The 56,836-nt window shown below is 54.9% G+C and carries 50 protein-coding genes, 3 tRNA genes and 2 pseudogenes (1 of these 55 cut by a window edge); 27 read left to right on the forward strand and 28 right to left on the reverse strand.

All coding sequences use genetic code 11. The features are described from left to right. The first annotated feature begins 123 nt into the window (after positions 1–123). The 3 genes from RZA33_RS15975 to RZA33_RS15985 all read left to right on the forward strand — a co-directional run bounded on the left by RZA33_RS15975 (position 124) and on the right by RZA33_RS15985 (position 3,041). Complete coding sequence (locus tag RZA33_RS15975; protein WP_317508703.1) at positions 124–1,794, forward strand: hypothetical protein; 1,671 nt, start codon at positions 124–126, stop codon at positions 1,792–1,794. A gap of 59 nt (positions 1,795–1,853) precedes the next feature. Further along, on the forward strand, positions 1,854–2,300 hold the full coding sequence (locus RZA33_RS15980; protein WP_317508704.1) for a hypothetical protein: 447 nt from the start codon (positions 1,854–1,856) through the stop codon (positions 2,298–2,300). Between the two features lie 102 nt (positions 2,301–2,402). Continuing rightward, complete coding sequence (locus RZA33_RS15985) at positions 2,403–3,041, forward strand: hypothetical protein (protein WP_317508705.1); 639 nt, start codon at positions 2,403–2,405, stop codon at positions 3,039–3,041. 57 nt (positions 3,042–3,098) lie between these two features. Here RZA33_RS15985 and recD read toward each other — a convergent pair whose 3' ends face one another. Next, the gene (recD, locus tag RZA33_RS15990) at positions 3,099–5,417 is read right to left on the reverse strand and encodes an exodeoxyribonuclease V subunit alpha (RefSeq protein ID WP_416337878.1); all 2,319 of its coding nucleotides are present in this window, start codon (positions 5,415–5,417) and stop codon (positions 3,099–3,101) included. Positions 5,418–5,449: 32 nt separating this feature from the next. Further along, entirely contained in the window at positions 5,450–9,214 is a 3,765-nt protein-coding gene (gene recB / locus RZA33_RS15995; protein ID WP_317508707.1) for an exodeoxyribonuclease V subunit beta, read from the reverse strand. Positions 9,215–9,645: 431 nt separating this feature from the next. Here recB and RZA33_RS16000 point away from each other — a divergent pair. Further along, a pseudogene (locus RZA33_RS16000) lies at positions 9,646–9,750 on the forward strand (IS481 family transposase); the annotation flags it as partial. Positions 9,751–9,850: 100 nt separating this feature from the next. Here RZA33_RS16000 and RZA33_RS16005 read toward each other — a convergent pair. The 6 genes and pseudogenes from RZA33_RS16005 to RZA33_RS16025 form a co-directional block, all read right to left on the reverse strand. Then, positions 9,851–10,519 carry a DUF3226 domain-containing protein gene (locus tag RZA33_RS16005; protein WP_317508708.1) on the reverse strand — a complete coding sequence of 223 codons (669 nt, stop codon included), beginning with the start codon at positions 10,517–10,519 and terminating at the stop codon, positions 9,851–9,853. Then, positions 10,519–11,697, reverse strand: a complete 1,179-nt coding sequence (locus tag RZA33_RS16010; RefSeq protein ID WP_317508709.1) for an AAA family ATPase — start codon at positions 11,695–11,697, stop codon at positions 10,519–10,521. Before RZA33_RS16010 ends, RZA33_RS16005 begins: the two co-directional genes overlap by 1 nt. Positions 11,698–11,882: 185 nt before the next feature. Then, positions 11,883–12,008, reverse strand: a pseudogene (locus RZA33_RS19935) (UvrD-helicase domain-containing protein); the annotation flags it as partial. Then, positions 12,005–12,532, reverse strand: a complete 528-nt coding sequence (locus RZA33_RS16015; RefSeq protein WP_317508710.1) for a hypothetical protein — start codon at positions 12,530–12,532, stop codon at positions 12,005–12,007. The pseudogene RZA33_RS19935 and the gene RZA33_RS16015, both read right to left, overlap by 4 nt. After that, positions 12,529–12,837, reverse strand: coding sequence for a nucleotidyltransferase domain-containing protein (locus tag RZA33_RS16020; RefSeq protein ID WP_317508711.1), 309 nt, complete (start codon positions 12,835–12,837; stop codon positions 12,529–12,531). The genes RZA33_RS16015 and RZA33_RS16020 overlap by 4 nt, the downstream gene beginning before the upstream one ends. Positions 12,838–12,941: 104 nt before the next feature. Then, positions 12,942–13,235 (reverse strand): nucleotidyltransferase domain-containing protein, encoded by a 294-nt coding sequence (locus RZA33_RS16025; RefSeq protein ID WP_317508712.1) that lies wholly within the window; start codon positions 13,233–13,235, stop codon positions 12,942–12,944. Positions 13,236–13,355: 120 nt separating this feature from the next. Between RZA33_RS16025 and pncB the strand changes: the two genes are divergently transcribed. Then, the gene (gene pncB, locus RZA33_RS16030; RefSeq protein WP_317508713.1) at positions 13,356–14,549 is read left to right on the forward strand and encodes a nicotinate phosphoribosyltransferase; all 1,194 of its coding nucleotides are present in this window, start codon (positions 13,356–13,358) and stop codon (positions 14,547–14,549) included. 24 nt (positions 14,550–14,573) lie between these two features. Here the strand turns inward: pncB and recC are convergent, their stop codons facing one another. After that, positions 14,574–18,185, reverse strand: a complete 3,612-nt coding sequence (recC, locus tag RZA33_RS16035) for an exodeoxyribonuclease V subunit gamma (protein ID WP_317508714.1) — start codon at positions 18,183–18,185, stop codon at positions 14,574–14,576. A gap of 144 nt (positions 18,186–18,329) precedes the next feature. On the opposite strand from recC, the gene ilvD reads away from it, so the two are divergent. From ilvD to RZA33_RS16050, 4 genes are all read left to right on the forward strand, one after another. Continuing rightward, the gene (gene ilvD / locus RZA33_RS16040) at positions 18,330–20,012 is read left to right on the forward strand and encodes a dihydroxy-acid dehydratase (protein WP_317508715.1); all 1,683 of its coding nucleotides are present in this window, start codon (positions 18,330–18,332) and stop codon (positions 20,010–20,012) included. Between the two features lie 112 nt (positions 20,013–20,124). Continuing rightward, positions 20,125–21,321 (forward strand): chromate efflux transporter, encoded by a 1,197-nt coding sequence (chrA, locus tag RZA33_RS16045; protein WP_317508716.1) that lies wholly within the window; start codon positions 20,125–20,127, stop codon positions 21,319–21,321. 148 nt (positions 21,322–21,469) lie between these two features. Beyond that, on the forward strand, positions 21,470–21,679 hold the full coding sequence (locus RZA33_RS19940; RefSeq protein ID WP_416337879.1) for a hypothetical protein: 210 nt from the start codon (positions 21,470–21,472) through the stop codon (positions 21,677–21,679). Positions 21,680–21,766: 87 nt separating this feature from the next. Continuing rightward, positions 21,767–21,943 carry a hypothetical protein gene (locus RZA33_RS16050; protein WP_317508717.1) on the forward strand — a complete coding sequence of 59 codons (177 nt, stop codon included), beginning with the start codon at positions 21,767–21,769 and terminating at the stop codon, positions 21,941–21,943. A 66-nt stretch (positions 21,944–22,009) separates the two neighbouring features. Here the strand turns inward: RZA33_RS16050 and RZA33_RS16055 are convergent, their stop codons facing one another. Further along, positions 22,010–22,282, reverse strand: a complete 273-nt coding sequence (locus tag RZA33_RS16055) for an XRE family transcriptional regulator (RefSeq protein ID WP_317508718.1) — start codon at positions 22,280–22,282, stop codon at positions 22,010–22,012. Positions 22,283–22,502: 220 nt separating this feature from the next. Here RZA33_RS16055 and purE point away from each other — a divergent pair, with 220 nt between their 5' ends. From purE to RZA33_RS16070, 3 genes are all read left to right on the forward strand, one after another. Next, positions 22,503–23,018, forward strand: coding sequence for a 5-(carboxyamino)imidazole ribonucleotide mutase (gene purE / locus RZA33_RS16060; protein WP_317508719.1), 516 nt, complete (start codon positions 22,503–22,505; stop codon positions 23,016–23,018). A gap of 11 nt (positions 23,019–23,029) precedes the next feature. Beyond that, positions 23,030–24,163 carry a 5-(carboxyamino)imidazole ribonucleotide synthase gene (locus RZA33_RS16065; protein WP_317508720.1) on the forward strand — a complete coding sequence of 378 codons (1,134 nt, stop codon included), beginning with the start codon at positions 23,030–23,032 and terminating at the stop codon, positions 24,161–24,163. Between the two features lie 203 nt (positions 24,164–24,366). Then, entirely contained in the window at positions 24,367–25,941 is a 1,575-nt protein-coding gene (locus RZA33_RS16070; protein ID WP_317508721.1) for a sensor domain-containing diguanylate cyclase, read from the forward strand. Between the two features lie 19 nt (positions 25,942–25,960). Here RZA33_RS16070 and RZA33_RS16075 read toward each other — a convergent pair whose 3' ends face one another. From RZA33_RS16075 to RZA33_RS16105, 7 genes are all read right to left on the reverse strand, one after another. Then, positions 25,961–26,764, reverse strand: coding sequence for a TraX family protein (locus RZA33_RS16075; protein WP_317508722.1), 804 nt, complete (start codon positions 26,762–26,764; stop codon positions 25,961–25,963). A 192-nt stretch (positions 26,765–26,956) separates the two neighbouring features. After that, positions 26,957–27,724 (reverse strand): ABC transporter substrate-binding protein, encoded by a 768-nt coding sequence (locus RZA33_RS16080; protein WP_317508723.1) that lies wholly within the window; start codon positions 27,722–27,724, stop codon positions 26,957–26,959. A 192-nt stretch (positions 27,725–27,916) separates the two neighbouring features. Then, positions 27,917–28,648: an ABC transporter permease gene (locus RZA33_RS16085; protein ID WP_317508724.1), complete on the reverse strand. Its 732-nt coding sequence runs from the start codon at positions 28,646–28,648 to the stop codon at positions 27,917–27,919. Continuing rightward, positions 28,648–29,352, reverse strand: coding sequence for an ABC transporter permease (locus RZA33_RS16090; protein ID WP_317508725.1), 705 nt, complete (start codon positions 29,350–29,352; stop codon positions 28,648–28,650). The genes RZA33_RS16085 and RZA33_RS16090 overlap by 1 nt, the downstream gene beginning before the upstream one ends. A 15-nt stretch (positions 29,353–29,367) precedes the next feature. After that, positions 29,368–30,138, reverse strand: a complete 771-nt coding sequence (locus tag RZA33_RS16095; protein WP_317508726.1) for an ABC transporter ATP-binding protein — start codon at positions 30,136–30,138, stop codon at positions 29,368–29,370. 205 nt (positions 30,139–30,343) lie between these two features. After that, on the reverse strand, positions 30,344–31,321 hold the full coding sequence (locus tag RZA33_RS16100) for a succinylglutamate desuccinylase (protein ID WP_317508727.1): 978 nt from the start codon (positions 31,319–31,321) through the stop codon (positions 30,344–30,346). 188 nt (positions 31,322–31,509) lie between these two features. Beyond that, the gene (locus RZA33_RS16105) at positions 31,510–31,950 is read right to left on the reverse strand and encodes a hemerythrin domain-containing protein (protein WP_317508728.1); all 441 of its coding nucleotides are present in this window, start codon (positions 31,948–31,950) and stop codon (positions 31,510–31,512) included. Positions 31,951–32,145: 195 nt separating this feature from the next. Here RZA33_RS16105 and wrbA point away from each other — a divergent pair, with 195 nt between their 5' ends. Beyond that, positions 32,146–32,745 carry an NAD(P)H:quinone oxidoreductase gene (gene wrbA / locus RZA33_RS16110; protein ID WP_317508729.1) on the forward strand — a complete coding sequence of 200 codons (600 nt, stop codon included), beginning with the start codon at positions 32,146–32,148 and terminating at the stop codon, positions 32,743–32,745. A 100-nt stretch (positions 32,746–32,845) separates the two neighbouring features. On the opposite strand, the gene RZA33_RS16115 is transcribed toward wrbA, so the two are convergent. Continuing rightward, complete coding sequence (locus RZA33_RS16115) at positions 32,846–33,919, reverse strand: tartrate dehydrogenase (RefSeq protein ID WP_317508730.1); 1,074 nt, start codon at positions 33,917–33,919, stop codon at positions 32,846–32,848. 135 nt (positions 33,920–34,054) lie between these two features. Here RZA33_RS16115 and RZA33_RS16120 point away from each other — a divergent pair, with 135 nt between their 5' ends. Beyond that, entirely contained in the window at positions 34,055–34,978 is a 924-nt protein-coding gene (locus RZA33_RS16120; protein ID WP_317508731.1) for a LysR family transcriptional regulator, read from the forward strand. A gap of 4 nt (positions 34,979–34,982) precedes the next feature. Here RZA33_RS16120 and RZA33_RS16125 read toward each other — a convergent pair whose 3' ends face one another. Continuing rightward, a complete protein-coding gene (locus RZA33_RS16125; RefSeq protein WP_317508732.1) occupies positions 34,983–35,519 on the reverse strand; it encodes a lipocalin family protein in 537 nt (178 codons plus the stop codon). Between the two features lie 148 nt (positions 35,520–35,667). On the opposite strand from RZA33_RS16125, the gene RZA33_RS16130 reads away from it, so the two are divergent. Continuing rightward, a complete protein-coding gene (locus RZA33_RS16130) occupies positions 35,668–36,096 on the forward strand; it encodes a secondary thiamine-phosphate synthase enzyme YjbQ (RefSeq protein ID WP_317508733.1) in 429 nt (142 codons plus the stop codon). Between the two features lie 89 nt (positions 36,097–36,185). Here RZA33_RS16130 and RZA33_RS16135 read toward each other — a convergent pair whose 3' ends face one another. The 3 genes from RZA33_RS16135 to RZA33_RS16145 all read right to left on the reverse strand — a co-directional run bounded on the left by RZA33_RS16135 (position 36,186) and on the right by RZA33_RS16145 (position 39,165). Further along, entirely contained in the window at positions 36,186–36,890 is a 705-nt protein-coding gene (locus tag RZA33_RS16135; protein ID WP_317508734.1) for a TVP38/TMEM64 family protein, read from the reverse strand. Between the two features lie 97 nt (positions 36,891–36,987). Continuing rightward, positions 36,988–37,926, reverse strand: a complete 939-nt coding sequence (locus RZA33_RS16140) for an ABC transporter substrate-binding protein (protein WP_317508735.1) — start codon at positions 37,924–37,926, stop codon at positions 36,988–36,990. 57 nt (positions 37,927–37,983) lie between these two features. After that, positions 37,984–39,165: a TauD/TfdA family dioxygenase gene (locus tag RZA33_RS16145; RefSeq protein ID WP_317508736.1), complete on the reverse strand. Its 1,182-nt coding sequence runs from the start codon at positions 39,163–39,165 to the stop codon at positions 37,984–37,986. A gap of 133 nt (positions 39,166–39,298) precedes the next feature. Between RZA33_RS16145 and RZA33_RS16150 the strand changes: the two genes are divergently transcribed. The 4 genes from RZA33_RS16150 to RZA33_RS16165 all read left to right on the forward strand — a co-directional run bounded on the left by RZA33_RS16150 (position 39,299) and on the right by RZA33_RS16165 (position 42,690). Then, complete coding sequence (locus tag RZA33_RS16150) at positions 39,299–40,162, forward strand: LysR substrate-binding domain-containing protein (RefSeq protein WP_317508737.1); 864 nt, start codon at positions 39,299–39,301, stop codon at positions 40,160–40,162. Positions 40,163–40,267: 105 nt separating this feature from the next. Beyond that, positions 40,268–41,728 (forward strand): sodium:alanine symporter family protein, encoded by a 1,461-nt coding sequence (locus RZA33_RS16155; RefSeq protein ID WP_317508738.1) that lies wholly within the window; start codon positions 40,268–40,270, stop codon positions 41,726–41,728. 24 nt (positions 41,729–41,752) lie between these two features. After that, the gene (locus tag RZA33_RS16160; RefSeq protein WP_317508739.1) at positions 41,753–42,052 is read left to right on the forward strand and encodes an MGMT family protein; all 300 of its coding nucleotides are present in this window, start codon (positions 41,753–41,755) and stop codon (positions 42,050–42,052) included. Positions 42,053–42,294: 242 nt separating this feature from the next. After that, the gene (locus RZA33_RS16165; RefSeq protein WP_317508740.1) at positions 42,295–42,690 is read left to right on the forward strand and encodes a hypothetical protein; all 396 of its coding nucleotides are present in this window, start codon (positions 42,295–42,297) and stop codon (positions 42,688–42,690) included. 106 nt (positions 42,691–42,796) lie between these two features. Here the strand turns inward: RZA33_RS16165 and RZA33_RS16170 are convergent, their stop codons facing one another. Both RZA33_RS16170 and RZA33_RS16175 read right to left on the reverse strand, forming a co-directional pair. Next, positions 42,797–44,365: a bifunctional GNAT family N-acetyltransferase/carbon-nitrogen hydrolase family protein gene (locus RZA33_RS16170; protein ID WP_317508741.1), complete on the reverse strand. Its 1,569-nt coding sequence runs from the start codon at positions 44,363–44,365 to the stop codon at positions 42,797–42,799. 42 nt (positions 44,366–44,407) lie between these two features. Then, positions 44,408–45,322: a DMT family transporter gene (locus tag RZA33_RS16175; protein ID WP_317508742.1), complete on the reverse strand. Its 915-nt coding sequence runs from the start codon at positions 45,320–45,322 to the stop codon at positions 44,408–44,410. A 173-nt stretch (positions 45,323–45,495) separates the two neighbouring features. Here RZA33_RS16175 and RZA33_RS16180 point away from each other — a divergent pair, with 173 nt between their 5' ends. The 5 genes from RZA33_RS16180 (at position 45,496) to RZA33_RS16200 (ending at position 53,922) form a co-directional block, all read left to right on the forward strand. After that, positions 45,496–47,517 (forward strand): NADPH-dependent 2,4-dienoyl-CoA reductase, encoded by a 2,022-nt coding sequence (locus RZA33_RS16180; RefSeq protein WP_317508743.1) that lies wholly within the window; start codon positions 45,496–45,498, stop codon positions 47,515–47,517. A 171-nt stretch (positions 47,518–47,688) separates the two neighbouring features. After that, on the forward strand, positions 47,689–48,735 hold the full coding sequence (locus RZA33_RS16185) for a low specificity L-threonine aldolase (protein WP_317508744.1): 1,047 nt from the start codon (positions 47,689–47,691) through the stop codon (positions 48,733–48,735). A 289-nt stretch (positions 48,736–49,024) separates the two neighbouring features. Beyond that, a complete protein-coding gene (locus RZA33_RS16190) occupies positions 49,025–50,947 on the forward strand; it encodes a PrkA family serine protein kinase (protein WP_317508745.1) in 1,923 nt (640 codons plus the stop codon). A gap of 98 nt (positions 50,948–51,045) precedes the next feature. Further along, positions 51,046–52,332, forward strand: a complete 1,287-nt coding sequence (locus RZA33_RS16195) for a YeaH/YhbH family protein (protein ID WP_317508746.1) — start codon at positions 51,046–51,048, stop codon at positions 52,330–52,332. A gap of 24 nt (positions 52,333–52,356) precedes the next feature. Further along, entirely contained in the window at positions 52,357–53,922 is a 1,566-nt protein-coding gene (locus RZA33_RS16200; protein WP_317508747.1) for a SpoVR family protein, read from the forward strand. Between the two features lie 135 nt (positions 53,923–54,057). Here RZA33_RS16200 and RZA33_RS16205 read toward each other — a convergent pair whose 3' ends face one another. Beyond that, positions 54,058–54,372, reverse strand: coding sequence for a high-potential iron-sulfur protein (locus RZA33_RS16205; RefSeq protein WP_317508748.1), 315 nt, complete (start codon positions 54,370–54,372; stop codon positions 54,058–54,060). 296 nt (positions 54,373–54,668) lie between these two features. Between RZA33_RS16205 and RZA33_RS16210 the strand changes: the two genes are divergently transcribed. Together RZA33_RS16210 and RZA33_RS16215 are read left to right on the forward strand one after the other, a co-directional pair. Next, positions 54,669–54,944 carry an Lrp/AsnC family transcriptional regulator gene (locus tag RZA33_RS16210; RefSeq protein WP_146876392.1) on the forward strand — a complete coding sequence of 92 codons (276 nt, stop codon included), beginning with the start codon at positions 54,669–54,671 and terminating at the stop codon, positions 54,942–54,944. A gap of 92 nt (positions 54,945–55,036) precedes the next feature. Then, positions 55,037–55,897 carry a DNA/RNA non-specific endonuclease gene (locus tag RZA33_RS16215; RefSeq protein ID WP_317508757.1) on the forward strand — a complete coding sequence of 287 codons (861 nt, stop codon included), beginning with the start codon at positions 55,037–55,039 and terminating at the stop codon, positions 55,895–55,897. A gap of 103 nt (positions 55,898–56,000) precedes the next feature. On the opposite strand, the gene RZA33_RS16220 is transcribed toward RZA33_RS16215, so the two are convergent. The 3 genes from RZA33_RS16220 to RZA33_RS16230 all read right to left on the reverse strand — a co-directional run bounded on the left by RZA33_RS16220 (position 56,001) and on the right by RZA33_RS16230 (position 56,365). Further along, positions 56,001–56,087 (reverse strand) — tRNA-Leu (locus RZA33_RS16220). 45 nt (positions 56,088–56,132) lie between these two features. Next, positions 56,133–56,219: transfer RNA gene (locus RZA33_RS16225), tRNA-Leu, on the reverse strand. Positions 56,220–56,278: 59 nt separating this feature from the next. Beyond that, positions 56,279–56,365 (reverse strand) — tRNA-Leu (locus RZA33_RS16230). Between the two features lie 249 nt (positions 56,366–56,614). Here RZA33_RS16230 and rnr point away from each other — a divergent pair. Further along, positions 56,615–56,836: the 5' portion of a ribonuclease R gene (gene rnr / locus RZA33_RS16235; RefSeq protein ID WP_317508749.1), read on the forward strand. 2,208 nt of this gene lie beyond the right edge of the window; only the first 222 of its 2,430 coding nucleotides appear in the window; its start codon is at positions 56,615–56,617; the stop codon falls past the right edge of the window.

A 56,836-nucleotide genomic window follows, 5' to 3' on the forward strand; every position in this document is an offset into this window, starting at 1 on the left:
TCGCCACGCTGGTAGGCCTCACTTAGCACCTGCTGCTCATTAGGTGTGAGTGCGATAAAGAGCCTTGTCATGAGGGGGTCCTAGACTGGGGGAACAAGTGCTCTTTATATAAGAAAATTTATAGTGAGTCACTTACATGATAGTGATAATGTTATAAAAGTTTACAATAGTGCTATGGATGAAATTGACTCTGTTTATCCTAAACTTTGCAGCTCTGATCCTAGTATAGAACAACCTGATGGATGGGTGTCAGATTTGATACTCGAAAATCTAAACATACCAAAAGTGAAAATTAAAGAGTCAAAAGTAAGAGATGATTCAAGTGCATATAGGTTAAGCTTTAGAGATCTTATGAAACTGCTTTATCTGAAGCAAAAAAAGGTTGCTAGCGAGAATTTAATGGATGCCTCTAATGGCGCTGTTCTGAATAAAAATGTAGAAGTACAGAAATTTATATATGGTGTGCACGATGATCAGTTATCTGAATTGAATCTTGAGTTGCAGGTTAATACTAAAAGATACAATGTGTTAAATGAAAGAAATAATAGTATTCGTGATTTCTTAAGGTCTACGGATTCTTTAAATGTAAGTGAAGATGATTTTTACGATTTAAAAAATAGTGTTGGAAGTATTAATGCTGAGATAGAAAAGTTGATAAATGAAAAAAACGAAGCTAGCTATATATCGAAAGAGTTTAAGAGAGAGTTGAGCGAGCTAGATATTTTCTTAAAGAAGACGAAGGAAAAGTACCAGGAAAATAATGTTAAAATAAATAGTCTGATTCGTTTGAAGTATACCTATGAACATGATTTGCAATGTATAGATGCTTCGAAAAAATTTAAGAAGCATAAAGTCGAATTTACACATGAGGGAGCTTTTGAGTGCCCATTGTGCGAATCTAAATTAAGTATTGATTCTCCCGTCTTAACAGAAGAAGAAGTCGAAAATGAAATTAGATCATTAAGAAATAGGATAGTAGGGTGTAAAACATCACTAGAAAGGCTGTATAACCTCCAGGACAGCTTAAACGCTGATATGAGAGAGTTGGAGGTAACTATTTCAAGCATAAGAGGTAAGTTTGATAGGGATAATGTTCTTATTATATCGCCATTAGTAGAAACTATTAATACCATGCACAATAGTAAAAAGCTTGTGTACACAAAGCTTGCTAGTGCCGAGAAAAATATTAAGCTTCAAAAAAAGCTTGATGAGTCAGTTAAAGAAGCTGCCAACTTAAAAAAGACAATATTTTTTATTAAAGAGTCGATAAAAGGTATGGAGGAAGAGTTAAAAAATATTGACGATATTATTTATGGTATCGCAGGTGAGTTCAGATACCTTATGAGTCATTCTAAATTATCTAATAACTATGGTTCCACTATAGATAAAAAATTCATGCCTGTCTTTAGAGATAGAACATATGCCAAGATTTCATCTGGTGGTGTAAGAACGATAATGTCAGTTAATCTATATCTATCAAGATTAAGATATCTAATTAAGAATGGTGGTAATTTGCCTACCTTCTTAATGCTTGATACTCCAGGTCAAAATATTGGTCGGTATGCTAGGGTTAAGAGTGTTGAAGATAATGTTTCAGATCCAGCTGTTTATGAAGAAATTTATAAGCAAATAGTAGATGTTAAGAAGCTGTCTGATAAGCATGAAATAAAGTATCAAATTATTGTAGTCGATAATGATTTAGCTAACTGCCTCAACAATGAAGACTATCATTTAGTGAAAAGATTTGATAAAAGTGGTGCTGAATATGAGAAAGGTTTGATATTTGATGCTTAAAGATTATATGTTTAGCTTTAATTTTGACACCCTTATCCACCTCGCTGAGAGATATGGGTATGATTGAAATATTGAAAGAGTTTGTTTTTTTAGTACCATATGTAACCTCGTTCGGCGTTGCTATTGCTATGATTCAGTTGTGGAGAACTGCAACGCAGGCGGTTACTACTTTTGAAGATTCTATCTCGAAGGAATACAGAGAGATTACCCGAAGAATTCCATACAAAGCTTTGGTTGGAATCGATATGAGTGACAATGAAAAAGCCGAAGCACTTAATGAGATCTATAATTATATGGATCTTTGCAATGAACAGATTTTCCTTCGCAAAGCTAAGCGAGTCCGTAGGAGCACCTGGAATGACTGGCAAGAAGGAATGCGAAGCAATTTTGGGCTGCCGTTTTTTAGCGAGACCTCAGAAGAAATTATGAGGATGCTGCCAAAGACTTTTAATGAGCTTAGGCGCGTAAGGGATACTGACTACAGCACGGATCCAGGGAAATGGTAGCACACAACAACTGCAGGCATAGCAACTTCTTTTTTCTTTCAGCTATGCCCTTTTTATAATGCTGCGCTTGTTGCGGCTATTAGTGTCAGAGGAGAGTGGTATTTGGTTTCTGGCGAAATTTTAATCGCTTTACTTGGGTCCGCAGTTGCGGCCTCATTAATCACGGCGCTATTTGCGAAGGCGCAGAGTGATAAGAGCGCAGTGGTTGATAACATCATTAAGGAACGTAAGGCGTGGCGGGATAAGTTGCGAGCTTTAGTATCTGAGACAGAGTCCGCTTTTGAGGCGAGAAACTCCAATAGTGTTGCTAGTATCGAGGCCCAGCTAGTGGTCTTGCTTAACCCATACGACAAAGATGATCTCGATATCATTCGTGCTCTAAAACAGATCCCTGGCAGTTGGGAGCAGGCAAGTTTTCAAGAGTTTATGGATAGGGTAGCATATCTATTAAAGCACGACTGGGAGCGGGTAAAGCAGGAATCGACTACGCGGATTAGCCCTCAAACTCTTGCTCTAGCAAGTTTCGTTTTTGGGTTAATTATTTTTTTTACGGCGTTGGTATTTGACCTGGGAGCCGAATTGCTTATAGCCAGGCACCTAGCCTTCTGGCTTTCTGGAGTTTTCATTACTGTCGCCGTTGTCTCGAACCGCCCGCGAGGGAAATTTACTGCAAAAAAAATTCTGTGCTGGATAGCTAATGAACCATACCGCGAACCATATAAGGATCGGGATAAGCGCTAATAAGAGCTTAAACTTGGACGCACCTTACCCTGCGTTGCGCGTCGTTGACTTTGGCCGTTAATCCTTCCCACTAACCCTCATAACCTCCCTAGTCACCGCATCATTCAATATCCCACGCTTAGCTTCGATTAGCGTGAGCCATTCGCGGGCGCGGGTGATGCCGGTGTACACCAGTTCGCGTGTGAGAATCGGATTGGGCGTTTGCGGTAGCAGTAGGGCGGTGTGCTGAAACTCGGAGCCTTGGGATTTGTGTACTGTCATCGCGAACACGGTTTCTACCGCGTGTAGGCGGGAAGGCAGCACCCAGTGGATTGGGTTTTCTGTGTCGCTGGTCGGAAAGGCGACTCTTAAGAGCGATCTTCCTGGCGCTCCTGCTGAAGAGCGTGGATCAGGTACTGCCATTGTGATGCCGATATCGCCATTCATTAGTTTCAGGCCGTAGTCGTTTTGGGTGACCAGCAGCGGGCGGCCTTCGAACCAGCCTTTCTCTAACGTGTGGTCGTTGCCAAACAGCAGCTTTTCGCGGCGCAATGTTTTGGCGATGCGCAGGTTTAAGCCTTCTACTCCCCAGGGGCCTTTGCGGAGTGCGCATAGCAGCTGAAAGCGGCTGTAAGCCTTAAGTACTTCCTTCGCCCAGGTATCGTAAGCGTCGCCGTTATCTTCAAACGCTAGCGATGTATCAGGCCGTTTACTCGCCAGGGTATTCAGGTAGAACTGGTAGCCGGTGGGCGGTGCAATTGGCTCGCACTTGAAATTGGTGCGGCCTTCGCCTGCGTTTGGAAAACGTTGCGGGTTGCCGGTGATCACCAGGCGCTCCAGGGCGCTGTCTTCGTTTTGTGCGTCTGGCTTCAACACTAAATGGTGCAGGTCGGCGTAGCCGTTATTCAGTACGCCATGCACGGCTTGGTGTTTATCCCGTTCCCGCAATGCCTCACTTAACGGCTGGTTAATCGCCTGGGCGAGCTGGCCGATGCCGCTTGTTTCAGTAAAGCGGTGGCTTACCCGCAGCATGGTAATAGCTTGGTCCAGCGGCTGGCCGTCCGGGTCGATTAATGCCTCCGGCAGCGGGTGGTCGGTGAGTTCGGCTAGCCACTGCGCCGTGGCGGGGGTGTAGTGGGCGGCGTCGGCGCGGCGGCACAGGTCGCCCAGCACGGCACCTGCTTCCACGGATGCCAGCTGGTCTTTGTCCCCCAGCAGCACCAGTTTGGCGCTGGCGGGCAGGGCGCTGAGCAGCGCCGTCATCATTTCGATATCCACCATCGAGGCTTCATCTACCACCAGCACATCCAGCGCCAGCGGGTTGGCGGCGTTGTGGCGGAAGTGGCGGGTGTCGGCTCTTGCACCAAGTAGGCGGTGAAGGGTGGTGACTTCTGTGGGGATGGCTGCTTGTAGTTGGGCGGTGCTTGAATCGTCGTCGAAGTGTCGAACCAAAGCTGATGCTCCCTCCCACAAGGCGGCAAGTTTCTCTGTGGGTAGCAGTTCCACCTGCCCGGCGATGGATTCATTTAGCCGTGCGGCGGCTTTGCCGGTGGGGGCGGCTAGGCGAATGCGTAACGGGTGGGCGTTGGGCTGGGCCAATTGCAGGGTTTGCAGCAGGGCCAGTAGGCGCACCACGGTGGTGGTTTTGCCGGTGCCGGGGCCGCCGGTGATGATTGCGAACGGGCTGCGGGCGGCGAGGGCGCAGGCTGCTTTTTGCCAATCTAGGGTGTTGGTGGCGGGGAATAGGGTATCTAGGGCATCTTTGAGTATTTGGGGGTGACTATCGTCACCCATCGCCCAATGAATTGGGCTCCTACAAAGGTCATCGCCATCCTTTATTGTGAGACGGTTGGCGATTTCTTGGTGCAGGGTTTGCTCGAATTGCCAGTAGCGGCGTAGGTAGAGTTTGCTGGTGTTGCCGCTGTAGCTCACTACCAGCGGTGTATTGCCGGGGCCGTCGCTGATCAGTGTGGGGTGGTTGAGCGCGGCCTGCCATTCGGGCAGCGTTAGCGTGGCCAGCACATGGCTGGGTAGCGGCGGCGGGTCGTTTAGGTCGTCGCCTTCCGGCGGCAGCGAAAGCGCAAAATCCGGGGCTTCCAGCGTCGCGGCTACATCCAGACACACATGGCCACGGCCAAGCTGGTGGCTGGCAAGCGCCGCGCCTAGCAACAGCAGCGGCGGGGCATTTTGGGTTTCGCGGTCGAGAAAGCGCACCAGGGCCAGATCCAGATCCCGCAGCCAGCCACGGGAAACCCAGCGTTCACACAGTAGGAATAGCGCGGCGGTGTCGCTTAGCGCGGGGTGCGGCTGGGCGGCTGATTCTGTCGGTGGTGTTGCCGATGCGGTTGAATCAGGTGCCGCCGGCGGCGCGTCATCGGCGAACAGGTCAAGGTTCATGGCGCTGTTCTTGGAGGCTAAGTCACGCTTACTCATACTACCGACTCCTGATGGGGTGCTGCAGTTTCTGCCGCTGTGCCGGTAAAGAGTGCATCCAGCGCTTCGATCAGCGCTACCGGTGCAGGCACGGCGTGAACGCCGCGGGCGGTGGTGCGGCTGCCGCGCAGAAATACGGTCATCGAACCGCCCAGGTGCTGGTGCGGGTCGTAGTCGGGCAGGCGCGCTTTGAGTAGCCGGTGCAACGCAAGCAGATAAAGCGCGGCTTGCAGGTCGTAGCGCTTTTCAAGCATGGCGTTACGCAGGGCTTCCGTCGTATAGGCGCTGTCGTCGCTGCCCAGGTAGTTGGATTTCCAGTCGAGCACGTAGAAGCGGCCTCCATGCTCAAAGGCGAGGTCGATAAAGCCTTTGAGCATGCCGTTGAGGGTGTCGGCGTCCAAGACGGGGCGTGATACCCCTGGCAGTAAGTGGTTACTTACCAGCTCATCCAGCTTGCGCGTTTGTACCTGGTGCGCAGCAAACCAGAACTCCAGTTCCACCTGATAGCTTTCGAGTTCGCATAGCGCCACCTGATCTCCCTCGCTGGGCTTTGAAAGGGGCAGGGGAAGCGGCGTGGCGAGCAGTTCTTCAAGCCAGCCTGTCAGAGTGTCGTGCCATGCCTGCCAGCCGCGCAGCTGCACGCGCCGCCGCAGCATGTCTTCCCGTGCGGCGGGGGCTTCTAGTGCTTTGTTAAAGCCTAGCTGGCCTGCCCACTCTAAAAGCCCATGCAGAAACGTTCCTGGTCCTGGGCCACGCGGAAACCGGTGCAGGTGAAACGCTTCGGTGTTGATGGCGTTGTCGTGGGGCTCATCCAGCACTTCCAGGGTGGTGGCTTCCTGGGGCGTGGTGGGTTCCGGCGTGGGCGTTGGCTGCGCCGCGCCGTGCATAACTTCTGAGACAGCCCCTGAGGTGCGCAGCGCCGAGTAGCTGGCGATCCACCACTGTTCACGGGCGGGGCGCAGCGGGGTGCGGGCGTTGCCCAGTGCCTGCTGCTCCGGCGCTGGGGTGAAGCGCAGCGAGGTGAGTTCCGGGGCGGCACTTAAATCGATATCGCTGCCTTTCACCAGTTCGCCAAGCGCGTGGGTAAACGCGCTGGGGGCAATGGCCTTGCCGCCGTTGATTAGGTGGCCAATGGCGCTGTTCTCGCTGCCTTTTAGCGGCGCCAGCCCCAACCAAGTGGCGTGGCGGGCGCGGGTGAGCGCGACGTAGAGTTTGCGCAGGTCTTCGCCTAGGCGTTCGCGGTCGGCGGTGGCCAGCGTGGCTTCATCGGCGCTCAGGCTGAGTTGCAGCGTGCCGTCGCTGTCGTGCCAGCGCAGCGGCAGGTCAGTGTCGCTGACCGGGCGGTGGTTGGCGATAAACGGCAGGAACACCAGCGGGTACTCCAGCCCCTTGGATTTGTGAATGGTCACTACTTTGACCAAGTCGGCGTCGCTCTCCAGGCGTAGCTTGTGGCTATCGCCGTGGCTATCGGGGTCGGCAATGGCTTCGGCCAGAAAGCGAATAAGCGCGTGTTCGCCATCCAGTTCCTGGCTGGCGTGCTGCAGCATTTCGCCCAGGTGGAGCAGGTCGGTTAGCAAACGCTCACCCTCGGCGAACTCGCCTAACAGCCGCGCGGCGATATCAAAATCGACCATCAATCGGCGCACCAGCGGCAGTACGCCCTGGCGCTGCCACAGGCGGTGGTAGTCGCTGAACTGCTCGACCCGCGCTTCCCAGGCCAGCTCGCTCTGGTTGAGGTGGTCAAGTGCGTCAAGGCTCAGCCCCATTACCGGCGTTGCCAGGGCGGCGCGCAGCTTGGCTTCCGCTTGGCGGGAGTTGGCCTGGGGCTCGGCGCAGGCGCGCAGCCAAATGGCTAGCTGCGGGGCAATGGGGGAACTGAACACCTTGTCGTGATCGGAAAGGTAGACGCTCTTGATGCCTCGGCTGGCCAGCGCCAGCCGAATCGCCCGGGCTTCCTGCAGGCCGTTGACCAGCACGGCCATGTCTGAGGGCGCCAGCGGAGTGAGTGATTGCTCTTCGTTATCGCCTCTGTCATCAGCGGCTTTCGCAAAGCCCTTCGCAAAACCCGCTTGCTGTTTACGGCCAGCTTCCAAAAGCTCGGCCATGTGCGAGGCGCATCGCTCGGCCATCTCCGTTTGGTAGGCGGTTTTGGAGAGCGGCTCGTCGCTTTCAAGCGGCCAAAGGGTCATCGCGGGTAGCGGTTTGCCTTTGAGTATCAGCGTATCCTTGGTGCCTTTGGCGTTGACGGGGTTGAACGGCAGCGGGTTGCCGCCACCGTCATCGCGGAACAGGAAGGCGCCGGCATCGTGCTGGTCGGCGTAGCTGAAGCAGTGGTTGACCGCTGCCACCATGGCGCGGCTGGAACGGAAGTTGGTGCCCAGCGTGACGTGGCGGCCATCGGTGTCTTGGCGTGCCTGCAGGTAGGTGAAGATATCCGCGCCGCGGAAGGCGTAGATGGCCTGCTTGGGGTCGCCAATCAGCAGGATGGCGCTGTCGCGGCGGGGCGTTGCGACGTCATACACCGCGTTGAAGATGCGGTACTGGATCGGGTCGGTATCCTGGAACTCGTCGATCAGTGCCACGGGGAATTGGCGCTGGATCTGCGCGGCCAGGGCCTCTTTGTTGGGGCCTTTCAGGGCGCGATCCAGATGGGTGAGCAGGTCATTGGGGCCCATCTCGGCGCGGCGCTCCTGTTCGCGCTCCAGCCGGGCGCGGCACCATTGTACGGCGTGAATCAGCAGGTCGTTGCGTGGCTCGGGCAGGGCATCCAGCGCTTTGGGTAGCTGTGCCAGCGCTTCCCACGCTTGCGGGCAGGGCGGTGCGCCGTCTTTCCAGATATCCGCCATGCCGTCCGGCGTCATGCGTTTCCAGGCGGCGTCGGTGAGCGCGGGGCGGTCGGCCTCCGTGTCGCACCACTCGCGTAGTGCGCCTAGCCAGTTGGCGCGGCTTTTGGCGTTGAAGCTTTGGCCCTTGAAGGCTTTGCGTGTGGCGGCCTCTTCCAGGGCGGGCACCAGTTCGTCCAGCCAGGCGGGCCAGGGGGCTTTGAGCTCGTTGAGCTTTGCGGCGCGTTCGGCCTGGGTGGCGGCCAGAGTCTCGCTGGGTTCGGGCTTTTCGTCGCCCAGCGCTTCGCTTTCGGGCAGTAGCCGTTGCAGCGGGGCGTGAAGGTCGTCCGGTGATTTCCAGTAGCGGGTGACAATGCCGAGGGCGTCGCTGTCTAGCGGGTAGTAGAAGCTGCGCCAGTAGTCGCGCACCACTTCCTGTTCCAGCTCGCGCTGGTCGTTCTCCAGGTTGAGCGAGAACAGGCTGCCGCTGTCGAAGGCGTGTTCGCGCAGCATGCGGTAGCACCAGCTGTGGATAGTGGAAACCGCGGCTTCGTCCATCCATTCCGCGGCCAGCGCCAGGCGCCGCGAGCAGGCGGACCAGGTAGCGGGGTCGTATTGGTCGCGGAGTTGGAGGAGTAGTGGATCTGCCCCTTCGTCTACGTCCTCAGCTCGAAACACATCCGCTGCTTCTACCAACCGGTTGCGGATGCGTTCGCGTAGCTCCTGGGTGGCGGCGTTGGTGAAGGTGACGACCAGGATTTCCGGCGGCGTGAGCGGGCGGATAAACGCGGTGTCATCATCAACCCTGTGGCCACCAAGGACCAGCCGCACGTAAAGCAGGGCGATAGTGAAAGTTTTACCGGTGCCAGCGCTAGCCTCTATCAGTCGGCTGCCGTGAAGCGGTAGGGTGAATGGGTTGAGTGGGGTGGGTTGGGTCATGCTGCACGCTCGCTCGCTATTTGCCTGTTGTGTCCCACTGAATCATGGACACTTCAGATAATGCTATCACGCTGTGCTAAAGAGCGGCGCATCCTGAACACTGCTTGCACTGACTTACGCTATGCCTGGGAGGGCTGGTTGTTTTAGAAGAACTGCTGTCTCTACAGCCGGATTGAGGAGATATTTATTAACCTAGGCCGCCCGGTGTTCAAACACTTGCCGAGCCATTCGTATGCCACGCAAATGGCGTGCCTGACGCGCCGCATACCGTCAGGCTGCGTGTGGTGACTACTTGCTTGAGTAAGGATGTCAAGCAACAATGAACGCTTACGGGTCAATACCCAACTGCTCAAGCAGAGGCGGCACCTCGTCCTTGATCTGCCCGGCGTTTTTTGGCCTGCTGGCAGCTGCTGGTGTCCCGTGCAATAGAGCTGCACCACCAGGCACCGATTACAGCAATAAAAGAATGGCAGGCCAAAAAGCCAGAGCTATTTACCAAGCGGGTAGTTAATCATCCGGGATCCGACAGTTACTGATACTGAAAGAAGGTTGTTTCAACATTAAGGTGATATTGATCAGGTTTAGAGTTTTGAGAACGGCTTTTTTTGAAAAAGGATACTTAAATGTCAGGGTATATTAGCGATAGACGGCTTCAAGCCAGGTGTTCAGACCCGCATGCAGGGCACTCTGCCCGTCCAGAAGGTCGGCCTCAACGGCATAGTACAGCCCTTCACCAGGTCGCCCCTGCCAAGCCAGCCAGGTCGCTACCTCGGCCTTAGGGCGCCGTAGCGCTTTGAACTTGGCAGGCCAAGGCAGCTCATCGATCACCCGAATGGCATGATCGAACCACGGTCGTTCGGCTGCCGTCAGGCATTGGGCCATCCAGTGTTCCAGCATACCTTCATCGGCATTGTTGGGCATAACCCAGAGCCCCAGATCGTTCAAGCCATCATCATGACTGAATAGCAGCCCGTCCGGCGACCGTGCCCCAGTGGTTCTTCGTCGATAGCCATACTCACCCACAACATTAGAAAACTGCCTGACGGTCCGCTCGAAGCCACCGCCATGCACATGGCTATCGGCATCCAGCACCACGGCCAGCCTACCATCCTCGCGATCAATCAGGTTCTCGAGCAGCGTCGGCAGGGTATGGAGTGCCGCCTGCTTGGTGTCTCGATTGGCACCGAATCGCCGCGGCGGCGCTACTTCCACGTGAGTATCTAGATTCAGTGAGCGGCAAAGCGCCTCGAAGAATCCGCGGTCCGCTTCGCCCTCGACCAGCAGGATATGATCACTCACCGCCATCACCGCACCTCGATATCGGCTTCGGTGATCTGGTAGAGCCGATCTTCATCGAAAACCGTGGCGATGGTCTTGCCGACATCGCTCTTGCGAGCGCTCTTGCCCACCCGGAACAGCACGCCCTCAGTAGATGAGTGATCCAGAGCAGACTGGGCGAAGGTCTGGATGCAATCCCAACTGTGTGTCGTCGCAAACACCTGGATATCCAGGCGCTCGGCCAGTTCGAACACCAGATCCCATACCTTCTTCTGCACACTGTAGTGCAGCCCATTCTCGAACTCGTCGATCAGCAGAATCCCCCCCTTGGCAGGGAACATTTTCAGCACCAGTTGCAGGAGGCGCAGCATGCCATCCCCCATGCTGCTGAGCGGCACCGGCTCCTCGAAGCCCTGCAGCCTCACCTTGGCCGTGCGCTGAGCCTGTCGGCGTCGCTGCCAGCTACCCGAGGGCTCGCGGCGTGAATAGCGGTCATCCTTGCTGACGAACGCCAGATCCTCGAATTCCGGTGCGATGATCCGCAGCACGGACTTCAAAGTTTCCTCATGATCGGTCAGGGCCACCTGATCCCACTCGGCCGCCAACTCATCCATGTCCACGAAGCGGGTTGGGATATAGCTGCAGGGCAAGGTGTCCGCTAGCTCCGGGCCACGCATGCGCGATCCGATGACCCCATTCATCTTCTGGAAATCCAGAAGGGTGGACTTCTGCCCCTTGTGCAATAAAAGCCCCTGGCTGACAAGCGAGTCGATCTCCTCATCGGCCAACTGGGCGGGAGGCACGGCACGACGCCGGTTGCGTGTGACCGTGGCACCGTCTTGGTCAACCGTCTGCTCTTCGTACTCCAGAATCAGCACATGCTGAATGGTCAGCCTCTGTCGATCGGGCAACTCACCTATGTCGATGGCGTCACCGCCTTGAGGAAAGCGCCGTCCGGTAAACAGGTGCTCGAAGGGCAGCTCCCCTGCCTCCGCCTCATCGTCGAGGAAGAAGCGCTCATCGTGATCCGCGGCGATCTGCTCAAGCACCGTGCGATGGCCGCTGGTGGCATAGAGCCGCAGGGCCTCCAGCACGGTGGACTTCCCAGAATTGTTCCTGCCGACGACGAGGTTCACCCGTCCCAGCTTCTCGACCTGGAAGTCCTCCAGTGCACGGTAGTTCTTGATCACGAGTGACTGCAGCATGCGGGAGTCTCGATGGGATAAGTGTCAACGATCTAGCCGAGACTATCATTTGACGGCGAAAAGTGCACGGCGGGGTGCGACATGCGCGCGATAGGCCAAGGTATTTCATCCCATGGTCCCGGACCACAGTAGTTGGAAATCACGCACTAGATCCCTGCTTCTCCCCTCGCTGACCGTAAGCAATGGAGCACCAGCCGCACATAGAGCAGCGCGATGGTGAAGGTTTTGCCGGTGCCAGCGCTGGCCTCTATCAGTCGGCTGCCGTGGAGCGGGAGGCTTAGTGGGTTGAGAGGGGCTGGTGGCTGGCTCATAAGAAGATACTGTCAAACTCAGCGGAAAAATCAGGGCTGGCTGGGAAGATATGGAGCTGCTCAGCGTTCCATGCCAAAAGACGTTGAGACGTCAGTAAAAGTATATCGGTGAGTTCGTTTAGTAGATTGAAGTGCTCCGCTATCTGGGCGTAGTCAGTCGAGTAGTCATGTGCCGCGATATTGCGGATGGCGCGGCAGCGTTGCCAGTCACTTGTTGCGTCAATCACGCCTTGTTTTTCAAACAGCGCAAGTACCTTGAGAAAGCTGTCGGTGGATTCACCTGCAAGCAAGGCGCTGTGGCGCATAGTCGAGGCGATAGAGTCTTGCAGCTTGGCAAACCGTTCATTGATGGCGGCAAGTGTTTCGAACAGCGCCACATCTTTTTTATGTTCAGCCAGCCACTCTCCCTCAATCGGCCAAGAGATTTTGTTACGTGACTGTTGCAGAAACCAGGCGCAGCGCTGAATCGCTTCCAGCAGCTGGGCAAGATAGCGTTGTTGGTCGCTAAGAACGTCCTGATTCATGCCGCTTCCTCATTTCCAATCGGGCTCGACTGTGCCAAGGCTATTGCTTGGAAAGGTGTGGGATCAGCCGTCGAGACATATGTCACGATATCTACAGGCAGTTGGAGGCGTTGTTCGAGCGCCATTTTGAGTTCGGCACAAGCAAGCAGCGGTATCGTTGTCTGGGAGATCAACAGTAGATCAACATCGCCGCCTCGCTTGTTATCATCAAGGCGCGAGCCAAACACATGAACGTTGATATCGGTGCCCATGAATTCGTGCACGCCTGAAAGAATGGCGGTGCGCTGTGCTTGAGTAAGACGCATAAAGATAGCTCCTTGCTTGTTAAAGCCTAGCACTGAATATATTAGAGCCCCGCCACCTAGTAACCTAACGCCAAGTCACTCCGGGAACATTCAGTTTACGCTACCTAGCCAATCGGGCGCGCTTCGGCTAAGACGCTTGCTTGGGTGGGGCTTGGCTCATCAGCCGATGCATAGGTGATAATTGCCACCGGCAGTTTGAGATATTCTTCGAGTACCCCTTTGAGTTCGTCACAAGCATGGGGCGATATGGCAGTTTTGGACGTTAATAACAGATCAATGCCGCCGCCTCGCTTGGAATCATCGAGTCGTGAGCCAAACACATGCGTTTCTACACCATCACCAATAAACTCGCTCACGCCAGAAAGAATGATTGCGCGATGTGTTTGGGTAATACGCATGAAGTCAGCTCCTAAACTGTATGAGAGCCCCGCCACCTGATAATCTTGTCGCCGAGCCACTTTGGGTGCATTTTAGTTTACGCTACCGGCGGCTTCGGTTCACTCTAACGATGGGATCTCATGCTGACATCGCTGCTGGATAATGACTTCTACAAGATCACGATGCAGAACGCCGTGATCAAACGCTTTCCTTATGCCCATGCGCGCTACGCCTTTATCAATCGTGGCGAGCACGCTTTTCCTGACGGCTTCGGTGCTGAACTACGCCGCGAAGTCGATAAAATGGCAGATCTTCGCCTACGCGATGACGAAAAGCGCTATCTTGAAACCACTTGCCCCTATCTCGACCCTACGTACCTCGACTTCCTCGCCGGGTTCCACTACAACCCTAGCGAAGTCATTATCGAGCAGCAGGGGAGCGATCTTTCGGTGATCATCGAAGGGCCTTGGTATCGCACCATTCTCTGGGAAGTGCCGCTGATGGCGCTGATCAGCGAGCTTTGGTATCGCGTGCGCGGCGTAACGATCACGCCTGATGCCGATGCGCTAATCGAACAGCGCGCCCAGGAGAAGATCGAACTTTACCGCCGCTTAGGGCTGAAAATTGCCGAGTTCGGCACCCGGCGGCGCTTTTCGTTTGACGTTCACGACCGCGTGGTGGGCGCACTTGGCCACTATGGCGGCGAGGCGTTCAGCGGCACCAGCAATGTGCTGCTGGCCATGCGCCACGGCGTTAAGCCGATCGGCACCCACGCCCATGAGTGGTTTATGTTCCACGGTGCCCGCTTTGGTTTCAAAATGGCCAATAGCCTGGCGCTGGAGCATTGGGTGGATGTGTATCGCGGTGATTTGGGTATCGCCTTGACGGATACCTTTACCTCCAAGGCCTTTTACGACAGCTTCGATAAGAAGTTTGCCAAGCTGTTCGATGGCGTTCGCCACGATAGCGGCGACCCTTTCGAGTTTGCCTCCCAGACCATCGCGCACTATGAACGCCTGGGTATCAATCCGCTGAGCAAGACGATTATCTTTTCCGATGGGTTGACGCCGGAACGGGTTGAGCGCATCCAAGCCTTTTGTCAGGATCGCATCGGCATGGCGTTCGGGATCGGCACCAACTTCACCAACGATGTGGGCGTCAAGCCAATGAACATGGTGGTGAAGATGGTCGAGGCACGCCCGGAAGGGCAGGGCTGGCTGCCGGTGATCAAGCTTTCCGATGTGGCGGAAAAGAACACCGGCGACCCGGAGATGATTGCCCTGGCGAAGCGGATTTTGTCGCTGAACCGCAAGGATCCTGAATGCGCTTTATGACCATTAGGCTTCGGGACCAAACACCTAGCTCTTCACGGAGCGGTGTAAGGGCGCGTAGAGCGCTTCGGTCAATGAGGCAAAGCTGTGGCCCAAAGCGCTCTCGCTAAATAGCCGTTCAAAGCTCGGCCATTGGTGGGAGAGGTAGGCGCTTTGAGCGACTTCGCCGGTCTGAAAGCGGCCGCCTTCGTAGGCGGTTTCGGCGGCGGCGTAGGCGTCGCTGTCCGGTTCTGATTCCGGGGTGCCTTGTTTGGCCAGCCAGGCAAAAGCGGCTTGTGGGGCCAGCGGTAGCGGGGCACGCATGCCATCGCACCAGGCGCCAAGCAGGGCGTCTAGCTGGTAGCGGGCATTGTCGGCTGCTAGAGGCTCCAGGCGGACGTGACCTGCTTTGGAAAGCAGCTGGGTGGTCATCGGGTGCTCAATATTGCCCGCCAAGTGAGCAACCCAGGGCCGCAGCAGGTGCTGCCAGCGATACTGACCACGGCCGCGCCCTTGGCTGATCAAGCTGCTGCTAAGCAGTAGCAGGCGGCAGCGGTTGCCCTCGTTGTCTTCTCGCAGCTCGCCTAGCCAATCTTCCAGCGTTACCCGTCCTTCAGCACTTTCAACCACGTGCACCGCCTGTGGCGCTGCGACGGCCTGGGGCCACTCTTGCAGCGCCTCTTCGTAGGCACCAAAGAGCGCGTCCATCGGCTCGGCCAGCGCTTCGCGCATGCGTTCGCCAAAAGCGCCTACGGCTAGCACGCCTTGGCCTTTAAAGCGTTCCAGTTCTGCATGCAGCGCTTCGATACGCGGCTGGCCGTTATCCATGGCGTGGCGCTGGGCGGCGATTAGCTGATCCTGCAGTTGCCAGTTTTGCAGCCCGTCTAACGTGAAGGGCTCAACGTCCAACTGCGTTAGCTCCTCTTGTTCGAAGTAGACCCCCAGGCGGGCGTTGAAAAACGCCTTGGCCGGTTCGCGCAGAAAGCTGCCCAGCTGGTTCAGGGTTAACGTGGCTTGCTGTTCCGTGTCTGTTTCAAGCGGCGTTGGTGTTGTGCTTGAAGAGTTGGCATTTCTTGGGGCGTGCAGGGCGTGCCATTCGCGGGCATAGGTAAATAGCCGCGCCTGGGCGGGGGAGTCGCTGGCTTGTTCGGTAAAGTAGCGGCGGCTGAAGGGCTGCAGTGGGTGCTCAGTAGTCAACACTTCCAGCAGCGGTTCTGCGTTTGTCGTGCGCCAGCCCGCTTCAAGATGATCGCGCAGCTGACCCACCAGTACCGAGGGCGGCATGGGGTTGTTGTCGATCTGACTGCGGCCCACCCAGCTAATGTAGAGCTGCTGGCGGGCGGAGAGCAGCGCCTCCAGAAACAGGTAGCGATCATCTTCCCGCCGGGAGCGGTCGCCGGGGCGGTAGTCGCTGCCCATCAGGTCAAAGTCCAGCGGCGGCTGGGAGCGCGGGTAATCGCCGTCGTTCATGCCCAGCAGGCACACATGCTTAAAGGGGATAGCGCGCATGGGCATGAGCGTGGCGAAGTTGACCGCCCCGGCCAGAAACCGCTGAGAGAGGCTGTGCTCGTCGATCTGCCCCAGCCAGTGTTCACGCACCATGGAGAGCGGCAACGGATCAAAAAGCTCGGCCTCTTCGGTGCTTTCCAACAGCTGCTGCAGCGCGGTTTCCAGCTTGGTGAGCATGACGCTCTCTTGGGCGTCGTCGGTTAGAAAGTAGGTTTCCAGCAGCTCTCGCAGCCGTGCCACCCAGCTGGCGGCGTCGGTGGGCTGGCAGAAGGTTTCCCAGGTACTTTCCAGCTTTTCCAGTAGGGTTGCCAGCGGGCCTGCTAGCGATGCTTCCAGGCCGCCAATGTCATCAAACGGCTCAATACCTTGCCACGCGTCAGCACTGCCGACGGCGTAGCCCAGCAGTAAGCGGCGCAGGCCAAAGGCCCAGGTGTTTTGGGTCAGCCCCTCGGGTAGGTCCAGCCGGGTACGCTGCTCGGCGTTAAGCCCCCAGCGGATGCCTGCGCCCTCAATCCAGCGGCTTAGGGTGGGCAGGTCGTGCTCTGCAATGCCAAAGCGGGCGCGCAACGCGGGCACTTCCAATAGGTCTAAAAGGTCGCTCACCGAGAGGCGCAGCTCCGGCAGGCGCAGCAGCTTTTCCAGCGCGATCATCAGCGGCAGACGATGGCGGCTTGCCTGATCCGAAAGGGTGTAGGGTATATAACGCGGATCTTCGTAGTGGGCGTTATAGCTGGTGCGGAACTGGCCAAATACCGCCTCGATATGCGGCGCGTAGCGGTCGATATCCGGCACCATAACGATGATATCCCTTGGGCGTAGGTCCGGGTCGGCGCTGAAGGCGGCGAGCAGCTGGTCGTGAAGAATCTCTACTTCCCGCTGCGGGCCGTGGGCGATATGAAACACGATGGAGTCGTCGCTGGCCGGTTCTAGCGCGGGCCAGTGATCCTGGGTTTCTGCCACCGGGCGCAGCTCGCGGATATCATCCTGCAATTGGCTGAGCAGGCAGTTACGTTCTTCGCCGCTAAAGGGTTCGAACATATCGATGCGCAGCGCCTGTTGTTCAAACAGAGTTTGATAATTGCCAGAATCGTCATGCTCATCGAGCAGGCGAAGATAGTCGCGGCCCTGTTTGCCCCAGGCAGCGAGCAGCGGCTGGGCGTGAAGGTGCAGGGCGTCGTCGGCATCGCCGGTGCCCAGCACATCCAGCGCTTCGGGCATGCCCGCTTTGCGCCGCTGACGGTAGCGGCTGGCGCGGAGCAGGTCCTTGTGCTCGATAATATCCGCCCAGTAGAACTGGCAGGGGTTGTGCACGCAGAGCACAATCTGGCAGCAGCGGGAGAGGGCCGCCAAGGCTTCCAGGGTCTGTTGCGGCAGTGACGAAATACCGAAAATAATTAGCCGCCGGGGCAGGCCGGGCGGGCACTCCTGGCCTTCCAACTGCTCGGCGGCTGCCAAAAAACGGCTATGTACCTGGGCGCGGCTGCTGTTAAGGCCCGCTTCGCCCAGCGTATTGGCCACATCGTCCCGCAGTGCACGCCACAGCTCTGGCTGCCACAGCTGGTGCGCTTCCAGCGGGCGGGCTTCGCCACGGGCGGTGATGAGCACATCGTTGCCTTTCGCCCAGGCGTCCAGCCAGTCGGCGCGGTAGACCTGGTACTGGTCGAACAGATCCGCCAGCCGCTCGGCCAGTTGGTAGTGCTTGCGCTGGTCTCGATCGACGTCTAAAAAGCGCGCTAGCGGCGCGAAAGCCTCCTGCTTGGCCAGGCTGGGCAGCAGGCGCAGCAAACGCCATATCAGTCGCGACTTATCAAACGGCGACGTCTCAGGCACCGCTTGGGCGTCATGGGTTAGCTGCGTCAGCACCGTGCGGTAGGCCTGCCATAGAAAACGCGCAGGCAGCGTGACGTTAAGCGCCGCGGCAATGCCCGCTCCGCCTTGGGCCGGGTCTTCCGCTAACGCCAGTTTTAGCCACTGCCCAATGCCGTTGCTCTGCACCAGAATGGTCTCATTCTCCAGCGGGCCGAGCGGGTGGCCGCGCATCCACTCCACCGCCAGGCCGCGCAAATCTTCCAGGCGATTGGCGTGCACCACCATAAAGCCCGGCGTTAACGGCGTTAACGGCGTATGCGAGAGCAGCGAGTTTGCGGACATGCACGATTCCTTAATGGATGGTGTCTTCAAGGCAGGGACGAGTGTGGCTCAGTGTATGGTGCCATAAGTTAATCATCTTGCGGGATGAGGATAATATCGCCAAGCTATGCAAAAATACCGTGAACAACGCTTAGAGAGAACCTAATGACCGAGCCGACTAATAACTCCCGCAGCCACTCTTCACAAGTGGTCGATGGTCCTGGCAAAGCCGCCAGCCGCGCCATGCTGCGCGCCGTGGGCTTTAACGATGCTGATTTTAAAAAGCCTCAGGTGGGCATTGCCTCTACCTGGAGCATGGTGACGCCTTGCAATAGTCATATTAACGAGCTGGCCGAGTTTGCCCGCGATGGTGCCGACGCGGGCGGTGGTAAGGGGGTGATCTTTAACACCATTACCATTTCCGACGGCATCGCCAACGGCACTGAAGGTATGAAGTACTCCTTGGTGTCGCGGGAAGTGATTGCCGACTCCATCGAAACCGTGGCCGGTTGCGAAGGCTTTGATGGCTTAGTCGCCATTGGCGGCTGCGATAAGAACATGCCGGGCTGCCTGATGGGCTTGGCGCGCTTAAACCGCCCCAGCGTGTTTGTTTATGGCGGCACCATTATGCCCGGCAAAGGGCATACCGATATCGTGTCAGTTTTCGAGGCCATGGGCGCCCACTCCCGTGGTGATATCGACCTGATCGAACTTAAAAATATCGAAGAGACGGCGATTCCTGGTCCCGGCTCCTGTGGCGGCATGTACACCGCGAATACCATGGCCTCGGCGATTGAAGCGCTGGGCATGAGCCTGCCGGGTAGCTCGGCGCAAAATGCCATCTCCCAAGAGAAACGCGACGACTGCAAAGCAGCAGGCGAGGCGGTGCTGGCGCTGTTAGCAAATGACATCAAACCCTCCGACATCATGACCCGGAAGGCGTTTGAGAACGCCATTACAGTGACTATTGCGTTGGGTGGTTCTACCAACGCCGTGCTTCACTTGATTGGAATGGCGCGCACGATTGGTGTGGAACTGACCCTGGCGGACTTTACCGAGATTGGTAAACGCGTGCCGGTGCTCGCCGATTTGCGCCCCAGCGGCCATTACATGATGAGCGAGCTGGTGGCGATTGGTGGTATTCAACCGCTGATGAAAATGCTGCTTGACGCTGGGCTGCTCAATGGCGAGTGCTTAACCGTTACGGGTAAAACCCTAGAAGAAAATCTGGCCGAGGTCGAGCCTTATCCCATTGAGCCACCGATCATCGCGCCGCTGGGTAACCCGATTAAAACCGAAAGCCATTTGCGTATGCTCTACGGCAACCTGGCACCGGAAGGCGCGGTAGCGAAGATTACCGGCAAAGAGGGCACTCGCTTCACGGGTTCGGCGCGGGTGTTTGGCTCTGAGGAAGAAGCCCAGGCGCGCATTAACGATGGCACCGTGGTCGCGGGCGATGTGGTGGTGATTCGCTATGAAGGGCCGAAAGGCGGGCCCGGTATGCGCGAAATGCTCACACCGACCTCGGCGATTATGGGCCGTGGTTTGGGTAACGACGTGGCACTGATTACTGACGGCCGCTTCTCCGGTGGTAGCCACGGTTTTGTGGTCGGCCATGTGTCGCCGGAAGCCTTCGACGGCGGCCCGCTGGCGCTGGTGGAAGACGGTGATACCATCACCATCGATGCGGAAGCCGACACCATCGATGTTGATCTCTCCGACGAGGAGCTGACGCGCCGCCGTGCCGCCTGGCAGCAGCCAGAGCCCCGCTATACCCGCGGTGTGCTGGCTAAATATGCGCGCTTGGTGAGTTCGGCCAGCACCGGGGCGGTAACCGACCAGGAATAATCCATGTTGTCGTTATGAGCGTATCTTTATGAGCTCGCTGTCATAACTTGTTAAAGCGCAAGGCTTACTATAAGAGCCTTGCGCTTTTTTTATGGGATTAGAGGTGACGCAGATGGTAGAGCAAACGCAGCTACGTGGGCGCATAGGCGAGGTGTTTTGGGCCTTCTTAGCGCTGGGCTTAACGTCCTTTGGCGGCCCGGTAGCGCACCTGGGGTATTTCCGTACCGCGTTTGTGGAGCGGCGCCAGTGGCTGACCGAGCAAGCCTATGCTGACCTGGTGGCGCTGTGCCAATTTTTGCCTGGTCCCGCGAGCAGCCAGGTTGGCTTTGCCCTGGGCTTACTGCGCGCAGGCCCTTGGGGGGCGGCGATGGCCTGGCTGGCGTTTACACTGCCCTCAGCGATTATCCTGGTGCTGTTTGCGTTTGGTGCGGCGGTGCTGGATGGCCCCATTGCCAACGGTATTATTCACGGCTTAAAAGTGGTGGCGGTGGCGATTGTGGCCCACGCGGTATGGGGCATGGCACGCAATCTTTGCCCGGATAAAACCCGTACCGGGATCGCGCTTGCGGCTGTATTTACAGTGGTGTTGGTGAGCGGACCGTTGGGCCAGGTTGCGGCGATTATATTGGGTGGCTTGGTTGGGCTAGCACTTTGTCGCAATAGCACGGCTGCTACAAGCAGTGAGTCGCTGCATTTTTCGGTATCCCGCCGGTCAGGTATGGTGGCGCTGGGACTGTTCGCCGGGCTGTTGGTTCTGCTGCCGTTACTGGCCGGAGCGGCTGCTTGGCTGGATATCGCCGATGCATTTTACCGCTCTGGCGCATTAGTGTTCGGCGGTGGGCATGTGGTGCTGCCGCTACTAGAAGCTGAGGTTGTGCAGTCGGGTTGGATCACGCCGGATGAGTTTTTGGCCGGTTACGGCGCCGCTCAGGCAATACCGGGGCCGCTGTTTACCTTTGCCGCTTATTTGGGCGCGCTGCTGCCCGGGATCAATGGCTTCGTCGGCGCTTTACTGGCGCTGCTGGCGATTTTTATTCCCGGTTTTTTGCTGCTGGTGGGCGTGCTGCCGTTTTGGAATCAATTTCGCCAATGGGATAGTGCCCAGGCGTTGATGCGCGGTGCCAATGCAGCGGTGGTGGGTATTTTAGGCGCGGCGCTCTATCAGCCGGTTTGGACGAGTGCAATCATTGGTGCAGAAGAGTTTGCGCTGGCGCTTACTGGTTTCTTGCTATTAACCGTATGGAAGCTGCCCGCTTGGGTAGTGGTCGCTATTGTGGCGTTCGCAGGAATATTCATTTCGTTGCCGTAGATGCCATAGCAACACACAGCTGCATAGGCTAATGCATTATCCACTGCTAGATAAATCGGCCGACTCAGATTTTACCTACGCCTTCATTATCTTCTACGCTGAAATCATACGAGTAACGTCAAACTAGGGAGAAGATATTATGACAGACATGGGAGTCTGCGCTTGTCCGGGCTGTGAGCATCAAGTTTCAAGCGAGCATGCGGCTATCACTGAAGGGCGTGCTTATTGCTGTACTGCTTGCGCTGCTGGGCATCCAGCGGGCATGGAGTGTATTCATGAAGGATGCGCATGCAATGAGCTCAATCGCCCACCGGCGGGTGAAGACGTGTTAGAGGAACCCAGTAATACTCAATTTTAAATGCTCAGTTTTAAATGCTCAGGTTTTAAATACCCAGCTTTACAACTGGCACGATATTAAGCATTCCTAATTGATAAGGAGGTTATTATGTCCAGACAAGCCCGTATCGACCCTATCTACGATGCTAAGGATCTTAATGAAAAGATCGTTGGGTGGACGGTGGTGGATGTGACGCAGCCAGACAATGAGGTTGTCGTTTCTGAGCACACGTCTAATAAAGAGGCGATTCAAGCTGCCGAGGCGCTAGAGCAGCGTGAAGACTAGCCAACATTAATGGATGTAATAAGACAACGCCTCGCTAGAAGCGAGGCGTTGTCTTTATGGTTAATGCTATGGCATCTCCAGCTCCAAGGTGCGACGTAGGACATTGAGTTCATCAATGCCTAGATGCTCTAGCCTTCCGGCGAGCAGGTCGCTGATCTTTTGCACTGGAAGCCCAGCCCTGCGGGCTATTTCGCGGCTTCCCAGATCTGATACGGCGATCAGGCGGGTGATAATACGCATAAGGCGCGTACGTTTTTCTAAATCCCTGACGTCGAGGTCAGGGCTGCTTCGCGGGGGATCAAGCTGTTCCGCATTCGCAGTTGCGCGTGCCGTGCTCATGTAGCTCCTACAGTCTGAAGTGACAAGCACACAATGCCGCTAACGGGGTCGCTTTTCAATGCCTATTTTGATGAATATTTCGCGGCGATAGCAACGCCCAGAAAGGGACTAGCTCTGGTAAACTATCCGCCTTCCTATTTTAATGTGTGCCGCGTTGGTACACGCTACTTTATCGAATTTTTAGCGCGCTTTTAAAGGCCGTTGGGCCGAGGAGTTTTGCATGTCGTCGAACAGCGCACCCAAGGTGGGCGTGATTATGGGATCCAAGTCTGACTGGCCGGTCATGGAGCACGCCGTCTCTATGCTGGAACGTTTAGGCGTCGCCTATGAAACCCGCGTTGTATCAGCTCACCGCACGCCTGACCTGCTGTTCGATTACGCTAAAAGCGCTGCCGAGCGCGGCTTGCAAGTGATTGTAGCGGGTGCGGGTGGTGCTGCTCACTTGCCTGGGATGGTGGCATCGCAAACGCCACTACCGGTGCTGGGTGTGCCGGTAGAATCCAAGTCGTTGAAAGGCTTGGATTCGCTGCTCTCAATTGCGCAAATGCCGGGCGGCATCGCGGTGGGCACCTTGGCGATTGGTAAAGCGGGCGCGACTAACGCGGGTTTGCTGGCGGCACAAATTGTCGGCCTGCAAGATGCCGCCGTACGCAGCGCGGTAGAAGCGTTTCGCACTGAGCAGACGCAGAAAGTCCTCGATAACCCGGATCCGCGCCCCGAGCCGGAAGCAGAATAGGAGGCTCGTCCATGGGTTTAGGTATTACCAAAAACATCGGTGTTTTGGGCGCAGGTCAGCTAGGCCGCATGTTAGCGCTGGCGGGTTATCCGCTGGGTAATCGCTTTACCTTTCTGGATACCACCGGCAACCCTAGTGCGGGCATTGGCGAGGTGATTGTCGACCCTAATAACCAACATTTGGCTGAGTTTTTGGCCAACGTTGATGTGGTGACTTACGAGTTTGAGCACCTGCCCGTGCAACTAGTGCGCGAAATTGAGCAACATAAGCCGGTTTACCCCAGCAGCCGCGCCATTGAAGTGTGTCAGAACCGGGTCGAAGAGAAGACCCTGTTTGATCGCTTAGGCATTCCCACGCCTGCCTATCGTGTGGTGGAAAGCGCCGAGCAGTTAGAAACCGCCGCCCGTGAACTGGGTTGCCCGGTGGTAGCTAAGTCGGTCACTGAAGGCTACGACGGCAAAGGCCAAGCAGTCTTGAAAAAGCCCGAGCAGGCTGGTGAGGCGTGGAACGCTATCGGCCATTCGCAGTTGGTCGTTGAGGCCTTTGTCGATTTCGTGCGCGAAGTCTCGATGATTGCTGTGCGCGGTCGCGATGGCGAGGTGGTGTTCTACCCGATGGCTGAGAACCAGCATGTGGATGGCATCCTGCGCTACTCCGTGGCGCCGCTGCCGGACCTGGACGAAAGCGTTCAGCAAACCGCTGATGGCTATATTCGTGCGCTGCTTGATGAGCTGGATTACGTGGGTGTGCTAGCGCTGGAGCTGTTTCAAACCCGCGATGGTAGTCTGCTCGCCAACGAAATGGCGCCCCGGGTGCATAATTCCGGCCATTGGACGATGGACGGCGCAGTGACCAGCCAGTTTGAAAATCACTTGCGTGCGATACAGGGCCTGCCACTAGGTGATACCCAGGCGATTGCGCCCACCTGCATGATTAACGTGATTGGTCGTGAAGGTGACAACGCGGCGATTCTAGCGCTTGCTAATGCTCACCTGCACCGTTACGACAAAGATGAGCGCGAAGGGCGCAAGCTCGCCCACATCAATATCCTAGCGCCTAACCATGCCGAACTGCTGGAGAAAGTTCGCATCTGCAGCGCTCTACTGCCGGGGGCGCCGCAGCCTGCCTTAAGCTTTTCTATTTAACACTGATTCTTAACAATGGTTCTTAACACTGGTTCCCAAGCTGCTTAACTAGCTTAGCCTAGCCTAAGCGGCTTTTTGAACAATGTTAATTAAACAACGTCACAACTTATATCGCTAAAAGTACTTAAATGCGCTAAAAAGGAACTAGGAAAAAGTCAGCCATTTTGCTGACATTAATAGTTTCTTTTTGGTGAGTAGTCAGTATGCCTGAATCATCAACCACTGGAACGCAATCTGGGCTGCGCAGTGGTTTCCATCGCGATCATCATGTCACTGTAAAACGCTTACATAGCGAGAAAGTACGCCTGCTGTACGACAATCTTTGGCAACCGGTGCTGAGCAGCGTGCTGGCGGGAATACTGTTAGTGGCAGCAATGTGGCCTGTTATAGCAAGCGAGGTGTTGCTCACTTGGCTTGCTTTATTGATCCTCGTTTCGATGGCTCGCCTTGCCTTGGCCTTCTATTTCCGCCGTTTACCTGCGTACCAACAGCAGCGCCGCCGCTGGCTCTACCGGTTTAGTGTCGGTGCCATTGCCGCTGGCTGCGTGTGGGGCGCTGGTGGCGTTTTTCTATTTACCGGCGAAAACCATGGCCAAGTGGCGGCGCTTTCGATTGTGTTGGCGGGCATTACAGCGGGTGGAATAACCACGCTTTCGGCCGTTTGGTGGGTGGCTCTCGGTTTTGTGCTACCGATTTTGTTACCGCTGTTAGTGCAGTTTTTACTCTTAGGTTCGCCGCTGGCAATCTTGATTGGTGCCATGCTAAGCCTATTTCTCGGCTTGATTGTTATCACCAGCCGTCGTTTAAGCCACATTATTCACGACAATATTGCCCTACGGGTGAGTATGTCTGCCCGCGAAGCGCAGCTGCAAAAGAGCGAAAACCGTTATCGCTCCATCTTTCAAAAATCGCCGCTGGGTGTGCTGCATTTTGATGAGCATGGTCAAATTACTGACTGTAACGACAAACTATTGGAAATCCTCAATGTAAACCGCGCGCAGCTGCTTGGCTTTCAAATGCTATCTCGAGCGGCGGATGTTGACGTGGCGCATGCGGTACGTGAAGCGCTAAGCACAGGTAGCGGTTATTACGAAGGGACTTACTATCTGCCGAAAGCAAGCGAAGGAACACCGCTCCGCGCATTTTTTAATGGTGTACACAGCACGGGCAACGAGATGGTCGGGGGCGTGGCGATAATTGAAGATTTTTCGGAGCGAAAACGCGCCGAAGCAATCATCTACCACCAAGCGTTTTATGATTCTCTTACCGATTTGCCTAACCGTCGCTTGTTTATTGAGCGTTTGGAAACCCTTTGCGATGCAACACAAACCAAACAGCAAAGCGGGTTTTTGATGTTTTTAGACATGGACCGTTTTAAGTTGATTAATGATACATGGGGCCATGCCACCGGGGATGAGTTACTGATACAAGTGGCCCGGCGTTTAGAAAGTTGCCTGCTCGAAGGCGGTATAGCCGCACGGCTTAGCGGCGATGAGTTTGTGCTGCTGGCGCTATTCGATGAGGGGCCAGAGGAGGCTTTAGAGGCGCACGCTGATAACTATATGCGCACGGTGCAACAGGCTCTCTCACAACCCTATCGACTTTCTAATCGTGAGATAGACGTAACACCCAGCATAGGGTACACCCGCTTCACGGCTGCCGCCTGTGACCACGAAGAAGTGCTCAAACAGGCGGATATAGCGATGTACCGTGCAAAAACAGAAGGACGGGCACGGCTATGCCGCTTTCAGCCCTGGATGCGGGATACGCCGCATTAAACGGTACTGAAATTGGCCGTTATGCTATCTGACCGCTTAGCAGTAGCCACAGCGCGATTAACGCAAAGTGGCCGGGGTACCACGCAAGCCATAAGCGGCGCGGCATGGCTAAATTAATGGCAGGTACTCGCTGGGCCGCCCCTGCCGCTAGTAACAGTACGATCACACAGGTGCCTACGGTAAACGATTTGGCCATGTCGGAGACATTCATCTGCCCGGCAATCCAGAGTGCTGGGAAGGCCGCCAAGCCCGCCCACAGGCGCGCTTGAAAATAGCTTTCTGCCTGACTCAAGGCATGCATCGCGAACATTAACAGCGGAATCAACAGCAGTCCGTTATGCCCGTACTCCACCCAAAAACCGAGCAAGTACCAAGCGGTAACGCCTACCGCCGCACCGGCTAACAACCAGGGCAGGCCTAACATTTGCTGATGATAGTGCTGCCAGCCTAGACGCACTAGTGTTCCTAAAGCTAAACCGCTAGCAAGGGTAAAACAGACGTTCAAAATAAAAGCGTCTGATACGCGCGGCATCAGCATATAAGGTAACTGAGCGACCAAGCCGATAATTAAAATGCGCCGCGAGTAGCGTAGCGGATTGCGGGTATTAAACAGCCCATGCCAGGCCACCATGGCGGCAAACAGTGGAAAGGCGATACGGCCAATGGAAGCGCCCGCCCAGCTTAAGTCCCAATCGCCGGGCAGCACATAGCGAGTGAGGTGATCCACGCTCATGGTGATCAGCGCCAGCCACTGACCCCAGCCGGTCCAGTGGGAAGAAGGGCGAAGGATAGAGCCAGCATCCTGGCTAGTCGAATGAGCCATAAAACCTCCGTGTTGAACATGCGCGATGATACACAGACAGAGGTCGCTGTACCTAGTTCATCGAACTTGGTTTTTAAAACTTGGTTTATTGAATGTTGTTAACAGAATGTTCTGCGTTAGCTATAAACGCATCACCCCGGCAATTGCCGGGGTGATGGTCGGGATATTAGACATTAACGCTTGCTTTGGTGCTTACTCTTCTCCGCCGAAATAACGGTTGTAGATTTCGTCGTAAGTACCGTCTTCTTGCACTTCAGCAAGGGCTTCGTTGAACTGCTCGGCTAGCGCTTCGTCGCGTTGACGGAAGGCGATACCAAAACCATCACCAAAATATTCTTTAGGCTCGGTGAGCATCTCGCCGACAACAACGTAGTCGCCTTCTTCACTATCCAGCAGTGTGGACTTACCGACCGGGTAGTCAAGGAACAGGATGTCCAAACGCTCGGATTCCATGTCCAGCACCATGTCATCGGCGGTAGAGTAGCGGTTGATGTCGGCGACGTCGCCATACATGTCGGTGACGTAGTTATCCTGCAGGGTACCGCGCTGAACGCCGATGGTCATGCCTTCGAGCGATTCTTCATTGGTTGCATCAATGTCGGTGCCTTCAGGGGCGAACCAAGCGGACGGCGGAGTGATGTAGGGGTCAGAGAACAGCACTTGCTCGCGACGGTCATCATTGATGGTCATGGAGGACATAATAGCGTCGTATTTGCGCGCCATGAGACCAGGGATAATGCCGTCCCAGCCCTGTACCACCCATTCACATTCAACGCCGATACGCTCGCAGAGGGCGTTGCCCAGGTCGATATCAAAGCCGGTCAGCTCGCCATCGGGCGTGCGATATTCCATCGGCTCGTAAGGCACATCAACCCCAATACGTATTTGGTCTTCTTGCGCCTGGGCGGCGCTAGCTGCAACGGCTAAGCCCAGCAGTGAGACAGACAGCAGTTTTTTCATTATGTATCTCCTTGGTAGCAGAGTTCATCTAAGCAACGTTCATCTAAGCAAACACCGCGTAAAGATAGGCGTTGCCTATACGGCGTTGAACACGTTGATCACAGGTTGCTTTGCGATGATCATTATTAACTTATCCTAACTTAGCGTTGACGAAAAGCGCTTGATGATGCGTAAACCAACGTTTGTTTCCCACTAGGAAGTCTGCGGCTGTAGATGTGCGAGCAGCTTTTTCTCTAGATAACGAAAGAAATACAGGATGGTGAAGGTTAAACACAGGTATATCGCCGCCACAAACAAGAAGGCTTCAAAAGGCGCATAGTAACGGGCATAGACAAAGCGTGCCGCGCCGGTAAGGTCCATAATCGTCACCACGCTGGCAATAGCGCTGGCGTGTAGCATGAAAATGACTTCGTTGCCGTAGGCGGGAAGGGCGCGACGAAAAGCGCTGGGCATAATAATGCGCCGCATGGTCTGCTGAGGCGACATGCCATAGGCACGAGCCGCTTCAATTTCACCTTTCGAGGTAGACTTAATCGCACCGCGAAAAATCTCGGTCGTATAGGCGGCGGTGTTGAGGGTAAATGCAATGAGGGCGGGAACGAATGGCTTTTCAAGTATCACCCATAGCCAAGTGTCTTGGATACCGTCCACAAACACCACGCCGTAATAAATCAGGTAGAGCTGGATGAGCAGCGGTGTGCCACGAAAGACATAGGTGAAGGCAAAAATAGGCCATTTAATCCAGCCATGTTTTGAACCACGCCCAATGGCAAGGGGAACAGCGGCGATTAAGCCAATGATCAGCGATAAAAATACCAGCTGCACCGTGGTGGCCAACCCATCACCATAGTAGGAAAGCGTTTGCAGCGTGAAAATACTGTTTTCGGCAAGCTGATTTTCGAGCCATGTCATGAAAGCGGTCATTAATCTGCCTCCCCATAGCCGATGTCGTAGCGTTTTTGCAGACGAGCAAAGATCCACTCCGAAACGCTGGCGATGAGCAGATAGATAAGTGCGACAATAATCATGAAGGTGAAAGGTTCACGCGTCGCTTTAGAGGCTTCTGAAGCGACGCGCACCATGTCAGAAAGCCCGATTACCGAGACCAGCGCTGTGGTTTTGAGCAATACCATCCAGTTGTTGGAAAGTCCGGGTAACGCATGGCGCATCATCTGCGGAAAACGGACGCGCCGAAAAACCAGCCCATCGCTCATGCCGTAGGCTTTACCTGCTTCGATTTGCCCATTGTCGACCGCCATAAAAGCGCCGCGAAAGGTCTCCCCCATATAGGCCCCGAAGATTAGCCCAATGGTGACAACGCCCGCTACGAAGGCATTGATATTGATAAAAATATCGATATCGAACGAGTAGTAAAGCCAGTCTGTGATCATGTTGACGCCAATTTGGCCGCCGAAAAAAAACAGCATCATCAATACTAGGTCGGGCACGCCGCGAATAAGTGTGGTGTAAAGCGTGGCAAGACGATGCGCTAACCAGCTCCGCGACATCTTTGCAGTGGCGGTAAGTAACCCCAAGACAATCGCTAAAATCAGCGACAAAATCGCCAGTTGAATGGTAACACCGGCTCCCTCGATCAGCCGGGGGCCATACCCTTGTAAATCAATCATGGTAAGCCTCGCAGGTCAGTATTTGGGGGCCAGAAATTGTTGCAGGCGCGGCGATTGTGGGTTGCCGAGCACCTGATCGGGTGGGCCAGCCTCTTCCACCAGGCCCTGGTGGAGATAAATGACTTGGCTGGACACATCCCGAGCAAAGCTCATCTCGTGGGTGACCACGACCATGGTACGCCCCTCTTCAGCCAGGCCGTGCATTACTTTGAGCACGTCGCCGACCAGTTCAGGGTCGAGGGCTGAGGTGGGCTCGTCAAACAGCATCACTTCAGGGTCCATTGCCAACGCGCGGGCAATGGCGCCGCGCTGCTGTTGGCCGCCCGACATCTGCGCCGGGTAGGCGTTGGCGCGGGCGGATAAGCCAACGCGATCGAGCAGCGCGTGGGCATGATCAAGCGCCTCTTTTTTGGGTTTTTTTAACACATGAATCGGCGCTTCGATGATGTTTTCCAGCAGCGTCATATGTGCCCACAGGTTAAAGCTTTGGAACACCATGGAAAGCTTGGCGCGCATTTGCACTACCTGCTTCCAATCTTCGGGCTCGCGACCATGTTTAGTGGTTTTAAAACGGACAGGCTCGCCATGAACGATGAGATCGCCATCGTCAGGCTGCTCAAGCAGGTTCATACAGCGTAAAAAGGTACTTTTACCCGACCCAGAGGCGCCAATGAGGGTAATGACATCGCCTTTCTGGGCTTTCAGTGAGAGACCTTTCAAAACTTCCGTATCGCCAAAGCGCTTTTTGATATTACGCACTTCAAGGGGAATAGGCGTAGCGGCCATAACATTGGCTCCAGTACAGAGTTGCCGCAGCAACAGGTGGGTTGGGTGCGGCTGGCGCGAAAAAAGGGGCGATTCTATCAGGCTGAGCGCATTATGCGCGCTTTCCTTCTAACATTATGCACTCGACGATAGTCGTATCGACGTCGAGGGCCTGTTCTCGCCTCACCATTATTATTGTCTTGGCTAAAGTAGATCCTGCTTGGGGTTAAGCGACAGGCGCCACCAACAGCGCTGCCCGGGCACCTATTTCAACGTTGGCATTGGGGAAAACAACGTAAAGGGGCGTATCGGCCACTCGAAAATCCCCCGCTTCACCGTCTTGCGCCAGTAGTGTGCCTGGCTCGAAGCGGCTGAAATTGGCTGTATCCTCGGCAAAACAGAGTTTGAAGTCAGTGGATTGACGAATTAACTCGTGTTGAACCTGAAAAAAGGGCATTTGCGCGGTTGAGTAATCGGCAGGGGAGTGCCCCTGACTAAGCGCCGTGAGCAGGGCACGCATGGGTTTGAGTGATCCCATATCGTTGTGGCCAAAAGCCGCTACGCGGCCCAGCTCAAAGGTGAGTGCCTGGGCGCCATGATAGTGCTTGCTGTAGTGGGAGAATGTCCAACTGTGCTGGTGTTGATGAAGTATTGCCTGCATATCGGCAGCGGCTAGCCAGCCCCATTGCGGCGCTTCTGTGGCTGTTTCTGAAAATGGCTCCACGACAAAACGCGGGTAACGACTGTCCCGAATCGCGGTATGCAGGTCGTAGTGCAATTTAGGTAACCCGGCATGGCGGGCATAAAAGTCATCCACCGCGGCCATTAATGCCCGGGCACGATCTGGCTCCTCGCCCTTAGCGGTTAGTTCACGGCTAAATAACCGGTTTAAATTGGTAGTAACAAAACGCTGCTGCGCCTTAAGGGCGGGTAAGTTACCCAGAATCACTAGTATGGGAGCTCCTAGCGTGATGGCACCCGCTTCTAAGCCGCTTAACCACTCGCCGAGCAATTCGACCGGTGCGGTTTCGTTGCCGTGAATGGCTGCAGAAAAAATGCACGCGTGGGCATCGGGGCTTGCAACATTGGGGGTGAGCTCCAGGATGCCAGGCGCATGCAGATGGTAAGTGCCGCTTGCGAAAGCGCCTTTATGGGAGGCAGGTAGCTGCCCGTCAAGGGACCAGTCGAGCCATTGGCCTAGCATTGTCAGTTCCTTAGCAGCTGTTTTCGGTATTGTTGTCAGTCAATAAGCGAACCTAGCATCACTATGCTTGACCAGTGACACAAGCATAGAGGTCGTTGGCGTGAAAAACCCCAGCGTATTCATGAAAAGTACCTTCATGAACACGCTGGGGTAGCTTAAAAAGTGGTTCTACCCGCAAGCAAGTCAGCCTAGGCGGAACGCTGGCGCTGCATTTCTTCCTGGTATTCGCTGGCAAGGGTGGTTTTTTGCTTATCTTGGAGCCCGCGCCCTGCCAGTTGAAAAACCTCATGCTCTTCTTCATCGAGATGGTGAGTCACCAAGTGTTCTAGCTGCTTCGCATGGATTAGCCATTGGGGGGCGCTGTAATCGGTACCATCCAGGAGTTCGATTAGCTCGTCGATTTCATGGTGCTCGGCAACGCTATGGCGTGCTTTTTCTTGAGTAAGATCGACATCCATCATAGGCACGTAAAGCGCGCGTTCTTCAGCGTTGGCGTGGTATTTAAGTTCGGCGCGCACCTGTTGGTAGAGTGAATTGCGCTCGTCGCTATCGCCATGGGTTTCAATTAAGCGGGCGAGCAGGTCGCGCTGAATATCATGATCCTTGCGAAGGGCTTCAAATATTGTCATTCCAGTCTCCTAGTGAACATTTGAGGGAGTTTTTAGAAAGCTAGCGGTGGATGCCATAAAGCGCAAGGCAGAGCCCATCGATGAAATCGACGCTGGCGGTCGAAAACATTCGCTTTTATCTATCATGAGGTGCGCTATGTTATTCGCATAACTGTTGGATCGGGTATGCGCCCACCGCACAAAAAGGAGATAGCTATGACAAAGGTACTAGTACTTTACTATTCCATGTATGGACATATTGATACGATGGCACATGCCGTTGCAGAAGGCGCAAAGGGCGTTGATGGCGTCGAGGTAACGGTGAAGCGCGTGCCGGAAACCATGCCAGAAGATGCGTATAAAAATGCGGGTGGTAAGCAGGACTTTGATACGCCGGAAGCGACACCGCAAGAACTCGCCGATTACGATGCGATTATCTTCGGTACGCCTACCCGCTTCGGTAACATGGCCGGTCAGATGCGCACCTTCTTAGATCAAACTGGCGGGCTGTGGGCGAACGGTTCTCTGCGTGGCAAGGTGACAAGTGTGTTTACCTCTACCGGTACCGGCGGTGGTGATGAGATGACCATTACCTCTACTTGGACTACGCTTGCCCATCACGGGATGATCATCGTGCCGATTGGCTACGGTCTTGAAGAGCAGTTTGATATTTCCAAAGTCAGCGGCGGTACGCCTTACGGCGCCGCAACCATTGCTGGTGGTGACGGTTCACGCCAACCTGACGAACGCGAGCTGAAAATCGCCCGCTTCCAGGGTGAGTTAGTGGCCCAAACGGCAGCCAAATTGACTCGCTAATTCTCTTTTAGCCAGCAATGCAAAAGCCTCCTCGGGCATGCCTGAGGAGGCTTTTTTTGGCGTAACGTTAATAGCTACAAATAAAACGATCCAGCTAATGTCATTGTGCTAGCTTTTTGGCAATTGCTTTGCCTAGGCTTTCCGTGGTGCCTTCTCCACCCACATCGCGGGTAAGTACGCTGGCGTCTCCCTCGCTTAATACTGCCTCAATGGCCGTGACCATCGCGTCACCGGCTTCTTTATAGCCGAGATGCTCCAGCATCATCGCGCCTGACCAAATCTGACCGATAGGGTTGGCAATGCCTTTACCGGCGATATCCGGCGCGCTGCCGTGTACAGGCTCAAACAGGCTAGGAAAGTTGCCTTCGGGGTTGATGTTGGCTGAAGGGGCGATGCCTATCGTGCCGGTGCAGGCGGGGCCGAGATCAGAAAGAATATCGCCGAACAGATTGCTGCCCACGACCACATCGAACCAATCTGGGTGGAGGACAAAGTTGGCGGTGAGAATATCGATATGAAATTTATCCACCGCGATCTCAGGGTAGCCCTTCGCCATTTCCACTACACGCTCATCCCAGTAAGGCATAGTGATTGAGATGCCGTTGGACTTGGTCGCGGAGGTGAGCTTTTTACGCGGGCGAGTTTGCGCCAGCTCAAAGGCGTATTTCAATACGCGGTCTACGCCGGTGCGGGTCATGACCGTGTCTTGAATGACCACTTCACGGTCAGTGCCTTCAAACATTTTGCCGCCAACGCTTGAGTACTCGCCTTCGGTGTTCTCACGCACTACGTAAAAGTCGATATCGCCGGGTTCGCGGCCTGCTAACGGACTTTTGATGCCGGGCATGAGCTTGCAGGGGCGTAAGTTGATGTACTGATCAAAGCGGCGCCGGAATTGCAGCAGAGAGCCCCATAGGGAAATATGGTCGGGAACTTTGTCTGGCCAGCCCACTGCACCATAAAACAGCGCATCGAAGCCATTTAACTGCTCGAACCAATCATCCGGCAGCATTTTGCCGTGTTCCAGGTAGTAGTCGCAGCTACCAAACTCAAAGGTGGTGAACTCAAGATCAATATTGAAGCGCTTGGCGGTGGCTTCCAGGGCGCGTATGCCTTCGGGCATGACTTCGGTGCCGATGCCGTCACCGGCAATAATGGCGATGCGATGGGTCATAGTCATTCCTTGTTGTGTTAGTTGCTTTGCATGTTAGTGGTTCGTGAATAGAGTGTAGCGCCTATTTTTGCAGAGATAATCAGGCTAATATTCAAGCTATTGTTGCGTGAAAGTATAGAGTGGCTGAGGAGAGACATGGCGCACCTGGATGATTTGGCATTCTTTCAGCACTTAGCGCGAGCGGGGAGCCTAACCGCCACCGCCCGCGAGCTTGGGCTGTCGCTTTCCGCAGTAAGTAAGCGGCTAAAACAGTTGGAGGCGCGCCTGGGAGTAGAGCTTGCGGCTCGCACCACGCGGCGTTTGACGCTGACCGCAGAGGGCGAGCGCTATTTGGCCCGTGGCGCGCTGATTTTAGATGAGTTGGATGAGCTGGAAAATTCATTGGGTGAGGGGGTCGATCAAGCGCTTAGCGGACGTTTGCGGGTAAACGCCACTTTTGGCTTTGGCCGCCGCCATATTGCGCCGCTGCTATCGCGCTTTTGTGCGGATCACCCCGAGGTAGAAGGCTGGTTAGAGCTCACCAATTTTCCGCTCAACTTGAGCGACCACGGCTTTGACATTGGTATTCGCGTGGGTGAACCACCCGAGTCGCGCTTGGTCGCGCGGCGTATTCTGGCCAATCGACGAGTACTCTGCGCAGCACCTGTCTATATCGCTCAAGCGCCGATCATAAAAGTACCGGCAGATTTGCAGCAGCACGCTTGTTTGGTGATTCGCGAGAACGATAGTGATTTCCCGCTTTGGCGGTTTGAACAAAATGATCAGCCTGGAAAGATGCAGTCGGTAAAGGTCAGCGGTCGATTAGCCAGCAACGATGGCGAAGTGATTACCCGCTTAGCATTGGATGGCCATGGCGTTATGCTGCGTTCTTGGTGGGACGTTAACGAACACCTTGCCAGCGGTGCATTGGTTGAACTGCTGCCTGGTTGGCAGAGCGTGCGGGCAGATTTTTACGCGGTGTTTGAACAACGCCGCCATGTGCCCGCCCGGCTACGCGCTTTTGTTGACTATGTTCAGCGCGAGATGGCCAGCAGGGTATCGGCCCTGCCGGAGGGTTAATCGTTTACAGGCCGGGGCACTCATCGCCCTGCGCGACATCAATCAACTCATCGGTGGGGAAATTCAACTCTGCAGCCCGTTGGCGTAGGCGAGTTTCAGTGGCGCTATCCATTTCCGCGGTGCGCGAAAGTATCCACAGGTAGTCGCGGTTTGGGCCTGCTACCAGCGCCCACTGGTAGTCATCATCCAGCTCAAGCACGTTGTAGCCACCGTAAAAGGGGCCAAAGAAGCTGACTTTTAAGCGCCCAACGCTTTCATCGTCAATAAAGTAGGCACGCCCTTCGGCTTCATCCCACGTTTGCTCTTCCAGTTTATAGCCACGATTGATCACCCGCACGCCGCCGTCATCGCGCAGGCTGTAAGTGGCGGTAACGCAATCAAGGCCGCGTTCAAAGGAGTGATCCAGGCGGGCAATTTCAAACCACTGGCCCAGGTAGCGGTCTAGCTCAAAATCGTTCACCGGCTGGGTGCCCTCGGGGATGCCAGTGCAGCCAGTGAGTAGTGCCATGCTAATAACGCTGCTGCCTAGCAGAAATTTCATTGAGCGCGTTCCTTGTCGGTAAACGATGAGTAATCGACTATGGTGGATATGGCAATCTTAATGATCAGAATAGTTATTTTGCCATATAAGAAAGGCGTACTGGAGATGAAGAAATGCCTCCGTTTAGATAACAAATAAAGGAGTATTTATGTGGTGCCAACAAGAGGTTCATCTGCCCGAGCTGCCGCGCGGTTTTCATCTGGTGACCGATGACGTGATCCGTGCTTTGCCTTTTCTAAGCGACTGCCCCATGGGGATGCTTCATTTACAGCTGATGCATACGTCCGCTTCGTTAACGCTCAATGAAAACACAGACCCTGACGTACGCCACGATTTAGATGCGTTTTTACGCCGATTGGTGCCCGAAGATTTGGCCTATTTCCGGCATACCCTGGAAGGTCCTGATGACATGCCTGCTCATGTGGTGGCCAGTCTAATGGGAACTCAGCTTACCCTGGCGGTACGCGACGGACGATTAGCGCTAGGGACTTGGCAGGGCCTATGGCTTGGCGAACATCGCAACCAGGCTGGACCGCGACGGCTGCTGGCAACGCTTAGCGGGTCTGACGCAGGCTGACGTTGGTTCATCCTCTTCGTGCAGTGTTGCTATAAAGACAATTTTGCCTCAGTGGTCAATGTTTTTTACGCTGAATTGCAGGCTAAGTATCACTCGTCATCGTGATGAGGGCGTTTTTGTGATGCTTGGCGTCGTTTGGCATAGCGCTTAAGCCCGACGAGTAGGCCAAGCCCTGCGGCAAGCCCAACGCCTGCCAGAATGAGTTCTTGGGCCGAGGCCGCGGTGAATAGCGCGCCCAATTGGCTGCCCAGTAAAATCACCGCAGCCAACCCGGGCACGATGCCCAGGGTAGAGCCGATCATGTAGTCGCGAAACTTAAGGTGAAAAGCGCCCGCGAGCATATTGGTCAGCGTGAACGGGGCGAGCGGCAGCAGGTTAACCACCGTCATGGTACGAATGCCACGCCGGGATAAGTAACCGGATAAACCGCGCAGATGACGCCCACCGTAATGCATCAGCGCATCCCGACCTAGCCAATGGCCCACCCAGTAGGAAACGATCGACGAAGTCAACGTGCCTAGAGTGGCGTAAGCCAACCCCCACAGCGGGCCAAACAGTAAGCCTGTTACCATCACTAGAAGGCTAAGCGGGAACATCACCAGCAAGGCACTGGCGTAAGTGATCATCACCGCAGCAAACATCCAGGGCGCGGTACGCCACTGGCGGACGTAATCAATCAGTTCGCTGAGTCGCGCCTGGGTCAGAAGGTCGTAACGTTGTAGTAATTGCCACATAACGGCTAACAGTATGACCGCGGCCAGCAGGCCAGCGCCCTTGCCTAATGAACGCGACATGTTCATTCCCATCGGCTAAAAAAGCGCTAGCATACGCTAGCCGTCCGATGGGATGAAGGCGCTTTTATATTAAGTGCAATAGTTGCTCAGAGGTTTCTTAGTTGTTGAGCTGGGCTTCAATGACCGGCCAAGCGGGCTCGCCGTCGGTAGTGGTCACGTCAGCCAGCATTGCTTCGATGCGCTCCGGGTGGTCGTTGATCCACTGCTCGGCGACGTCATCAAGGTCTTGTTCTTCCTGGCCGTAGGCTTGAATCATCCAGCTTTGCTCTTCAGCAGAGAAGGTGAACTGTTCAAAAAACGTCACTACATTGGGGTGGGCGTCGGCGTAGCCGCTGCGCAGTAGTGTCAGCACATCGCTTTCACCGTTATTCTCACCGAACAAGTCTTCGGGGTCTTCCAGGTAGCGCATTGGCAGTTCAAGATTCATCCAGTGGGGCGTCCAGCCGACCCAGACAATCGGTTCCTCGCGGGAGATGGCATCACGTGCAGCGGAAAGCATGGCCACTTCACTGGTATCGACTACCTGCCAGTCACCTAATCCCCAGGTGTCGTTATCAATGGCATTGTGAAGAATCTCGCTAGCGGCGGAGCCGGCCCCAAAGCCATAAATTTTACCCTCGAACTGATCGCGGTTTTCATCCAAATCGGCAAAGCTCTGAATGCCGCTTTCATACAGGTATTCTGGCACTGCCAGGGTCATTTGTGCGCCGTCGACGTTATTGGCGACGTCTACCAGCACGCCCGACTCTTTGCGGGGATTAAACATTTCTCGTTGGGCGGGTAGCCAAGCACCTAGAAAGGCGTCGATATCGCCGCTTTCGATACCTTGGTAGATCACCTGTAGGCCGATTGCCTGAGTGCTGGTTTGGTAGCCCAGTGGGTTCAATAATTGCTCGGCAATAGCGGTTTTAACCGTAATGCCGGGCCAGGCAGGCACGCCAAAATCAAGCGTCTGGTCATCGGCCTGCGCCGCCGAGACGAATAGTGCGGTGGTGGCGAGGACAATGCCCGAGGTGAGAGGTTTAAGGTGTGTCATACGATCTCCTTGCTAGGTGTTATTTTCAGTCAGGGTGTTGCTATCGAGTATCGGTTTTTAGCGGTGGCGAGCGAGTACGCGAAGGCGTGAAGCGAGCATATCGCGGTCTAAATAAGTGCCTTGTAAATGGCGTGCACCGCTGTTCGGGTCAAACTCGCGGCGGCCGTGGAGCACGCGACGGTTGTCAAAAGCGACCATCTGCCCTGGGCGAAGAGTGAACTCTAGCTGGTGTGCTTCGCTGTGAAACAGCTTCCACAGTAGGGCATAGGCGCTGTACCAAGCGTCCATCTGCTCTATGGGCATCTGTAAAGCATCGCGAATCCAGTTGTTCAAGCGTGCTTCAACCAGGTTGCCGTCGGGATCAAGTGAAATGACCGGCGCACGGGTGGCGATATCGTGGGTTTCGTCCTGAAAGCGAAAGTCGATCGGCGTCTCGCTGAGAATCGCCAACGCTTCTGGGGACTGCTGGCGCAGGGCTTCAACAACACGAGCGCCATCAGCAAATAGCGATTCACCGCCACTGGCTTCATTCTGCAGGCAGTAGAGCAGCTGAATATCGGGCGGATGGCGCCAGTTGGGCAAATCAATGTGCAACGGCAAACCCACCGCCGTATAAGCCGCATTATTGGGGTTAGGTTTAGAGCGCACATCGAAACGGGCGCCAAAGTTGGTGGCGCGCTGTGGGCCTATGCGTTCTGCTAAGCGGCTGACTTCTTCTTCTACCAGTGGCCCATCTGTGATCAGCGCCAGCCCGTCGCGCAGCATGGCAGTCAGCCAGGCTTTCTCGCCTGTTGGCGTTAAAAAGTCTGCATGGCGAACACGCTCGGGAGCGAAATTATCCTCCCAGGGATGAACGTTGGGTACTGGTGAGGCCAGGGTCGCTTCTGGACGGCGCTGGTAAAGCCAGCCGCTATGAAAGTCACTGACGTGGCCATCCTGCCAGTGAAGGTGTAGATGCCCATTCAGCAGCGTAACGCTGGGTGGCTCAGTGATCGCTTCAAGCGGCAGGTAGAGCCTTTCGCGGGTCTGCGGATGTCGACAGGCCGTGCAAGCGCAGTGGTCGCGTAGCCAAAGCAGCGGCAGGGTAGTTTGTTGGCCGTCTTGCCATTCCAGGGCCACGCCGTTGTGCGTCAGCGTCGCTAGTATGAGTGACGGGCCTGATTGGTAAGGGCTCAACTCGCCCATTTCAGGGGCTGGCGTATTGTCCGCTGATGAGATTGCTTGTACTGCGCTGTTCATTGAATACTCCGGTTCGCTCCCCTAGAGAATTGGGGGTGTGCGTTAGTGCTATCCAGAATGGGGAGTAGAAGCGCCGGTGACAAACGATTAATCTGACCCCTAAGACATCATTTTACTTATAGGTCACTTTTTCATGAGCCAGTTGCCGCCCCTACTATGGCTGCAAGCCTTTGAGTCCGCTGCAAGGACGTTAAGTTTTACCTCCGCTGGCAACGAGCTGGGTGTTACCCAAGCGGCGATCAGTCAGCGTGTTCGGCTATTGGAAGACCGAGTGGGGCAAAAACTCTTTGTGCGCCATGCGCGTAGCTTAACGTTAACCCCCGCCGGGCAAGCGTGGCTGCCAAGTATTCACGATGCGTTCATGCGTATTAGCGAAGGCACGTTGGAAGTGTTTGGCAGCACGTCTGAGCAGCCGGTGACGTTGCGCACAACGCCAGTGATTCAACAGTCGTGGCTAGCACCGCGTTTGATTGCCTTTCATCGTGCCCACCCGCAGGTGGCGATTCGCGTGGTAAGTGCCATCTGGCCAGATGACTTTGGTCCTGAAGGGGCCGATATCGAGATTCGCTACGGTAAAGGGGAGTGGACAGGGGTAGAAATGCAATCGCTGGGTGCCGAGCAGCTACTGCCGGTTTGCTCGCCCGGGTTGGCTGAAAGGCTGATCATTCCAGCCGATCTTGCCGGGCACACTTTGCTCCACGCCGCCGGGTTTGGCGTCGGTTGGCCTGGCTGGTTGCAGGAAGCGGGCATGGCCCACTTGGAAGCGCAGTGCCGGTCACTCACCTGCGATAACCAGGTAATGACGTTAGCATTAGCCAGCCAGGGCGGCGGCATCGCGCTGACTCACCGGCGTTTGCTGGAACAGCGAATGGACCTGGTGGCGCCGTTTGAGCTCAGTGCGCTGAGCGATGAGCGCTTCTGGCTGGTGCGTCCTAGTCGCCGCCACGTAAGCGATGAGACGGAACGTGTGTGGCAGTGGCTAACGGGCTCAATTTGAACAGTGGTTGTTACTGTATTTAAGTAATTTTGCCAATTTTCTTGCCATTTTGGTGCAGCCGTGAAGAATGATGCGCCTTCAATCGTTTAAAAAGGCGTGAATTTCATGGATTTTACTCTTCCTCCGCTGCTGACCTCGTTGGTGGATCGTGGCAACGGCCTGCTTTGGGGTAGTGTGCTGATTTATCTTTTAATTGGCGCTGGCCTTTATTTTACGGTGATGACGCGCGGCATTCAGCTGCGTTATTTCGGCCATATGTTTAAGCTGCTGCGCAGCTCGCGAGAATCGAATGGCGGGATATCATCCTTTCAGGCGCTCTCCACCAGTTTGGCGGCGCGGGTAGGCACCGGCAACCTAGCGGGCGTGGCCGTGGCTATCTATTTTGGCGGACCCGGTGCGATTTTTTGGATGTGGATGACTGCTATCGTGGGTATGGCGACCAGCTTTGTAGAGTCGACGCTGGCCCAGGCGTATAAAACCGACCATGGCGACAACACCTTTCGCGGCGGCCCGGCACGTTACATTGAGCGCGGCCTGGGCCTACGCTGGCTGGCCGTGCTGTTTTCGATCTGTTTGATTATTGCCTTTGGGTTGGCGTTTAACAGCGTGCAGGCCAACTCCATCGCCCAGGCTATGGAGCAGGCCTTTGCCATTCCTACCTGGGCCATGGGATTAGTCTTGATGGCGGTGGTAGCGCCGATTATCTTTGGTGGTTTGAAGTCGATTGCCAAGGTGGCCGAGCTTGTTGTACCGCTGATGGCGCTGCTTTACCTGGTGCTGGCGCTGGTCGTGGTTGGCCTCAATATTAGCGACTTGCCCGCTGCAATCATGACCATCGTGCGCAGTGCGTTTGGCTTTGAGCAGGCGGCCGGTGGCGCGGTGGGTTACGCGGTTTCCCAGGCGATTATGAACGGCATTCAGCGCGGGCTATTTTCTAATGAAGCGGGTATGGGCTCAGCGCCGAATGCGGCAGCGACCGCCACTACACGGCCCAACCATCCCGCTGCCCAAGGCTTTATTCAAATGCTTGGGGTGTTTCTGGACACGCTGGTAATCTGCACGGCCACGGCGGCTATCATCATTATGGCAGGGCCTGAGCTAATGGCGGGCGATGAGAATAACGGCATTCAGTTGACGCAGATGGCGCTCTCTAGCCATGTGGGCGACTGGGGCGGTATGTTTGTTGCGGTGGCCATTCTGCTGTTTGCGTTTACCTCGGTGATTGCCAACTACTCCTATGGTGAGTCCAATATTGAGTATTTAGCCGGGCGCCGGGCTCCCGTGGCCGTGTTTATTTATCGCTTAGCGGTGCTGGCGATGGTCATGGTGGGTTCGGTGGCAAGCTTGGGGGCGATTTGGAGCTTTGCTGATCTTTCCATGGGCATGATGGCGATTATTAACCTGATCGCTATTTTAATGCTGTCGCCGGTGGCGTTTTCGCTCTTTCGCGATTACGAAACGCAGTTGAAAGCGGGCAAAGAGCCGGTTTTCGACCCCAGCCACTTCCCCAAATTGGTCAACAAGGTTGATCCCAAGGCGTGGCCTGCTATTACTAAAAAACAGTAATCCTGCGTATATGGAGAAACGCCAATGCCTCGGCCTGAATTACTCGAACAGATCTACACGATTGTCGACCAGATTCCGCCGGGGCGGGTGACCACCTATGGCCGCATTGCCGCCATGACCGAAGGCGCCACCCCGCGCATGGTGGGCTCGGCGATGCGCCACCTGCCAGATGGCCACCAGCTGCCCTGGCATCGTGTGATTGCTGCGTCGTTAACGCTTGCCGACCACGGTGGCGCCGAGCGCCAACATCGCAAACTATGCGATGAGGGCGTGCTGTTTGATGCCAAAGGCCGCGTGCCTGCGCACCTCGTTTGGCCTGATTGAGATTTTTAAGAAGCTCTAAGCCATGAGCGTTTTTATTTGTCCTCCTTGATAACTCATGAGTGGTTTACGACACTGTTAAGAAAGTTGCTTAATACGTGAATTTTGGCAGCAAAAGGAGATGTTAAAGGATGAATACGCATAAGCTTTGAAGGTGAAAAGCGCCAGGAAGAAAACGTGTTTTTATGCGCCTTGGCACAAGGTGCCTATCTTGTTTTAGTCGACTAGTGAAGAAGGAACTGATCATGAACGATGAGCGCAATATCAACGATACTGCCGAACAGCGTGAGCGTGACGTTTTTCAACAACTCGAAGATGAGGCAAAAGGCAAGAAATACAAGGATGAAGTGCTGCTGGGTACTCAGATGGAAGGCACTATTGATGATCATCTAGATCGTGGTGTCATCCTGACGCCAGCTCAGCATGCTGGCATGATCATTCGAGACAATCTGAATGCCTCGGTTTCTGTGGATGCACAAACGAAAGCGGGAACCGCTGGTTTCGAAGCCGGAGAGGCAGGGCTGGACCCCGCCTATTTCGGTCCTTTTCTCAATGAAAAGCAACGCCAACGGTTTGTCGAAAAATACCTGATTGGTGAAGAAAATCGTGCCGCCGCTGTCCAGGGAGAACGGGAAGAATAGTCACGCCTGTGCCCGTGAGAAAAGCTGGATCGCCCCTGAAAAGTAGACTCCTTCTCTAATTAACGTAAGTGTCTACTCAATCAGGGGCACTTAAGCTTTCCACCCTTCAATCTTCCAGATTAGCACCCGATTTCCACGACCAATCGCGCCAGCGCAGGTCGAACAGATCCTTGCGGCGGTCTTTAAGGTTGGTCACTGAGCCTTCGGCACGTACTACCGTCAGGCGGGTGAGATCCAAGTCCGAGAAGAAAATCATCTCGGTATTCGGTGTGGTTTCCGCCAGGACCGCATCGTGGGGGAAGGCGAAATCAGACGGTGAAAACACCGCTGATTGGGCGTATTGGATATCCAGGTTTTCAATCGAAGGCAAGTTACCGACGCTGCCGCAGAGCACCACGTAGCACTCGTTTTCAATTGCCCGCGCCTGACTACAATGGCGTACGCGCAAGTAACCGTTTTTGGTGTCGGTCCAGAACGGCACGAACAGAATATCCATGTCCTGGTCGGCCAGCAGGCGGCCAAGTTCCGGGAATTCCACGTCGTAGCAGATCAGGATGCCCACGCGGCCTGCGTCGGTATCAAAAACCTGCAGCTCATCGCCACCCTCAATCACCCAATCGCGGCGCTCTTGAGGCGTAATGTGTAGTTTGGCTTGGCGCTCAACGCTGCCATCGCGATGGAACAGGTAGGCGATGTTGTAGAGTCGGTCATCTTCACCGACTTCGATCATCGAGCCGCCAACAATATTGATGTTGTACGACACCGCCATGCGCGACAGTTCGGTTTTAAAGCGCTCGGTGAAGCCGGCCAAAAAGCGAATCGCGCCCATTTGATCCTGCTGAGCAGCGCGGTCTTGTAAGCCCATTAACGGCGCGTTAAACAGCTCTGGGAAAACGGCAAAATCACTCTGGTAATCGGACAGCGCATCGACGAAGTACTCGATCTGCTGCAGGGCTGCTTCAACCGAGGAAAACTCACGCATCTGCCACTGCACCGCGCCTACGCGTACTTGGGTGGGGCGGGTGTCGAGCACGCTGGCGGCAGGCTCAAACAGAATATTATTCCACTCAAGCAAGGTGGCGTAGCCGCGCGATTGCTCGTCTTCTGGCAGGTACTTGCGCAGCAGGCGCTTTACTTGGAAGTCGTTGGCCTGCTGAAAAGACAGGATCGGATCGTAGATCTCTTTGCGCGAGACTTTCTCAATGTATTGGGCGGGCGTGAGCTCGTCGGCGTACTGGTGATACTCAGGAATACGCCCACCGGCAAGAATAGCCCGCAGGTTCAGCGAACGGCACAGCTCTTTGCGCGCTTCGTAAAGGCGGCGGCCCAGGCGATAACCCCGGTAGTCAGGATGAATCAGCACATCCAGCCCGTACATGGCGTCGCCATCCGCATCGTTGAGGATAGTTTCGCGGTGGCCGATCAGGTCATCGTACTTATGCGGGTTGGAAAACTCGTCATAGTCGACCCGAACGGTGAGCGCCACGCCCACCAAAAGACCATCATCCTCAATAGCGATTTGGCCATCGGGGAATTCATGGATCAGCTTGTCGATCGTAAGCTTAGGCCATGACCCGCCAAGATCGTGATAGACAGCATCCATTAATGTCTTGAGCTGACCGTAGTCGTCGCTCGTTAGGTTGCGCAGATTAAGGTGTAGTTCTTCCAGGGACATATAAGGGCTTCCCAGCGTTAGAAATCGGCAGCCATTCTAGCATCATCGAGCGCCGCTCGGCTTATCTGAAGTTAAACCACGTGCTAACGGGCGTGTCAGCGTTTGCGCCATAATGACACCCGCCAGAATCAACAGCCCGCCGATAAAGTGGAACCCCGCCACCTGTTCGCCTAACAAGGCCATCGCAATTAGCGCGCTAAACAGCGGCATCAAGTTGATAAAGATACTCGATTGGTTGGCGCCGATCTGGCGTACCGCGCGCATCCATAAAAAGGTCGTGATAATGGACGCTGGTATACCTGCGTAAACAATCAACCCGATATTCTGCCCGCTGATGGGCGTCATGGGCCCCAGTAAATAAGGCGGCAGCAGAATTAGCACGGCAAAACAGACCTGGGCGTAGAGCATTACCCAGGGCGGTAAGTTCATCGACCACCGTTTTAGCATGACACCGTAGAGCGCGTAGCAGGTAGCGGCTACTACCATGAGGGCATCACCAAAGGCGACCTGAAGCTGCAGTAGCGAGAGGGGGTTGCCGCGCCCTAGTAGCACCGTAACGCCTACAAACGCCAGCACACCCCCCAATATGCCACCTAGCGATGGCGGCTCGCGCAAAATCAGCGCGCTAAGCAGCACCGTTAGCAGCGGCACCATGGCGGCGAGAATACCCATGTTGGTAGCGGTTGTCGTTTCTGCGGCGACATAGGCCAGCCCTTGCCATAGCCCCATGCCGAGTAGCCCTAGCAGCGCCAACTTAGGCCATTGGCGGCGAATTTCATCGCGGTGGCGCAGCGCGGCAGGCAGCACAAACGGAGTCATGACGGCTAGCGCTAACAACCAGCGTAGAAAAGCAATGCTGCTGGGAGCGATGGCGCCTACGCTAAGCTGATTAATGGTCATATTGCCTGACCAGATAAGCACGGTAGCGAGCGGCGGCAAAAAGTACATCAAGGGCATAGCAACGGTTCCTTATCGTTAGCCGGGTAATGTGACGTGGATTGGCGCGTTGGGCAAGTCGCTGGCAAAAGATCAAAGGGCTAGATTGAAGGGCTATACGTGCTGCTCAAGATGTCATACGCTTGTTTGAATATGTGCTAACACTGCTACCAACAATATCCAGGAGTTCCGTGATGACCTCTGTGCCCGCCTATCCACACCTTTTCAGACCGCTGACCATTGGCCATTTAACGCTGCCTAACCGGGTTTTGATGGGCTCCATGCACACTAATTTGGAAGAGGCGCCCAACGGTTTTGAACGCTTAGCGGCGTTTTATGCTGAACGGGCAGCGCAGGGGGTTAGCCTGATTGTTACTGGCGGTATTGCCCCCAACGAAGAAGGCGCCGTATTCCAGGGCGCTCATGCCCTCGTTAATGACAGCCAGTTGCCCGCACATCGCCTGGTGGTAGACGCGGTGCATGCTGAGGGCGGTCATCTTTGCATGCAGATTCTTCACGCTGGGCGTTACGCCTACTCGCCAGATTTGATCGCGCCTTCGGCCATACAGGCGCCGATCAATCCCTTTATGCCTCGCGCGCTCGCCAGCGATGAGGTTGAGCAACAAATTACTGACTACGTGCGTTGCGCAAGTCTTGCTCAGCAGGCGGGTTACGATGGCGTTGAGATCATGGGTTCAGAAGGCTACCTGATTAATCAGTTTATCTGCCGGCGTACCAATCAGCGCGACGACGAGTGGGGCGGGGCGTTTGAGAACCGCATGCGCTTTGCTGTCGAGATTGTACGTCGTGTCCGCGCGGCGGTGGGCGAGCGTTTTGTGATTATCTTCCGCCTTTCCATGATTGATTTAGTCGAAGAGGGTAGCACCTGGGAAGAGGTCGTCACGCTGGGCCAGGCGATCGAAGCCGCCGGGGCGAACGTGATCAATACCGGCATTGGCTGGCACGAAGCGCGGGTGCCCACCATTGTGACTAGCGTGCCCCGCGCCGCCTTTACCGAAGTGACTCGGCGAATCAAATCGGCGCTATCGATTCCGCTGATCACCACCAACCGCATCAATATGCCCGAGGTAGCCGAGCGAGTGCTGGCGGCGGGCCATGCGGATATGGTTTCTATGGCGCGGCCTTTTCTAGCGGATCCGGCCTGGGTACGTAAAGCCGAAGAGGGCTTGACGCAAGAGATTAACACCTGCATTGCCTGTAATCAGGCCTGCCTGGATCACACCTTTGCCGGAAAGCTGACCTCCTGCCTAGTTAACCCACGCGCCTGCCACGAAACCGAACTGGTGATTGAGCCTGCAAAAACGCCCAAACGGGTGGCCGTTGTAGGAGGCGGCCCGGCCGGGCTGGCAACCGCGGTGACCGCTGCCAGCCGAGGACATCAGGTGGTGCTGTTTGAACGCCGCAGTGAGCTGGGCGGGCAGTTTAACTACGCGCGCAAGATTCCCGGCAAAGAGGAGTTTAACGAAACCCTGCGCTACTACCGGGTGATGCTGGAGAAATATACGGTAGAGGTTCGCTTGAACACCACGGCAACGGTAGAAACACTCGCCGATTTCGATGAGGTGGTGATGGCCACTGGGGTTCAGCCCCGCGAGCTAAGCCTGCCCGGCCACGATCACGATAAGGTGCTGAGCTACGCCGAAGCGATTGAATCCCCTGAACGCGTTGGTCGTAAAGTAGCGGTGATTGGCGCGGGCGGTATTGGTTTTGATGTCTCTGAGCTGCTCGCGCACCAAGGCCACCCCGCGTTGGATATAGCCAACTGGTGCGACGAGTGGGGCGTTGATTTGGCAGTCGGTGAACGGGGCGGTCTAAAAGCGCCGACGCCGCCCGTGGTTCCCCGCGAGATTGTTATGCTCCAGCGTAAAACGTCCAAGCCCGGCAAGTATCTAGGCAAAACCACTGGCTGGGTGCACCGGGCCTCGCTCAAGCAGCGGGGAGTGAAAACACTCACCGGCTGCGAATACCTCAAAATCGATGACGAGGGGCTGCATATTCGCCGCGATGGCGTCGATCAAATATTGGCGGTAGATAGCGTAGTGGTGTGCGCTGGGCAGGAGTCAGTACGTGATCTGCTGGCGCAGCTGGAACGCGCGCGGGCAGCAGTGCATATTATTGGCGGCGCGGATGAAGCCAGCGAGCTGGATGCCAAGCGTGCGATTGAGCAGGGCACACGATTGGCAGCGAGCTTATAAAAAGAAGATGAGGACAGCTTTATAAGAAGGTGCTCAAAAGCGCGGGTGACGTTAGCCCATAAATAGCGATAGACTAAATGACTACCCTAGCTATTAAGCATAACTAGGTATTAAAGGCGCAGGTGGCACCCAGCCCGCGCCGTAAGATTGCCGGACATAAGGACTATCGTCATGACCTCGGAGTGTAGCCCGCGTTTTTTAGCCAGTGATAACACCTCCGGTATCTGCCCGGAGGCGATGGAATACCTGCTTGCCGCCAATCGCTGCGATGATTTGGCTTACGGTAACGATACTTGGACGGCTCGTGCCGCAGACCGTTTCCGGGAAATGTTTGACTACGACTGCGATGTTTTCTTTGTTTTCAACGGCACCGCCGCTAACTCGTTGGCGCTCTCCGCGATGGGCCGCAGTTACCACAGCGTGATTTGCCATGAGCTTGCGCATATTGAAACCGACGAGTGCGGTGGCCCCGAGTTCTTTTCTAACGGCGCCAAGCTGCTGACTTCACCCGGGGCGGATGGCAAGCTGACGCCGGAAGGCATAGAGGCGCTGGTCACCAAGCGCAGTGACATCCACTACCCCAAACCCAAAGTGGTATCGCTCACTCAAGCCACCGAAGTAGGCACGCTCTACTCCCGCGAAGAGCTCATGGCCATTCGCGCTATTGCCGATAAGCACGACCTGCGCCTGCACATGGACGGCGCTCGCTTTGCCAATGCCTGTGCCAGCTTGGAGGCAACACCCGCAGAAATAACCTGGCAGGTGGGCGTTGACGCGCTGTGTTTCTCGGGGACCAAAAACGGCTTAGCCTTTGGCGAAGCTATTTTGTTTTTCAACCGTGAATTAGCCGAAGATTTTTCCTACCGCTGCAAGCAGGCGGGTCAGCTCGCTTCGAAAATGCGCTTTGTGTCGGCCCCTTGGTTAGGATTATTAGAGAGCGGCGCCTGGTTGACGAATGCCCAGCATGCCAACGCGATGGCGCGCTATTTATCAGAAGGATTGCAGGCCCTACCCGGCGTATCGTTGATGTTCCCTACCCAAGCGAATAGCGTCTTCGTTGAATTACCCCTCCCCGCCATTGAAGCGTTGAAAGCAAAAGGCTGGACCTTCTATACTTTTATTGGCGCTGGTGGTGCTCGTTTTGTGTGCGCTTGGAACACCACCGTTGAGCTGTTGGACGAATTGTTAGCTGATATCCGCTCGGTACTTGCGCGCTAGTCGCGCTTATTGATCAGCTCTTGCCACTGTTTGACACTTTTCTACTCGGTCCTGCCGCTGTTCCCAGCGGTGGGCCGCCTTTGCGCTTTGCGTGCTTTTCTGCTGGGCGGTTCAACGCAACTTATCTGGCGAATAATTCTCTTAATAATATCGCTGCTGCGTTGAAGGTTTAGTCATCACTTTTTGCTAATGCTGACTACGCTAAAAAAAGCGACACCTCGTTTGGCACACCGTTGCGACCTATTTTGCTTGGCGGTGACTGCCCGGGGTTGGGCCACAGGAGAGTTCCATGAGCATCTTTGATCACGTTCAAGACCGTTTTTCCCGCGTTCAGCAAGAAGACATGAGCCTGGAAGAGTATCTGGCGTTATGTCGCCGTGAGCCAAAAGTGTATGCCAGTGCCGCCGAGCGTATGCTAGAGGCGATTGGCGAGCCCGAGGTCATCGACACCGCAAAAGACCCACGGCTATCGCGTATTTTTTCCAATAAAGTGATTCGCCGTTACCCTGCCTTTGCCGAATTCCACGGTATGGAAGAAGCCATTGAGCAAATCGTGTCTTACTTTCGTCATGCGTCTCAAGGACTTGAAGAGCGCAAGCAGATCCTTTATCTGCTGGGCCCCGTGGGTGGCGGTAAGTCGTCGCTAGCGGAGCGCCTTAAGCTGCTTATGGAGCGTATCCCGTTTTACGCCATTAAGGGCTCGCCGGTGTACGAGTCACCGCTGGGGCTGTTCTCGCCTGAAGAAGATGGCGAGCTGCTGGAAAAAGAGTACGGCATTCCCCAGCGCTATCTGAAAAGCGTCATGTCGCCTTGGGCCGCTAAACGGCTAAAAGAATATGGCGGCGATATCTCTCAATTCCGAGTGGTGCGGCTATATCCCTCACGGCTCAACCAAATTGCTATCTCAAAAACCGAGCCGGGGGATGAGAATAACCAAGACATCTCGTCACTGGTGGGTAAAGTCGATATTCGCCAGTTGGAGCTTTACTCGCAAGACGATCCCGACGCTTATAGCTTTTCCGGTGGCTTGTGCCGCGCTAACCAGGGGCTAATGGAGTTTGTGGAGATGTTTAAAGCGCCGATTAAGGTGCTGCACCCACTGCTCACTGCCACCCAGGAAGGCAATTACAACCCCACGGAAGGCATGGGGGCAATTCCCTTTGACGGCATTATATTGGCCCACTCCAACGAGTCAGAGTGGCAGGCATTCCGCAACAACCGCAACAATGAGGCGTTTCTTGATCGGGTCTATATCGTCAAGGTGCCTTATTGCCTGCGCGTGTCAGAAGAGATAAAAATCTACCAGAAGCTGCTTGAGGAATCGTCGCTCAACGCAGCGCCTTGCGCACCCGATACGCTGCGCATGCTGGCTCAGTTCTCCGTGCTTTCGCGGTTGAAAGTGCCGGAAAACTCCAACGTCTACTCTAAGATGCGCGTTTACGACGGGGAAAATCTGAAAGATACCGACCCCCGCGCCAAATCGATTCAAGAGTACCGCGACGCCGCAGGTGTAGACGAAGGGATGCAGGGGCTCTCAACGCGCTTTGCCTTTAAGATTCTCTCCAAGGTCTTTAACTTCGACAACACGGAAGTCGCCGCCAATCCGGTGCATTTACTTTATGTGCTGGAGCAGGCGTTGGAGCGCGAGCAGCTGCCGCCAGAAGTATTCGAGCGCTACTTAGGCTTTATCAAGGAGTACATGGCGCCGCGCTATGTGGACTTTATCGGTAAAGAGATTCAAACCGCTTACCTGGAATCCTACAGCGAGTATGGCCAGAACATCTTCGACCGTTATGTCACCTACGCTGATTTTTGGATTCAGGATCAAGAGTACCGCGACCACGAAACCGGCGAGTTGCTTAACCGTCAAGCGCTCAACGAAGAGCTGGAGAAAATCGAGAAGCCGGCGGGGATTTCCAACCCTAAAGACTTCCGCCACGAAGTGGTTAACTTTGTGTTGCGGGCGCGGGCGCAGAACAATGGCATGAACCCGAGCTGGCAGTCCTACGAAAAGCTCAAAGGGGTTATCGAACACAAAATGTTTGCCAATACCGAAGAGCTGCTGCCGGTGATTTCGTTTAATGCTAAGGCGTCTAAATCGGACCACAAAAAGCACCAAGACTTCGTTGCGCGGATGGTGGAGCGTGGCTACACCGAGAAGCAGGTCCGGCTGCTTTCCGAGTGGTATTTGCGTGTGCGTAAGTCGCAGTAGCGCTTAGCTTAAAGTAGCGCTCAAAGATAAGGTTTGTGCGAAAATTCACTGATTACGGGTAGTTTTCGTTCAAGACCGGGGTTTTTAAAGGAGGTCGTATGACCTACTTCATCGATCGCAGGCCTAACGCAAAACACAAAAGCGCAGTGAATCGTCAGCGCTTTTTGGAGCGCTACCGAAAGCATATCAAACGCTCGGTGGAAGAGGCTGTGAACCGTCGTTCGATTACCGATATGGAGCGAGGGGAAAAAGTCTCTATCCCCGTCAAGGATATTTCAGAGCCGGTATTTCAACACGGCCCAGGCGGCGCGCGTGACATTGTGGCACCCGGCAACAAGGAATTTATCGCCGGTGATAAAATTCGCCGTCCAAGTGGCCAAGGCGGCGGAGACGGCGCAGGAGAAGGCGGCGCTTCCAACCAGGGTGAAGGGGTGGATGAGTTTGCTTTCACCCTCAGCCGCGAGGAGTTTCTAGAGTTTGTTTTTGAAGGCTTGGAATTGCCTCATTTGCAGCGCAAGTCGCTCAAGTCGTTGGAAGAAATCAAGATGGTTCGGGCTGGCCTTGCCCGCGACGGGGTGCCTTCCCGGATTAGCATTACCCGGTCAATGCGTGAAGCCTACGCCAGGCGTATTGCCATGCGCGCGCCGATCAAACGGGCACTGAAAGAGGCCGTTGAGGCACTCGACGCCGAAGAGCGTAAAGACCCGGTGTTGCGTAATCCCAAGCGTATCAGCGAACTCAAAGCCGAGATTGAACGTTTGGAGAAGCGAATTGCAGGCGTGCCCTTTATCGATACCTACGACTTGCGCTACCACCAGCTCAGCGCGCAGCCGCAGCCATCCAATCAGGCAGTAATGTTTTGTGTGATGGATGTCTCCGGGTCAATGACCCAAAACCATAAAGACATCGCTAAGCGCTTTTTCCTGCTGCTGTATATGTTTTTGGAAAAACACTACGAGAAAGTGGAGCTAGTGTTTGTGCGCCACCACACCGCTGCGCGCGAGGTGGGCGAAGAGGAATTCTTCTACTCACGAGAAACCGGCGGCACGATAGTGTCTAGTGCGCTGCACTTGGTCAATAAGATCATCGAAAAGCGCTACCCAGTGGGCCAGTGGAATCTGTATGTGGCCCAGGCGTCAGATGGTGACAACTGGGATGATGATTCGAATATCTGCCGCGATTTGTTGGTCGAAGAGTTGATGCCGCAGTTGCAGTATTACGCCTATGTAGAGATTACGCCCCACGACCATCAGTCGCTATGGTATGAATATGAAAGTGTTGTGAAGCAGTTTCCCGAACGCTTTGCGATGCGACAGATCGTCGAGGCGGGCGATATTTATCCGGTCTTTCGCGAACTGTTTAAGCGCCGCTTAAACCAGCCCTAATGACCGCGTACGGAGGAGGGAGCTATGAATGCGACCCGTAAGCCGATTGCGACCGGCTCTGATTGGAGCTTTAGCGTGCTGGAGCGTTTCGATGCCGAGCTAGCCAGACTCGCTGATATCTACCGCTTGGATACCTACCCTAATCAAATCGAAGTCATCACCACAGAACAGATGATGGATGCCTATGCGAGCGTTGGCATGCCGGTGGGCTACCATCACTGGTCGTTTGGTAAACAATTTTTAGCCGTTGAGCAGGCCTATAAGCGCGGCCAAATGGGTTTGGCTTATGAACTGGTCATTAACTCGGACCCTTGCATCGCCTATCTGATGGAGGAAAATACGCTGATGATGCAGGTGCTGGTGATGGCCCACGCCTGCTACGGACACAACTCATTTTTTAAAGGCAATTACCTGTTCCGTACCTGGACCGATGCTTCTTCCATCGTTGATTACCTCGTTTTTGCGCGGCAGTATATCGCCCAGTGTGAAGAACGCCACGGCGTGCAGGCTGTTGAGCAATTGCTAGATGCGTGCCATGCGTTGCAAAATTATGGTGTCGACCGCTACAAGCGCCCCTCGCCGATTTCGGCGGAAGAAGAGGCCAAGCGCCAGGATGAGCGCGAAGCCTATTTGCAAGCCCAGGTTAATACGCTTTGGCGGACTATTCCTGAAGCACCCGCTGGGGGGGAGCCCCCGTTGCCCGGCAGCCTGAATAGCGATGGTGATGATCCACTTGGCTTGCACGGTGGTGGTCGTTACCCTCCAGAGCCTCAGGAAAATCTGCTTTACTTTATTGAGAAAAACGCCCCGCTGCTGGCGCCGTGGCAGCGTGAAATCGTGCGCATTGTGCGCAAGCTGGCCCAGTATTTTTATCCTCAGCGGCAAACCCAGGTAATGAATGAAGGCTGGGCTTGTTTCTGGCATTACACATTGATGAACCGTCTCTATGACGACGGCAACGTCGATGAAGGGCTGATGCTAGAGTTTTTGCAGTCGCATGCCGCCGTGATTAACCAGCCGGCATTCGACAGCCCTCACTACAGTGGTATTAACCCCTATGCCTTGGGCTTCGCGATCTTTATGGATATTAAGCGCATCTGCGAAGCGCCCACCGACGAGGATCGCCAGTGGTTTCCGGACATTGCGGGCTCGCCTTGGCGGGATACGCTTGAGTTTGCGATGCGTAACTTTAAGGATGAATCCTTTATTCAGCAGTTTCTATCCCCCAAGGTGATGCGTGATCATAAGCTGTTTTTAGTGGTGGATGATGATCAGGCTGAGAACCTGGAAGTGGCGGCGATTCATAACGAGCAGGGCTACCGTCAGGTTCGTGAAGCGCTCGCTACACAGTATGCGTTGTCTGTTCGTGAACCGAATATCCAGGTAGTGGAAGCGGCTATCCGCGGCGATCGCTCATTAACTCTCCATCACGTGCAGGATAGTCGCCGTCCGTTAGGGCGCAGCGTTTATCCGGTGATTCGCCACTTGCAGCAGCTGTGGGGGTTCCCCATTCATTTGGTCTCAATGGAAGAGGGTCAGGTCACTCGACGCTTTCATTGGCCAATAGAGGATGAAAACACGACTGCCTAAATAGCGTCTATAAAAGCAGTTTTCTTAAAAAGCCAGCGCTTAATCACTGTCGCTGCTCTACACAACTGCCATATACAACTACCCCGCTCAAAAGAGCGGGGTAGTTGTGTCAGTGCTAACACTTCTTTCAAATGCTTAGCCTTGGGCGGTCCAGGATTGGCACCAGCCACCAGGCGCTACGCTGTTCCCTGGAAACAGTTGGCAGCCCTGATTGTCTGCAGTGTAGAACATGCAGTTGTCGCAGCGTTCACCCTCTTCGTAGGCCGGGTGATCGCTCGCGTCACTGGCGTCTTCGACGTAGTTAAGCGCTTGAGCAGTGCTTGAGGTAGGGTCAACACGCGGTAGCTCTTGAGCGAAGGCAGTCTTAGAAAGAATGCCAACGCCAAGCGGTAGGGCAGCAAGCCCTAACATGCTGTTGCGCATGAAGTCACGACGGCTTTTATTAGCCATGATTTCTCCTTATCGTCACGGTTTGACGTTTTATTACGGTTGTCGGGTGGTTGTCCACCTCTTAAAGCTACCTACTTTTTAAAACTATCCACTTCTTAAAACTCCGAATGAAGCTTGGAAGGAGTTCTACACTTCATGCTAGCGGATGTACAAAGGTTGTGCGAATAACCTGGTGCGTATAGCGACAATTAGCCACGCTGACCAGCAGGCGATACACCCTCTCTCAGTCGCTGCTATACTCTGCGCGACGTGGGAACTAGTTGTTGACCATGATTTTTTTTGGGGAAATATAAGCTATGCAAAACGCAGTCATTTTAATCAATACCGATAAAGGTCAAGTGAAGGCGGTAGCCGAGCGTTTGGCAGAATTAGAAGGTATCAGCGAAGTTTATTCTACCTGTGGCCGTTATGACTTGGTGGCCATTGCCCGTACCCGCGATTTTGAGGGCCTTGCCGAGTTGGTAACTGAACGCTTGAATGCCGTTGAAGGCATTAGCGATACAGAAACCCTCAATGCCATGCAGGTTCACTCCCGGCACGATTTAGAAACCATGTTTTCGCTAGGCTGGTAGTGCGCTTACGGGCTTGGCAATTTAAAATAGCCGTATTGATGTGATGCAAAAATTACAAGGCGCTTGAAAGCGCTCGTTAGGGAGCAAGTGTGTTGGGAACCTCATTTTTGCGCTGGCGCCGACAAGGGAAGCGCCTGGGCATTGCTTTGCTGTTTGTGGTGGTTGGCACAGGGCTTTGGGAATTTCAGGAGCGCCAGCATAAAGATGCCTACACCTGGATGGGAGTTCCCACTTGGGAAGCGTTTCGTCCCACGACGATGCACCGAGTGCTGCGTAATGACGGCTATTTAGTCGGCTGGTCCGATGTGCGCGTGAATCCGCTGTGGGTCAGCTATCAGCTGGCCGCCGTTGATGATTCAGGCATCGGCTCGCGGCCGAATTTCCAAACTGATTGGCGCACGCTATGGCCAGTCGGCACCGATAGCTATGCGGGCAGTGGCTATGACCGAGGCCATTTGGCGCCTAATTATGCTATTGCCGCCGTTCATGGCCGTAGTGCTCAAGTCGATACCTTCTTAATGAGCAACATGACCCCGCAGCGGCCTAAGCTAAATCGTCAGCTCTGGCAGCGCCTGGAAGAAGCGGTCATGGATCACTTCGCGCCGCGCTTTGACCGTTTGCAGGTGATTACTGGCCCCATCTTTCCCGAGCACTTTATGGATAACGTGTTTAATCGCGTAGGCCTGGTCGAAGTGCCGGAAGCGTTTTATAAAATCATCGTAGTGCCCCATAACGAAGGGCCTTTAGCGCTGGCGTTTATAATGCCGCAAAATGTACGTGGCAATGAGCCGCTGGATGACTATTTAGTGACCATTGATGAGATTGAGGCGCGCACAGGGCTTAACTTCTTTCCTGACTTAACACCCGCGATAGAAGCCGTGTTAGAGGGCGAGCTGCGCACGCAAGGGTGGGCGCTTGAGGAAGTGGCGAAGAAGCCGGGGCGTTTTCAATAAGGTAGGTAAGTCAGTGAAGCAACAACAGGAAGTGCAATAAAAGAAGGGCAGTAACAACAAAGGAAGGATAGTAACGATGATGCGGACTGGCCCATGTAACTCATGGTGCCCAGGAGAGGACTTGAACCTCCACGTCCATACGGACACTAGCACCTGAAGCTAGCGCGTCTACCAATTCCGCCACCTGGGCGCATCATTTACAGCTGAAATGAACTACTTGCCGTTTGTGTTCGTATGGTGCCCAGGAGAGGACTTGAACCTCCACGTCCATACAGACACTAGCACCTGAAGCTAGCGCGTCTACCAATTCCGCCACCTGGGCGAACACAAACCTGCTTAACACCCTACCGTTCGTTACCATTAGTATGGCATAAAACAATATGGTGCCCAGAAGAGGACTTGAACCTCCACGTCCATACGGACACTAGCACCTGAAGCTAGCGCGTCTACCAATTCCGCCATCTGGGCAAGTGGCGCGTATAATACCGGGGTGATGGTTAAATGCAAGACCCCGCATGCGCTTTTTATAAAGCAAAATATATAAACAACGGCTAAGACGGTTGGGTGATTGAACGTGCAGCGCTATACTGCGCGTATGACTAAACAAAACACTATTCATTTCAGCCTCTCAAGCGCTGAAATAGCCCATCCGCAACGCACCGCGTTTGCGCCTTTTTTATGCCGCTCGCAAATGACGCCATCAAGGATGTTGATCGCATGAAGTATTGGACGTTAAGTGATGATCCGCACGCCGAGCGTGAGGCGCATAAATATGGTAATCCAGCGCCGAGCCGTGAGTACCTGCTTGCTGCCTTAGAAAGCTATGGTAAGCCGATCACCCATGAAAACATGAGCCGAATGCTCGGGCTCGAAGACGAAGACCTCATTGAAGCGGTGAGGCGTCGTTTGGCGGCCATGGAGCGCGACGGCCAAGTGCTG

This window comes from Halovibrio sp. HP20-59 (assembly GCF_033052795.2).
Taxonomy (GTDB): domain Bacteria; phylum Pseudomonadota; class Gammaproteobacteria; order Pseudomonadales; family Halomonadaceae; genus Vreelandella.

Excerpts from the sequence above, each read along its gene's own strand:
- RZA33_RS16090 (WP_317508725.1), bottom strand. The coding sequence starts at position 29,352 with ATGATTGATTTACAAGGGTATGGCCCCCGGCTGATCGAGGGAGCCGGT.
- RZA33_RS16210 (WP_146876392.1), top strand. The coding sequence starts at position 54,669 with ATGCAAAACGCAGTCATTTTAATCAATACCGATAAAGGTCAAGTGAAG.
- RZA33_RS16115 (WP_317508730.1), bottom strand. The coding sequence starts at position 33,919 with ATGACCCATCGCATCGCCATTATTGCCGGTGACGGCATCGGCACCGAA.
- RZA33_RS16165 (WP_317508740.1), top strand. The coding sequence starts at position 42,295 with ATGAACGATGAGCGCAATATCAACGATACTGCCGAACAGCGTGAGCGT.
- RZA33_RS16055 (WP_317508718.1), bottom strand. The coding sequence starts at position 22,282 with ATGAGCACGGCACGCGCAACTGCGAATGCGGAACAGCTTGATCCCCCG.
- pncB (WP_317508713.1), top strand. The coding sequence starts at position 13,356 with ATGCTGACATCGCTGCTGGATAATGACTTCTACAAGATCACGATGCAG.
- recB (WP_317508707.1), bottom strand. The coding sequence starts at position 9,214 with ATGACCCAACCCACCCCACTCAACCCATTCACCCTACCGCTTCACGGC.
- ilvD (WP_317508715.1), top strand. The coding sequence starts at position 18,330 with ATGACCGAGCCGACTAATAACTCCCGCAGCCACTCTTCACAAGTGGTC.
- RZA33_RS16100 (WP_317508727.1), bottom strand. The coding sequence starts at position 31,321 with ATGCTAGGCCAATGGCTCGACTGGTCCCTTGACGGGCAGCTACCTGCC.
- RZA33_RS16125 (WP_317508732.1), bottom strand. The coding sequence starts at position 35,519 with ATGAAATTTCTGCTAGGCAGCAGCGTTATTAGCATGGCACTACTCACT.
- RZA33_RS16195 (WP_317508746.1), top strand. The coding sequence starts at position 51,046 with ATGACCTACTTCATCGATCGCAGGCCTAACGCAAAACACAAAAGCGCA.
- RZA33_RS16120 (WP_317508731.1), top strand. The coding sequence starts at position 34,055 with ATGGCGCACCTGGATGATTTGGCATTCTTTCAGCACTTAGCGCGAGCG.
- RZA33_RS16020 (WP_317508711.1), bottom strand. The coding sequence starts at position 12,837 with ATGCGTCTTACTCAAGCACAGCGCACCGCCATTCTTTCAGGCGTGCAC.
- RZA33_RS16135 (WP_317508734.1), bottom strand. The coding sequence starts at position 36,890 with ATGTCGCGTTCATTAGGCAAGGGCGCTGGCCTGCTGGCCGCGGTCATA.
- RZA33_RS16145 (WP_317508736.1), bottom strand. The coding sequence starts at position 39,165 with ATGAACAGCGCAGTACAAGCAATCTCATCAGCGGACAATACGCCAGCC.
- RZA33_RS16005 (WP_317508708.1), bottom strand. The coding sequence starts at position 10,519 with ATGGCGGTGAGTGATCATATCCTGCTGGTCGAGGGCGAAGCGGACCGC.
- RZA33_RS16205 (WP_317508748.1), bottom strand. The coding sequence starts at position 54,372 with ATGGCTAATAAAAGCCGTCGTGACTTCATGCGCAACAGCATGTTAGGG.
- RZA33_RS16185 (WP_317508744.1), top strand. The coding sequence starts at position 47,689 with ATGACCTCGGAGTGTAGCCCGCGTTTTTTAGCCAGTGATAACACCTCC.
- chrA (WP_317508716.1), top strand. The coding sequence starts at position 20,125 with ATGGTAGAGCAAACGCAGCTACGTGGGCGCATAGGCGAGGTGTTTTGG.
- RZA33_RS16050 (WP_317508717.1), top strand. The coding sequence starts at position 21,767 with ATGTCCAGACAAGCCCGTATCGACCCTATCTACGATGCTAAGGATCTT.
- RZA33_RS16200 (WP_317508747.1), top strand. The coding sequence starts at position 52,357 with ATGAATGCGACCCGTAAGCCGATTGCGACCGGCTCTGATTGGAGCTTT.
- RZA33_RS16190 (WP_317508745.1), top strand. The coding sequence starts at position 49,025 with ATGAGCATCTTTGATCACGTTCAAGACCGTTTTTCCCGCGTTCAGCAA.
- recD (WP_416337878.1), bottom strand. The coding sequence starts at position 5,417 with ATGAACCTTGACCTGTTCGCCGATGACGCGCCGCCGGCGGCACCTGAT.
- RZA33_RS16025 (WP_317508712.1), bottom strand. The coding sequence starts at position 13,235 with ATGCGTATTACCCAAACACATCGCGCAATCATTCTTTCTGGCGTGAGC.
- RZA33_RS16070 (WP_317508721.1), top strand. The coding sequence starts at position 24,367 with ATGCCTGAATCATCAACCACTGGAACGCAATCTGGGCTGCGCAGTGGT.
- RZA33_RS16175 (WP_317508742.1), bottom strand. The coding sequence starts at position 45,322 with ATGCCCTTGATGTACTTTTTGCCGCCGCTCGCTACCGTGCTTATCTGG.
- RZA33_RS16095 (WP_317508726.1), bottom strand. The coding sequence starts at position 30,138 with ATGGCCGCTACGCCTATTCCCCTTGAAGTGCGTAATATCAAAAAGCGC.
- RZA33_RS16140 (WP_317508735.1), bottom strand. The coding sequence starts at position 37,926 with ATGACACACCTTAAACCTCTCACCTCGGGCATTGTCCTCGCCACCACC.
- RZA33_RS16080 (WP_317508723.1), bottom strand. The coding sequence starts at position 27,724 with ATGAAAAAACTGCTGTCTGTCTCACTGCTGGGCTTAGCCGTTGCAGCT.
- recC (WP_317508714.1), bottom strand. The coding sequence starts at position 18,185 with ATGTCCGCAAACTCGCTGCTCTCGCATACGCCGTTAACGCCGTTAACG.
- purE (WP_317508719.1), top strand. The coding sequence starts at position 22,503 with ATGTCGTCGAACAGCGCACCCAAGGTGGGCGTGATTATGGGATCCAAG.
- RZA33_RS16105 (WP_317508728.1), bottom strand. The coding sequence starts at position 31,950 with ATGACAATATTTGAAGCCCTTCGCAAGGATCATGATATTCAGCGCGAC.
- RZA33_RS16150 (WP_317508737.1), top strand. The coding sequence starts at position 39,299 with ATGAGCCAGTTGCCGCCCCTACTATGGCTGCAAGCCTTTGAGTCCGCT.
- RZA33_RS16075 (WP_317508722.1), bottom strand. The coding sequence starts at position 26,764 with ATGGCTCATTCGACTAGCCAGGATGCTGGCTCTATCCTTCGCCCTTCT.
- RZA33_RS19940 (WP_416337879.1), top strand. The coding sequence starts at position 21,470 with ATGGGAGTCTGCGCTTGTCCGGGCTGTGAGCATCAAGTTTCAAGCGAG.
- RZA33_RS16180 (WP_317508743.1), top strand. The coding sequence starts at position 45,496 with ATGACCTCTGTGCCCGCCTATCCACACCTTTTCAGACCGCTGACCATT.
- RZA33_RS16085 (WP_317508724.1), bottom strand. The coding sequence starts at position 28,648 with ATGACCGCTTTCATGACATGGCTCGAAAATCAGCTTGCCGAAAACAGT.
- RZA33_RS16170 (WP_317508741.1), bottom strand. The coding sequence starts at position 44,365 with ATGTCCCTGGAAGAACTACACCTTAATCTGCGCAACCTAACGAGCGAC.
- RZA33_RS16010 (WP_317508709.1), bottom strand. The coding sequence starts at position 11,697 with ATGCTGCAGTCACTCGTGATCAAGAACTACCGTGCACTGGAGGACTTC.
- RZA33_RS16155 (WP_317508738.1), top strand. The coding sequence starts at position 40,268 with ATGGATTTTACTCTTCCTCCGCTGCTGACCTCGTTGGTGGATCGTGGC.
- wrbA (WP_317508729.1), top strand. The coding sequence starts at position 32,146 with ATGACAAAGGTACTAGTACTTTACTATTCCATGTATGGACATATTGAT.
- RZA33_RS16160 (WP_317508739.1), top strand. The coding sequence starts at position 41,753 with ATGCCTCGGCCTGAATTACTCGAACAGATCTACACGATTGTCGACCAG.
- RZA33_RS15980 (WP_317508704.1), top strand. The coding sequence starts at position 1,854 with ATGATTGAAATATTGAAAGAGTTTGTTTTTTTAGTACCATATGTAACC.
- RZA33_RS16015 (WP_317508710.1), bottom strand. The coding sequence starts at position 12,532 with ATGAATCAGGACGTTCTTAGCGACCAACAACGCTATCTTGCCCAGCTG.
- RZA33_RS16130 (WP_317508733.1), top strand. The coding sequence starts at position 35,668 with ATGTGGTGCCAACAAGAGGTTCATCTGCCCGAGCTGCCGCGCGGTTTT.
- RZA33_RS16065 (WP_317508720.1), top strand. The coding sequence starts at position 23,030 with ATGGGTTTAGGTATTACCAAAAACATCGGTGTTTTGGGCGCAGGTCAG.